The 56760-nt window shown below is 71.8% G+C and carries 55 protein-coding genes, 1 tRNA gene and 1 riboswitch (1 of these 57 only partly in view); of the genes, 44 read left to right on the forward strand and 12 right to left on the reverse strand.

The genetic code is table 11. From position 1 onward, the window contains the following. Positions 1 to 31: 31 nt before the first annotated feature. The 7 genes from ACYU7L_RS07105 (at position 32) to ACYU7L_RS07135 (ending at position 10598) form a co-directional block, all read left to right on the forward strand. Positions 32 to 2404, forward strand: coding sequence for a sodium-translocating pyrophosphatase (locus ACYU7L_RS07105; protein ID WP_460794640.1), 2373 nt, complete (start codon positions 32 to 34; stop codon positions 2402 to 2404). Positions 2405 to 2486: 82 nt separating this feature from the next. Further along, entirely contained in the window at positions 2487 to 4034 is a 1548-nt protein-coding gene (locus ACYU7L_RS07110) for a DUF7059 domain-containing protein (RefSeq protein ID WP_460794641.1), read from the forward strand. Positions 4035 to 4152: 118 nt separating this feature from the next. Then, the gene (gene topA / locus ACYU7L_RS07115) at positions 4153 to 6888 is read left to right on the forward strand and encodes a type I DNA topoisomerase (protein ID WP_460794642.1); all 2736 of its coding nucleotides are present in this window, start codon (positions 4153 to 4155) and stop codon (positions 6886 to 6888) included. Positions 6889 to 6920: 32 nt separating this feature from the next. Next, a complete protein-coding gene (tmk, locus tag ACYU7L_RS07120) occupies positions 6921 to 7592 on the forward strand; it encodes a dTMP kinase (RefSeq protein ID WP_460796601.1) in 672 nt (223 codons plus the stop codon). Continuing rightward, positions 7589 to 8782, forward strand: coding sequence for a DNA polymerase III subunit delta' (locus ACYU7L_RS07125; protein ID WP_460794643.1), 1194 nt, complete (start codon positions 7589 to 7591; stop codon positions 8780 to 8782). The genes tmk and ACYU7L_RS07125 overlap by 4 nt, the downstream gene beginning before the upstream one ends. Continuing rightward, complete coding sequence (locus tag ACYU7L_RS07130) at positions 8779 to 8961, forward strand: hypothetical protein (RefSeq protein WP_460794644.1); 183 nt, start codon at positions 8779 to 8781, stop codon at positions 8959 to 8961. The genes ACYU7L_RS07125 and ACYU7L_RS07130 overlap by 4 nt, the downstream gene beginning before the upstream one ends. 11 nt (positions 8962 to 8972) lie before the next feature. Next, positions 8973 to 10598 carry an alpha/beta hydrolase gene (locus tag ACYU7L_RS07135; protein ID WP_460794645.1) on the forward strand — a complete coding sequence of 542 codons (1626 nt, stop codon included), beginning with the start codon at positions 8973 to 8975 and terminating at the stop codon, positions 10596 to 10598. A 73-nt stretch (positions 10599 to 10671) separates the two neighbouring features. Here ACYU7L_RS07135 and ACYU7L_RS07140 read toward each other — a convergent pair whose 3' ends face one another. Next, positions 10672 to 11598 (reverse strand): LysR family transcriptional regulator, encoded by a 927-nt coding sequence (locus ACYU7L_RS07140; protein ID WP_460794646.1) that lies wholly within the window; start codon positions 11596 to 11598, stop codon positions 10672 to 10674. Between the two features lie 103 nt (positions 11599 to 11701). Here ACYU7L_RS07140 and ACYU7L_RS07145 point away from each other — a divergent pair, with 103 nt between their 5' ends. The 6 genes from ACYU7L_RS07145 to ACYU7L_RS07170 all read left to right on the forward strand — a co-directional run bounded on the left by ACYU7L_RS07145 (position 11702) and on the right by ACYU7L_RS07170 (position 15299). After that, positions 11702 to 11899 (forward strand): hypothetical protein, encoded by a 198-nt coding sequence (locus ACYU7L_RS07145; RefSeq protein ID WP_460794647.1) that lies wholly within the window; start codon positions 11702 to 11704, stop codon positions 11897 to 11899. Positions 11900 to 11985: 86 nt separating this feature from the next. Continuing rightward, positions 11986 to 12061: transfer RNA gene (locus ACYU7L_RS07150), tRNA-Thr, on the forward strand. Positions 12062 to 12188: 127 nt separating this feature from the next. Next, positions 12189 to 13358, forward strand: a complete 1170-nt coding sequence (gene pcaDC / locus ACYU7L_RS07155) for a bifunctional 3-oxoadipate enol-lactonase/4-carboxymuconolactone decarboxylase PcaDC (RefSeq protein WP_460794648.1) — start codon at positions 12189 to 12191, stop codon at positions 13356 to 13358. Between the two features lie 23 nt (positions 13359 to 13381). Next, on the forward strand, positions 13382 to 14191 hold the full coding sequence (locus ACYU7L_RS07160) for an alpha/beta fold hydrolase (protein WP_460794649.1): 810 nt from the start codon (positions 13382 to 13384) through the stop codon (positions 14189 to 14191). Between the two features lie 53 nt (positions 14192 to 14244). Further along, entirely contained in the window at positions 14245 to 14976 is a 732-nt protein-coding gene (locus ACYU7L_RS07165; protein WP_460794650.1) for an acyltransferase, read from the forward strand. 119 nt (positions 14977 to 15095) lie between these two features. Then, positions 15096 to 15299 carry a hypothetical protein gene (locus ACYU7L_RS07170; protein ID WP_460794651.1) on the forward strand — a complete coding sequence of 68 codons (204 nt, stop codon included), beginning with the start codon at positions 15096 to 15098 and terminating at the stop codon, positions 15297 to 15299. Between the two features lie 36 nt (positions 15300 to 15335). Here ACYU7L_RS07170 and ACYU7L_RS07175 read toward each other — a convergent pair whose 3' ends face one another. Both ACYU7L_RS07175 and ACYU7L_RS07180 read right to left on the reverse strand, forming a co-directional pair. After that, positions 15336 to 15506, reverse strand: a complete 171-nt coding sequence (locus ACYU7L_RS07175; protein WP_460794652.1) for a hypothetical protein — start codon at positions 15504 to 15506, stop codon at positions 15336 to 15338. A gap of 121 nt (positions 15507 to 15627) precedes the next feature. Continuing rightward, on the reverse strand, positions 15628 to 15918 hold the full coding sequence (locus tag ACYU7L_RS07180; RefSeq protein ID WP_460794653.1) for an HU family DNA-binding protein: 291 nt from the start codon (positions 15916 to 15918) through the stop codon (positions 15628 to 15630). 111 nt (positions 15919 to 16029) lie between these two features. Here ACYU7L_RS07180 and ACYU7L_RS07185 point away from each other — a divergent pair, with 111 nt between their 5' ends. After that, the gene (locus tag ACYU7L_RS07185) at positions 16030 to 16455 is read left to right on the forward strand and encodes a Fur family transcriptional regulator (RefSeq protein ID WP_460794654.1); all 426 of its coding nucleotides are present in this window, start codon (positions 16030 to 16032) and stop codon (positions 16453 to 16455) included. A gap of 27 nt (positions 16456 to 16482) precedes the next feature. Here ACYU7L_RS07185 and ACYU7L_RS07190 read toward each other — a convergent pair whose 3' ends face one another. Further along, positions 16483 to 16776 (reverse strand): hypothetical protein, encoded by a 294-nt coding sequence (locus tag ACYU7L_RS07190; protein ID WP_460794655.1) that lies wholly within the window; start codon positions 16774 to 16776, stop codon positions 16483 to 16485. Between the two features lie 217 nt (positions 16777 to 16993). On the opposite strand from ACYU7L_RS07190, the gene ACYU7L_RS07195 reads away from it, so the two are divergent. Genes ACYU7L_RS07195 through ACYU7L_RS07205 form a run of 3 tightly spaced genes read left to right on the forward strand, consistent with a single transcriptional unit; the run spans position 16994 to position 20017 of the window. Continuing rightward, positions 16994 to 18106, forward strand: coding sequence for an NAD(P)H-dependent amine dehydrogenase family protein (locus tag ACYU7L_RS07195; protein ID WP_460794656.1), 1113 nt, complete (start codon positions 16994 to 16996; stop codon positions 18104 to 18106). Next, positions 18103 to 18951 (forward strand): SDR family oxidoreductase, encoded by an 849-nt coding sequence (locus ACYU7L_RS07200; protein ID WP_460794657.1) that lies wholly within the window; start codon positions 18103 to 18105, stop codon positions 18949 to 18951. Before ACYU7L_RS07195 ends, ACYU7L_RS07200 begins: the two co-directional genes overlap by 4 nt. 10 nt (positions 18952 to 18961) lie before the next feature. Continuing rightward, entirely contained in the window at positions 18962 to 20017 is a 1056-nt protein-coding gene (locus tag ACYU7L_RS07205; RefSeq protein ID WP_460794658.1) for an MBL fold metallo-hydrolase, read from the forward strand. Here ACYU7L_RS07205 and ACYU7L_RS07210 read toward each other — a convergent pair. Beyond that, positions 19996 to 20463 carry a GNAT family N-acetyltransferase gene (locus tag ACYU7L_RS07210; protein ID WP_460794659.1) on the reverse strand — a complete coding sequence of 156 codons (468 nt, stop codon included), beginning with the start codon at positions 20461 to 20463 and terminating at the stop codon, positions 19996 to 19998. The genes ACYU7L_RS07205 and ACYU7L_RS07210 overlap by 22 nt on opposite strands. Next, complete coding sequence (locus ACYU7L_RS07215; RefSeq protein ID WP_460794660.1) at positions 20460 to 21449, reverse strand: alpha/beta hydrolase; 990 nt, start codon at positions 21447 to 21449, stop codon at positions 20460 to 20462. The genes ACYU7L_RS07210 and ACYU7L_RS07215 overlap by 4 nt, the downstream gene beginning before the upstream one ends. Positions 21450 to 21607: 158 nt before the next feature. Between ACYU7L_RS07215 and ACYU7L_RS07220 the strand changes: the two genes are divergently transcribed. Then, positions 21608 to 22693, forward strand: coding sequence for a glycoside hydrolase family 25 protein (locus tag ACYU7L_RS07220; protein ID WP_460794661.1), 1086 nt, complete (start codon positions 21608 to 21610; stop codon positions 22691 to 22693). Between the two features lie 3 nt (positions 22694 to 22696). On the opposite strand, the gene ACYU7L_RS07225 is transcribed toward ACYU7L_RS07220, so the two are convergent. The 4 genes from ACYU7L_RS07225 to ACYU7L_RS07240 form a co-directional block, all read right to left on the reverse strand. Continuing rightward, positions 22697 to 23893: a hypothetical protein gene (locus ACYU7L_RS07225; protein WP_460794662.1), complete on the reverse strand. Its 1197-nt coding sequence runs from the start codon at positions 23891 to 23893 to the stop codon at positions 22697 to 22699. A gap of 183 nt (positions 23894 to 24076) precedes the next feature. Further along, entirely contained in the window at positions 24077 to 25795 is a 1719-nt protein-coding gene (locus ACYU7L_RS07230; protein ID WP_460794663.1) for a glycerol-3-phosphate dehydrogenase/oxidase, read from the reverse strand. Positions 25796 to 25875: 80 nt separating this feature from the next. After that, on the reverse strand, positions 25876 to 27393 hold the full coding sequence (glpK, locus tag ACYU7L_RS07235; RefSeq protein ID WP_460794664.1) for a glycerol kinase GlpK: 1518 nt from the start codon (positions 27391 to 27393) through the stop codon (positions 25876 to 25878). 51 nt (positions 27394 to 27444) lie between these two features. After that, positions 27445 to 28275 carry an MIP/aquaporin family protein gene (locus ACYU7L_RS07240; protein WP_460794665.1) on the reverse strand — a complete coding sequence of 277 codons (831 nt, stop codon included), beginning with the start codon at positions 28273 to 28275 and terminating at the stop codon, positions 27445 to 27447. A gap of 132 nt (positions 28276 to 28407) precedes the next feature. On the opposite strand from ACYU7L_RS07240, the gene ACYU7L_RS07245 reads away from it, so the two are divergent. From ACYU7L_RS07245 to ACYU7L_RS07300, 12 genes are all read left to right on the forward strand, one after another. Further along, a complete protein-coding gene (locus tag ACYU7L_RS07245) occupies positions 28408 to 29169 on the forward strand; it encodes an IclR family transcriptional regulator (RefSeq protein ID WP_460794666.1) in 762 nt (253 codons plus the stop codon). An 11-nt stretch (positions 29170 to 29180) separates the two neighbouring features. Then, complete coding sequence (glpK, locus tag ACYU7L_RS07250) at positions 29181 to 30671, forward strand: glycerol kinase GlpK (RefSeq protein WP_460794667.1); 1491 nt, start codon at positions 29181 to 29183, stop codon at positions 30669 to 30671. A gap of 87 nt (positions 30672 to 30758) precedes the next feature. Next, positions 30759 to 31340 (forward strand): carboxymuconolactone decarboxylase family protein, encoded by a 582-nt coding sequence (locus tag ACYU7L_RS07255; protein ID WP_460794668.1) that lies wholly within the window; start codon positions 30759 to 30761, stop codon positions 31338 to 31340. Between the two features lie 2 nt (positions 31341 to 31342). Continuing rightward, positions 31343 to 32248 (forward strand): RNA polymerase sigma-70 factor, encoded by a 906-nt coding sequence (locus ACYU7L_RS07260; protein ID WP_460796605.1) that lies wholly within the window; start codon positions 31343 to 31345, stop codon positions 32246 to 32248. A 26-nt stretch (positions 32249 to 32274) separates the two neighbouring features. Continuing rightward, positions 32275 to 32383, forward strand: a riboswitch (TPP riboswitch). 54 nt (positions 32384 to 32437) lie between these two features. Further along, the gene (locus ACYU7L_RS07265; RefSeq protein ID WP_460794669.1) at positions 32438 to 33490 is read left to right on the forward strand and encodes a thiamine ABC transporter substrate-binding protein; all 1053 of its coding nucleotides are present in this window, start codon (positions 32438 to 32440) and stop codon (positions 33488 to 33490) included. A gap of 11 nt (positions 33491 to 33501) precedes the next feature. After that, on the forward strand, positions 33502 to 35145 hold the full coding sequence (locus ACYU7L_RS07270; RefSeq protein WP_460794670.1) for an ABC transporter permease: 1644 nt from the start codon (positions 33502 to 33504) through the stop codon (positions 35143 to 35145). A gap of 1 nt (position 35146) precedes the next feature. Next, positions 35147 to 36184 carry an ABC transporter ATP-binding protein gene (locus ACYU7L_RS07275; protein WP_460794671.1) on the forward strand — a complete coding sequence of 346 codons (1038 nt, stop codon included), beginning with the start codon at positions 35147 to 35149 and terminating at the stop codon, positions 36182 to 36184. A gap of 33 nt (positions 36185 to 36217) precedes the next feature. Then, entirely contained in the window at positions 36218 to 37291 is a 1074-nt protein-coding gene (locus ACYU7L_RS07280) for a phosphatase PAP2 family protein (RefSeq protein ID WP_460794672.1), read from the forward strand. A 265-nt stretch (positions 37292 to 37556) separates the two neighbouring features. Then, positions 37557 to 38900: a C40 family peptidase gene (locus tag ACYU7L_RS07285; RefSeq protein ID WP_460794673.1), complete on the forward strand. Its 1344-nt coding sequence runs from the start codon at positions 37557 to 37559 to the stop codon at positions 38898 to 38900. A gap of 104 nt (positions 38901 to 39004) precedes the next feature. Next, entirely contained in the window at positions 39005 to 41062 is a 2058-nt protein-coding gene (locus ACYU7L_RS07290; RefSeq protein ID WP_460794674.1) for an acyl-CoA dehydrogenase family protein, read from the forward strand. Between the two features lie 8 nt (positions 41063 to 41070). Then, the gene (locus ACYU7L_RS07295; protein WP_460794675.1) at positions 41071 to 41733 is read left to right on the forward strand and encodes a class I SAM-dependent methyltransferase; all 663 of its coding nucleotides are present in this window, start codon (positions 41071 to 41073) and stop codon (positions 41731 to 41733) included. Continuing rightward, complete coding sequence (locus ACYU7L_RS07300; protein WP_460794676.1) at positions 41730 to 42389, forward strand: hypothetical protein; 660 nt, start codon at positions 41730 to 41732, stop codon at positions 42387 to 42389. The genes ACYU7L_RS07295 and ACYU7L_RS07300 overlap by 4 nt, the downstream gene beginning before the upstream one ends. Before the next feature lie 99 nt (positions 42390 to 42488). Here ACYU7L_RS07300 and ACYU7L_RS07305 read toward each other — a convergent pair whose 3' ends face one another. Then, entirely contained in the window at positions 42489 to 42980 is a 492-nt protein-coding gene (locus tag ACYU7L_RS07305) for an inorganic diphosphatase (protein ID WP_460796608.1), read from the reverse strand. A gap of 132 nt (positions 42981 to 43112) precedes the next feature. Between ACYU7L_RS07305 and dacB the strand changes: the two genes are divergently transcribed. From dacB to ACYU7L_RS07365, 12 genes are all read left to right on the forward strand, one after another. After that, positions 43113 to 44570: a D-alanyl-D-alanine carboxypeptidase/D-alanyl-D-alanine endopeptidase gene (dacB, locus tag ACYU7L_RS07310; RefSeq protein WP_460794677.1), complete on the forward strand. Its 1458-nt coding sequence runs from the start codon at positions 43113 to 43115 to the stop codon at positions 44568 to 44570. A gap of 92 nt (positions 44571 to 44662) precedes the next feature. After that, positions 44663 to 45700, forward strand: coding sequence for a zinc-dependent metalloprotease (locus ACYU7L_RS07315; RefSeq protein WP_460794678.1), 1038 nt, complete (start codon positions 44663 to 44665; stop codon positions 45698 to 45700). Between the two features lie 7 nt (positions 45701 to 45707). Next, positions 45708 to 46688, forward strand: a complete 981-nt coding sequence (gene tilS / locus ACYU7L_RS07320) for a tRNA lysidine(34) synthetase TilS (protein WP_460794679.1) — start codon at positions 45708 to 45710, stop codon at positions 46686 to 46688. Positions 46689 to 46818: 130 nt separating this feature from the next. After that, positions 46819 to 47370, forward strand: a complete 552-nt coding sequence (gene hpt / locus ACYU7L_RS07325; RefSeq protein WP_460794680.1) for a hypoxanthine phosphoribosyltransferase — start codon at positions 46819 to 46821, stop codon at positions 47368 to 47370. A gap of 228 nt (positions 47371 to 47598) precedes the next feature. Continuing rightward, positions 47599 to 49626 carry an ATP-dependent zinc metalloprotease FtsH gene (gene ftsH / locus ACYU7L_RS07330; RefSeq protein ID WP_460794681.1) on the forward strand — a complete coding sequence of 676 codons (2028 nt, stop codon included), beginning with the start codon at positions 47599 to 47601 and terminating at the stop codon, positions 49624 to 49626. Then, positions 49623 to 50237, forward strand: a complete 615-nt coding sequence (folE, locus tag ACYU7L_RS07335) for a GTP cyclohydrolase I FolE (RefSeq protein ID WP_460794682.1) — start codon at positions 49623 to 49625, stop codon at positions 50235 to 50237. Before ftsH ends, folE begins: the two co-directional genes overlap by 4 nt. Positions 50238 to 50245: 8 nt before the next feature. Further along, on the forward strand, positions 50246 to 51124 hold the full coding sequence (folP, locus tag ACYU7L_RS07340; protein WP_460794683.1) for a dihydropteroate synthase: 879 nt from the start codon (positions 50246 to 50248) through the stop codon (positions 51122 to 51124). After that, positions 51121 to 51510, forward strand: a complete 390-nt coding sequence (gene folB, locus ACYU7L_RS07345) for a dihydroneopterin aldolase (protein ID WP_460794684.1) — start codon at positions 51121 to 51123, stop codon at positions 51508 to 51510. The genes folP and folB overlap by 4 nt, the downstream gene beginning before the upstream one ends. Beyond that, entirely contained in the window at positions 51507 to 52076 is a 570-nt protein-coding gene (gene folK, locus ACYU7L_RS07350) for a 2-amino-4-hydroxy-6-hydroxymethyldihydropteridine diphosphokinase (RefSeq protein WP_460794685.1), read from the forward strand. The genes folB and folK overlap by 4 nt, the downstream gene beginning before the upstream one ends. Beyond that, positions 52073 to 52591, forward strand: coding sequence for a DUF3180 domain-containing protein (locus tag ACYU7L_RS07355; protein WP_460794686.1), 519 nt, complete (start codon positions 52073 to 52075; stop codon positions 52589 to 52591). The genes folK and ACYU7L_RS07355 overlap by 4 nt, the downstream gene beginning before the upstream one ends. A 9-nt stretch (positions 52592 to 52600) precedes the next feature. After that, positions 52601 to 53191 (forward strand): hypothetical protein, encoded by a 591-nt coding sequence (locus tag ACYU7L_RS07360; RefSeq protein ID WP_460794687.1) that lies wholly within the window; start codon positions 52601 to 52603, stop codon positions 53189 to 53191. A 195-nt stretch (positions 53192 to 53386) separates the two neighbouring features. Then, positions 53387 to 54472 (forward strand): GNAT family N-acetyltransferase, encoded by a 1086-nt coding sequence (locus tag ACYU7L_RS07365; RefSeq protein WP_460794688.1) that lies wholly within the window; start codon positions 53387 to 53389, stop codon positions 54470 to 54472. On the opposite strand, the gene ACYU7L_RS07370 is transcribed toward ACYU7L_RS07365, so the two are convergent. Beyond that, positions 54465 to 55499 (reverse strand): ABC transporter ATP-binding protein, encoded by a 1035-nt coding sequence (locus ACYU7L_RS07370; RefSeq protein ID WP_460794689.1) that lies wholly within the window; start codon positions 55497 to 55499, stop codon positions 54465 to 54467. The two genes, ACYU7L_RS07365 and ACYU7L_RS07370, sit on opposite strands and share 8 nt — an antisense overlap. A gap of 3 nt (positions 55500 to 55502) precedes the next feature. On the opposite strand from ACYU7L_RS07370, the gene ACYU7L_RS07375 reads away from it, so the two are divergent. Then, positions 55503 to 56216 carry an ABC transporter permease gene (locus ACYU7L_RS07375; RefSeq protein WP_460794690.1) on the forward strand — a complete coding sequence of 238 codons (714 nt, stop codon included), beginning with the start codon at positions 55503 to 55505 and terminating at the stop codon, positions 56214 to 56216. Continuing rightward, positions 56213 to 56760 carry the 5' portion of an ABC transporter permease gene (locus tag ACYU7L_RS07380; RefSeq protein ID WP_460794691.1) on the forward strand. It continues 157 nt past the right edge of the window, so the window shows 548 of its 705 coding nt (coding positions 1-548); the start codon lies at positions 56213 to 56215; the stop codon falls past the right edge of the window. The genes ACYU7L_RS07375 and ACYU7L_RS07380 overlap by 4 nt, the downstream gene beginning before the upstream one ends.

Consider the following 56760-nt stretch of genomic DNA (forward strand, 5'->3'; position numbering starts at 1 on the left):
TGAGACCCGTGTCACGTCAGGGGAGTCGCGCATGAATACGTTCGCAGCCACCGTTGTCCCGTCAGGTTCGCCTCAGGTCGTCGAAGTCGCTGGGGGGAACCTGATCCTTGTGGTCGTCGTGGCGGTGATCGCGCTCGCGGCCCTGGGCCTGGCTGTGATGTTCCGCCAGGAGGTGTTGGCGGCCCCCGAGGGCACGGCGAAGATGCGAGAGATCGCCGTCGCGGTCCAGGAGGGGGCCAACGCCTACCTCGCGCGCCAGTTCCGGACTCTCGCGATCTTCGCGGCGATCGCCTTCTTCGTGCTGCTGGCCCTCCCGGCCGACGACTGGGTGGTGCGGATCTTCCGCTCGGTCTTCTTCCTGCTCGGGGCAGGGTTCTCTGCCGCGATCGGCTTCCTCGGCATGTCGCTGGCCACCCGCGCCAACCTGCGCGTCGCCCACGCCGCCAACACCACCGGGCGCGATCCGGCGATGAACGTCGCCTTCCGCACCGGTGCCACGGTCGGCATGGCCACCGTCGGGCTCGGCCTGCTGGGGGCGAGCGTCGTCGTCATCGCCTTCCAGGACGAGGCGGCCCACGTGCTCGAGGGCTTCGGCTTCGGTGCCGCCCTGCTCGCGATGTTCATGCGGGTCGGCGGCGGCATCTTCACCAAGGCCGCCGACGTCGGAGCCGACCTGGTGGGCAAGGTCGAGCAGCACATCCCCGAGGACGACCCGCGCAACGCCGCGACCATCGCCGACAACGTGGGCGACAACGTCGGTGACTGCGCCGGCATGGCCGCGGACCTCTTCGAGTCGTACGCCGTCACGCTGGTCGCGGCGCTGATCCTCGGCGCCGCCGCCTTCGGTGACAAGGGCCTGGTCTTCCCGCTCCTGGTGCCGGCGATCGGGGCGCTCACCGCCGTGGCCGGAGTGTTCCTCACCAAGCCCCGTGGCGGCGAGGGTGCGCTGACGGCGATCAACCGGTCCTTCTACATCTCCTCGGCAGTGGCGGCGGTGGCGAGCGTGGTGCTCGCCTTCGTCTACCTGCCCGGCGACTTCGCCGACCTGACCGGTCGCGACCCGAACAACCCGATCGACTCGCTGATGGGCGGGGCCCAGCCCGACGGCAGCCCGGCCCTGATCGCGGCCATCGCCGTGCTGATCGGCATCGTGCTCGCCGCCGTCATCCTGTCGCTGACCGGCTACTTCACCAGCACCGACCGCCGGCCGGTGCGCGACATCGGCAAGACCTCGCTGACCGGGGCCGCCACGGTGATCCTCGCCGGCCTCTCGGTCGGCTTCGAGTCGGCGGTCTACACGACGCTGGTGATCGGCTCGGCCGTCTTCGGCGCCTTCCTGCTGGGCTCCGGCTCGCTGTCGATCTCGCTGTTCGCCGTCGCCCTGGCCGGCTGTGGCCTGCTGACCACCGTCGGCGTGATCGTCGCGATGGACACCTTCGGTCCCGTCGCCGACAACGCGCAGGGCATCGCCGAGATGTCGGGCGAGGTGAGCCCCGAGGGTGCGCAGATCCTCACCGAGCTCGACGCCGTCGGCAACACCACCAAGGCCGTCACCAAGGGCATCGCGATCGCCACGGCGGTGCTCGCGGCGAGCGCCCTGTTCGGCTCCTACATCGGCTCGGTGCTCGAGGCGGTCGAGGACGTGGACCTGGTCGAGGACGACCTGAGCGCGCTGACCTTCTTCGTCTTCAGCCCCGACATCCTCGTCGGTCTGCTGATCGGTGTGGCCGTCGTCTTCCTCTTCTCCGGTCTCGCCATCAACGCCGTGGGCCGCGCCGCCGGCGCGGTCGTCTACGAGGTGCGTCGCCAGTTCCGCGAGATCCCCGGGATCATGGAGGGCACCGCCCGCCCGGAGTACGGCAAGGTCGTCGACATCGTCACCCGCGACTCCCTGCGGGAGCTGTCCACGCCCGGGATCCTGGCGATCCTGGCGCCGATCGCGGTCGGCTTCGGCCTCGGGGTCGGCCCGCTCGCCGGATTCCTCGCCGGTGCGATCGGCGCCGGCTGCCTGATGGCGGTCTTCCTCGCCAACTCCGGTGGGGCCTGGGACAACGCGAAGAAGCTGGTCGAGGACGGCCACCACGGCGGCAAGGGCTCCGACGCCCACGCGGCCACGGTGATCGGCGACACCGTCGGCGACCCGTTCAAGGACACCGCCGGCCCGGCCATCAACCCGCTGCTCAAGGTGATGAACCTCGTCTCCCTGCTGATCGTGGGAGCCGTGGTCAGCCTCAACCTCGGCGAGGACGCCAACCGGCCGCTCTCCGTGGTCATCGCCCTCGCAGCGACCGCGATCATCGCCGGCTCGGTCTACATGTCCAAGCGTCGTTCGATCGCCGTCGACCACGAGACGCCCACGCCCACGGCGGCGGAGACCGGAGCGGCGCGTCCGCCGCAGATCTGAGCCGGCGGGAAGCCTGGCGCGATCACTGGTGGGATCACTGGTGGGGGATGGGGTGGTCGCCGGCTGACCTAGAGTCGGTCGGGTGACCACCCGGGACCTTGCCAGCCGTCTGCGCGCCGCCCTCGACGAGGCGGACTTCACCTACGACGCCGTCGCCGACCTGCTCGGCGCCCAGGCGCACGCGGCGCTCGCGCGCAACGAGACCACGCCCGGCCTGCGTCGTACGACGGACGGGTCGCCGCTGGAGACCCTGACCCGGCTCTTCCTGCTCCAGACGCCGGTGTCGGCCGCCGCCGCCGAGCAGGCACTGCCGGGGCTGCTCGACCGGATGGCGGTCGAGGGCCTGGTCGGGCAGAGCGTCGGCGAGGTCGCTGCCCGGCTCGACATCCGTCCCTACGCCGCGCCCGACGCCCGCGGCGACCACGACTTCTGGGTGGTCAGCGACCTCACGCCCGGCCTGGACGGGCACCACAACCAGGTCGGTCCCGACCACGTCCTTGGCATCAGCTCCGCCTCCACGTCGCTGGCCCAGCTGACCCGCCGGGAGCCGGTCGGCCGGGCGCTCGACCTCGGGACCGGCTGCGGCGTGCAGGCGCTGCATCTGGCGACCCACAGCCAGAGCGTCGTGGCCACCGACGTCAACAAGCGGGCGCTGTGGATGGCACGCTTCAACGCGGCCCTCAACGACCTGCCCGGGATCGAGGTGCGCGAGGGGTCCTTCTTCGAGCCGGTCCGCGGCGAGGGTTTCGACCTGATCGCGACCAACCCGCCTTTCGTGATCTCGCCCGCGACCGGGGAGCGGCTGGTCTACCGGGACTCCGGGCTGCCGGGTGACCGGGTCGTCGAGGACATCGTCCGCGCCGCTCCCAGACACCTCAACCCCGGCGGCTGGTGCCAGATCCTCGCCAACTGGGTGATCGTGGACGGCACGCCGTGGGACGAGCGGCTGGCCGGCTGGCTGGACCCGTCGTGCGACGCGTTCGTGGTGCAGCGCGAGGTCGTCGACCCCGCGTCGTACGTCGAGCTGTGGCTCAAGGACGCCGGCGTGCAGGGCAGCGACGACTATCTGCGCCGCTACGACACCTGGCTGTCGTGGTTCGAGGAGCAGGGCATCGAGGCGGTCGGCTTCGGCTGGATCAACCTGCGCCGACGCGCGGAGGGGGCCGGCATGGTCCGGCTCGAGGAGTGGCCCTACGACGTGGAGCAGCCGGTCGCCCCGGTCTTCGGGGAGTGGACCGCCGCCGTCGACGCGCTGGCGGGCATCGACGACCTGACGGCCGCGCGCCTGGTCGCCCGACCGGACGTCCAGCAGGAGACGCAGGGGGCGCCCGGCGCCGAGGACCCCCAGACGGTCGTGCTGCGCCAGCAGCGCGGACTGCGCCGGGCCCGCCGGGCCGACACCGTGGAGGCGGCCCTGGTCGGTGCCTGCGACGGTGAGCTCACCATCGGCCAGATCCTCGACGCCCTCGCCCAGATCCTGCACCTCGACGCGGCCGAGATCCGCGCCAGTCATCTGCCGCTGGTGCGCGAGCTCATCGAGGAGGGCTTCCTCTCGCCCCAGGATCGGACCCGGGCGCCGTCCAACGGGCGGCCGGTGGCCGGCGGCCCCGGTCGTCGTCGACGCGGCTGAATCGCCGTCCGCGAACACCCGTACCGGACGGGCCGTCGGCAGCACGCGCTACCGTAATCGGCCGTGAGCCCCGTCTGATCCACCCGACGGGGGCACCGAGAGGCAGGAAGTAGGTCCCGTGGCACACAAGCTGGTGATCGTCGAGTCCCCCACGAAGGCCCAGAAGATCGGTGGGTTCCTCGGCAAGGGGTATGTCGTCGAGTCCTCCATCGGCCACATCCGCGACCTCCCGAGCAGCGCGGCGGACACGCCGGCCAAGATCAAGGACAAGCCGTGGGGCCGGCTCGCCGTGGACGTCGACAACGACTTCGAGCCCTACTACGTCGTGCCGCGCGACAAGAAGGCGCACATCACCAAGCTCAAGGCGCTGCTCAAGGATGCCGACGAGCTCTTCCTCGCCACCGATGAGGACCGCGAGGGTGAGGCGATCGCCTGGCACCTCCTCGACGAGCTGAAGCCGAAGAACATCCCCGTCAAGCGGATGGTCTTCCACGAGATCACCAAGCCCGCCATCCTCGCCGCGGCGGAGAACCCCCGCGAGCTCGACATGGACCTCGTCGAGGCCCAGGAGGCGCGCCGCATCCTCGACCGCCTCTACGGCTACGAGGTCTCGCCGGTGCTGTGGAAGAAGGTCATGTCCGGCCTCTCCGCGGGCCGCGTGCAGTCGGTCGCCACCCGCCTGGTCGTCGACAAGGAGCGCGAGCGGATGCGCTTCCGTCTCGCCTCCTACTGGGACCTCGAGGGCACCTTCGACGCCGGCAGCAAGCACGAGCAGCGGATGTTCCCCGCCAAGCTCCACTCCGTCGACGCCGCCCGCGTGGCCCGCGGCTCCGACTTCGGCCAGGACGGTCTGCTCAAGGCGTCCAGCGACGGCAAGGTCGTCCACCTCGACCGCCCGCGCGCCGAGGCCCTGGCAGCGGCGCTGCAGGACACGACGTACGACGTGCGCTCGGTGGAGTCCAAGCCCTACAAGCGCTCGCCCTACGCGCCGTTCCGCACGACCACCCTCCAGCAGGAGGCCAGCCGCAAGCTCGGGATGAGCGCGTCGGTGACCATGTCGGTCGCCCAGCGTCTCTACGAGAACGGCTTCATCACCTACATGCGTACCGACTCCACGACGATCTCGGACGCGGCCATCAGCGCGGCCCGCGACCAGGTCCGGGAGCTGTACGGCGCGGAGTACCTGCCGGACGCGCCGCGCACCTACGCCTCGAAGGTCAAGAACGCCCAGGAGGCGCACGAGGCGATCCGCCCCTCCGGCGACACCTTCCGCACTCCCGCCCAGACCGGGCTCAAGGGGGAGCAGTTCCGTCTCTACGAACTGATCTGGATGCGCACCGTCGCCTCGCAGATGAAGGACGCCGTCGGCAGCACGCTGACGATCCGCCTGGGCGGCACCGCGAGCACCGGCGAGGACGTCGTGTTCTCCGCGAGCGGGCGCACGATCACCTTCCACGGCTTCCTCAAGGCCTACGTCGAGGGCACCGACGACGCCGCCGCCTCCCGCGACGACCAGGAGGCCCGGCTGCCCAACCTGGTCGAGGGCGAGCCCGTCTCCGCCGCCTCGGTCAGCGCGAGCGGCCACGAGACGAAGCCGCCGGCCCGCTACACCGAGGCGACGCTGGTCAAGGAGCTCGAGGAGCGCGAGATCGGCCGCCCCTCGACGTACGCCTCGATCATCGGCACGATCCTCAACCGCGGCTATGTCTACAAGAAGGGCACGGCGCTGGTCCCGGCGTGGCTGGCCTTCTCGGTGATCCGGCTGCTCGAGGAGCACTTCCCGCGCCAGGTGTCCTACGAGTTCACCGCGCTGATGGAGGACGTGCTCGACGAGATCGCCGCGGGCCGCAAGGACCGCAACACCGAGCTCGGCGAGTTCTACTACGGCTCCGACGAGATCGCCGGCCTCAAGCGGCTGGTCAACGAGCTCGGTGACATCGACGCCAAGGAGCTCGCGACCTTCCCGGTCGCGGGTCCCTCCGGCGAGGACGACACCGGCGTCCACCTGCGGGTCGGGCGCTACGGCCCCTACCTGGAGGGGCCCGACGACGACGGCACGCCGTTCGCGGTCCGCGCCAACGTCCCTGACGATCTGCCGCCCGACGAGCTGACCCTGGAGAAGGCGCGCGAGCTGCTCGCCAACCCGGCGGGTGAGGAGATCGAGCTGGGCCGCCACCCGGAGACCGGGCTCGTGGTCGTGGCGAAGAACGGCCGCTTCGGCCCCTATGTCACCGAGCTGCTCCCCGAGGACGCCCCCAAGTCGGCCAAGGCCCGCACGGGCTCGCTGTTCGCGTCGATGTCGCTCGACACCCTCACCCTCGAGCAGGCCGTCAAGCTGCTCTCGCTGCCGCGGGTCGTCGGCGTGGACGCCGAGGGCATCGAGATCACTGCTCAGAACGGGCGCTACGGGCCCTATCTCAAGAAGGGCACCGACTCGCGCTCGCTGACCAGTGAGGACCAGCTCTTCACGGTCACCCTCGACGAGGCGCTCGCGATCTACGCGCAGCCCAAGCAGCGCGGCCGGGCCGCGGCAGCGCCGCCGCTCAAGGAGCTCGGCGAGGACCCCGTGTCCAAGCAGCCGATCGTCGTCAAGGCCGGCCGGTTCGGCGAGTACGTCACCGACGGTGAGTACAACGCGACCCTGCGCAAGGACGACTCCATCGAGGAGCTGACCCTGGAGCGGGCCGCCGAGCTGCTGGCGGAGCGGCGTGCCAAGGGCCCGGCGAAGAAGTCGGCCAAGAAGGGCGCGAAGAAGGCGCCCGCCAAGAAGGCCGCGAAGAAGACGACCGCGAAGAAGGCCACGGCGAAGACGGCGGCGAAGAAGACCACCAAGGCCGCCGCCAAGAAGTCCTGATCTCCCTGAGCCCACCACCGAGAGGCACTGCCCTGAGCGAGCACACCACCACGACCGGGCGGTACGCCGCGCGTGGGGTCTTCGTCTGCTTCGAGGGCGGCGACGGCGCCGGCAAGTCCACCCAGTCGCGGGCCCTGCGCGAGTGGCTCGAGGCCGAGGGCTACGACGTGGTGTCGACCTTCGAGCCGGGCGACACCGAGGTGGGCCGCCGGCTGCGCCAGATCGTGCTCGACCCGGCGACCGGGGATCTCTCCGACCGCACCGAGACGCTTCTCTACGCCGCCGACAAGGCCGAGCACGTGGACACCGTGGTGCAGCCGGCCCTGGACGCGGGACGGGTCGTGGTCACCGACCGCTACGTCGACTCGACCCTGGCCTACCAGGGCGCCGGCCGGACGCTGGACGTCGCCGAGGTGGAGCGGGTGGCGCGCTGGGCGACCCACGACCTGCGTCCCCACCTGACCGTGGTCCTCGACCTGATGCCCGAGCAGGGCCTGGGACGCTTCGAGGAGCGCGACCGGATCGAGGGGCAGTCCCTGGAGTTCCACCGACGGGTCCGCGAGGCGTTCCTGACGATGGCCGCCGCGGACCCCGAGCACTACCTCGTCGTGGACGCTCGGCTGGAGCGCGAGGAGATCGCAGCGGCGGTGCGGGAGCTCGTCCGTCCGCTGCTGGGGCTGGCTGCGCGGAGGGTCGAGCAGTGAACTCCTCCGTCCTTCGAGACGGGCGCGGAGCGCCCACCTCAGGAACCGTCTGGGACAGCCTGGTGGGGCAGCGGGCGGTGGTCGAGGCGCTGAAGCCGGCGGTCGCGAGCCAGGGGATGACCCATGCGTGGCTGTTCACCGGCCCGCCCGGGTCGGGACGCTCCAACGCGGCGCTCGCCTTCGCAGCAGCGCTGCAGTGCGAGGTCGGCGGCTGCGGCGAGTGCCATGCCTGCCGCACGACGCTGGCCGGCTCCCACGCCGACGTGGGCGTCGTGCGCACCGACAAGCTCTCGATCGGTGTCGACGAGATCCGCGACCTGGTGCGCAGCAGTGCCCTGGCGCCGGCGGGACGGCGCTGGCAGATCCTGATCATCGAGGACGCCGACCGGCTCACCGAGCGCGCCTGCAACGCCCTGCTCAAGGCCATCGAGGAGCCGACCGAGCGCACGGTGTGGATGCTGTGCGCCCCCACCGTCGAGGACCTCCTCCCGACGATCCGCTCCCGTTGCCGGCTGGTCACGCTGAGCACGCCGACCGCCGATGCGGTGGCGGACTTCCTGGTCCGCACCGAGGGCATCCACGAGGGCATCGCGGCCTACGCCGCCCGCGCGAGCCAGGGGCACATCGGCCGGGCCCGAGCGCTGGCCCGCGACGAGGCGACCCGCAACCGGCGCCGCGAGATCGTGGGCATCCCCACCCGGCTGACCTCGCTGGGGGCCTGCATGACCGCCGCGGCCAACCTCCACGACGTCGCCAAGGAGGAGGCCGAGGTCATCACCAGCGAGCTCGACGCCCGCGAGCGCGTCGACCTGGACAGCTCCTACGGCGTCGTCGAGCGGGGCCGCCGCCCGCGCGAGTACGGCCCTGCCCTCAGCCAGCTGGAGAAGTCGCAGAAGACCCGGGCCAAGCGCCGGATCCTGGACGTGGTCGACCGTGGCCTGATGGACCTGGCCTCGGTCTATCGCGACGCCCTCGCCCTCGCCACGCGGGCCCCGGGGATGCTCGTCAACGAGGAGCTGCGCACCGAGATCGAGCAGATCGCGCGGACCTCCACGCCCGAGCTCAACCTGCGACGGATCGATGCGATCTTCGAGGCCCGTCGTCAGATGCTCGAGTTCAACGTGCCTGTCATGCTGGCGCTGGAGTCGATGATGGTCGCTCTGAAGGTCCCCGAGAGGAGTCGAGCGTGAACCGGAAGTACTTCGCTGTGGCCGCGGTGGTCGTGGGCGTGCTGTTGGTGCTGGGCATCCTGCTCATCATCGGGATCGTCCAGGGTGACGACACCGACATGGAGGAGCAGCCCACGGACCAGACCCCGGAGTCCGCGCCGCTCGTCCCCGGTGGCACGCCGCCGCTCGCTGCGGCCTGAAGGCAGGCTCGGTGACGCAGGCAGACGGACGGGCAGACGGACGGGCAGACGGGCAGGTTCCACCCCCCTCGGGCGGTTCGCCCCGCGGATCGCTCGCCGTACTCGTGGCCGGCCTCACCGCGATCGCGGTCTTCGCCGTAGTGGCGCTGGGCGTCGGGCTGGCCGTGGTCCTGGACGCCGACGACGGCGACCCGACGACGGCTCCCTCGCCGAGCACGGACCCGAGTGCCACGCAGGCGCCGGACGCCGCCCTCGAGCCCTTCTACTCCCAGGACGTCACCTGGGAGGAGTGCCGCGACGACTTCGAGTGCGCCGACATGGAGGTGCCGCTCGACTATGCCGAGCCCGACGGCGAGCGGATCGAGATCGCGCTGCTCCGGGTGCCGGCCGAGAGGCCGTCGGAGCGGGTGGGCTCGCTCGTGGTGAACCCCGGTGGGCCGGGAGCGCCGGGCACGGAGTACGCCGCCAGCGCGGGGCTGGTGTTCCGCGAGCCGCTGCTGGAGCGCTTCGACATCGTCGGCTTCGACCCGCGCGGCACCGGTGGCAGCGCCCCGGTCGACTGCCTCAGCGATGCGGAGCTCGACGACTACATCGCGAGCGATCCCGACCCCGACAGCCCCGACGAGGTGGAGGACTACGCCGCCACCCTCGAGCGCTACGGCCAGGGCTGCGTGGACAAGAGCGGCGATCTGGCCGGCCACGTCACGACCGTCGAGGCCGCCCGTGACATGGACGTCCTGCGCGCGGTGCTGGGTGAGCGGACCCTGACCTACCTGGGTGCCTCCTACGGCACCAAGCTCGGCGCCACCTATGCCGATCTCTTCCCCGAGCGCGCCGGCCGCCTGGTGCTGGACGGCGCCGTCGACCTCAGCATCAGCAGCCGCGACCTGGCCCTGGAGCAGGCGGGCGGCTTCGAGGTCGCGCTGCGGGCCTATGTCGAGGACTGCATCGACCAGGGTGACTGCTTCCTCGGGGACACCGTCGAGGACGGCCTCGACACGATCACCGAGCTTCTCGACCAGGTCGAGGACAAGTCGCTGCCCACCGACGGCGACCGGGAGCTGGAGGTCGGCAACGCGTTCTACGGCATCGTCGCGCCGCTCTACAACCGCGACTACTGGTTCCTGCTCACGCAGGCGCTGCAGGCGGCGATCGAAGACGGCGACGGCACGGCGCTGCTGATGCTCTCCGACCTCTACAGCTCGCGCACCGAGGGCGGCTACAGCGACAACAGCATGGAGGCCAACTACGCGATCAACTGCCTCGACGATCCAGCGTCGATCCCGGTCGACGAGGTGCCGGCGCAGATCGACGACTTCGTCGAGGTGTCCCCGACCTTCGGCGAGGTCTTCGCGTGGGGCCTCGCCAACTGCGAGGGCGTGCAGGTCGAGTCCAGTGAGCCCCCGCGGGACATCACGGGCGCCGGCGCGCCGCCGATCCTCGTGATCGGTACGACGCGCGACCCCGCCACGCCGTACGCCTGGGCCGAGGCGCTCGCCGAGCAGCTCGAGTCGGGCGTCCTCGTCAGCCGCGACGGCGACGGCCACACCGGCTACAACGTCGGCAACGCGTGCGTGGACGAGGCCGTGGAGGACTTCCTCCTCGAGGGCAAGACCCCCCAAGCCACCGACTGCTGACCCGTCACTCCCTCGACCAGTTGTACGGCGTGTCGCGGCGCCGTTGACGGCTCGGCGACGTGGACAGGGCGGATCAGCGGGCCCGGACCGGCTCGATGATCGACTGGATCCGCCGGGTCGCCAGCTCCGTCATCAGCCGCGCGGCAGGTGAGAGCGTTGCGTTGGCCCGGTGCACGATCGCGAGCGTGTCGTACTGCCGCGGACGCAGGGAGGCCCACCCGGCGCCGGGGGCCAGCCGGGGCAGGAGCTGCTCGGCGGCGGCCTTCGGCACGATGGAGTCGACCAGCCCCATGCCGACGAGCTCCACGGCCGTCTCGACGTCCTCGACCTCGATCCGGGTGTGCGGGTTGAGGCCGGTCTCGTGGAGCATCCGGCGCAGGATGAGGCGGTTGGAGTCGGTGGCGCGCCAGGTGGTCTCCGACATCACCAGCGACGCCTGGGCGATCCGGTGGGCGGTGACCGGAGACTGCAGCTTCTCGTGGTCGGCGCTGATGTAGACCAGCTCGTCGCGAGCGATCGGAGTGACCTGCAGCCCCTCGGCGTGCACGGTGGGCACGGCGATCATCGCGGCCTCGATCCGGCCGCGGCGCAGCTGGTCCTGCACGTCGGTGGAGTTCTGCCCGATGAGCTCGACCCGGACTCCCGGGTGGCGCGCCAGCACGTCCGCGACGAGGCTGGCCCCGGCGTAGAGCCGGGCGATGCCGAACATGCCGAACCGGACGGTGCCCGTCTCGAGCGTGGAGACCGCCTGGGCGGCGCGCCGGGCGTCGTCGGCGGCGGCGAGCACCCGCTCGGCGTACGGGCGCAGCGCCTCGGCCGAGGCAGTCGGCACGACCCCGCGCCCGACCCGGACGAAGAGGTCGGTCCCCAGCGTCTTCTCGAGGGAGCGGATCTGCTCCGAGACCGAGGGCTGGGCATAGCCGAGCTGCTCGGCCGCGGCCGTCAGCGACCCATGCTCGTAGGCGGCGAGGAAGCAGGTCAGCTGATGCAGGGACAACATAGGTGAAGCCTATGCTTCGCGAAGGAAAGAGAGGCTAGCCCTATGGCACGGAACCGCCGACCATTGGTGTGTTGCTCCATGCCCGTATCGGAAAGGCTCCGCCATGTTCGTCCACGTCTGCACCGCCTGCCAGAAGCGTCAGCTGATCTTCCCGTCCCAGTTCACGGGTGCGTTCGAGGGCGGTCAGGGCGGCGTCGAGGTGACCTTCACGTGCTGGTGCGGCGCCGAGCAGCGCTCGCCCCTCAGCTGGGCTCCGGACGCCCCGATCGACCAGCAGCGGACGCCCGCGCACGCTGCTTGACCCCCTCGGTTTCGCTCCGGCCGCAGCGATTCCCTATACTTCCACGCGTTGCCCGGACAGGTCTTCGGATACCACCCGGTCGGCACGCCGCCTTAGCTCAGTCGGTAGAGCGAGTCACTCGTAATGACTAGGTCGTCAGTTCGATTCTGACAGGCGGCTCCACCAGGAAGGCCCCTGTTCCGCGCAGCTGCGGACGGGGGTCTTCGTCGTGTCCGGGCACACTGACCTCAAGGCTGCGCGGCTCGTTCGCACCGCTCTCGCCCCATCCGTCCGCTCACCGGAGGAACCCATGACTGCACTGACCGCCGTCCGTCTCGGGGGCCGCCCCGACCTCCCGCTGCTGATCCTCGGCCCCTCACTCGGCACCACCGCGACCACGCTCTGGGCGGAGGCTGCCGCGCTTCTGGCCGACGACTTCCAGGTCGTGGGCTGGGACCTGCCCGGGCACGGCACCAACCGGATCGCGGTCGAGGGGCCCGTCACGATGGCCGACCTCGCGGCCGGCGTCCTCGACCTCGTGGACACGATGGGCCAGGGGATCCACCCGCCGACCTTCCACTACGCCGGCGACTCGGTCGGTGGCGCCGTGGGGCTGCAGCTGCTGCTCGACGCCCCCCACCGCGTCGAGTCGGCGACCCTGCTGTGCACGGGCCCCCGCATCGGCGAGCCGGAGGGCTGGGCCGAGCGCGCCGCCACGGTCCGCGCCTCCGGAACCGCGGCGATGGTCTCCGGCTCCGCCGAGCGCTGGTTCGCCCCCGGCTTCCTCGACCGCGCCCCGGAGCGCGGCTCGGCGCTGCTGCACGCACTCACCGAGGTCGACGACACGGGGTACGTCGAGGTGTGCGGCGCGCTCGGCGGGTTCGACGTGCGCGAGCGGCTCGAGGAGATCTCCGCGCCGGTGCTGGCCGTGGCCGGGGCGCTCGACGTGCCCACCCCGCCCGCCAAGCTGCGCGAGATCGCCGACGGCGTCCGCGACGGTCGGCTCGTCGTCCTCGACGGCGTCGCCCACCTGGCGCCCGCCGAGGCTCCGGAGGCGGTGGCGCGGCTGATCCGCGAGCACGTGCTCGGGCCCAGCCGCGACGCGATGACGGTGGCCGAGGTGCGAGCGGCGGGGATGGAGGTGCGCCGCGAGGTCCTCGGCGACGAGCACGTGGACCGCGCGATCGCCCGCACCAGCGACCTCACCCGCGACTTCCAGGAGCTCATCAACGAGTACGCCTGGGGCAGCGTCTGGACCCGGCCCGGCCTCGACCGCCGCTCTCGGTCGATGATCACGCTGACCGCTCTGGTCGCCCGCGGGCACCACGAGGAGCTGGCGATGCACCTTCGGGCCGCGCTGGCCAACGGCGTCACGGCGGACGAGATCAAGGAGGTGCTGCTGCAGAGCGCGATCTACTGCGGGGTGCCCGATGCCAACACCGCCTTCCGGATCGCCCAGGAGGTCCTCGAGGAGGCGTGAGGGTCCTTGCCTAGGCTGGCCACGTGACTTCCTCGCAGCCCGACCAGTCCCGGCTCCACACGACCGAGGTCGGCGACACCGGCACCCGTGTCGTGTTCCTCCACGGGCTCTTCGGCCAGGGGCGCAACTTCACCCAGATCGCCAAGGCGCTGCAGCCCGACTTCCGCTCCCTGCTGGTGGACCTGCCCAACCACGGGCGATCGGCGTGGACCGAGGACTTCGGCTACGAGCTGATGGCCGACCTGGTCGCCGAGGAGCTGCGCGCCGACTTCGCGGCGCAGGGACCCGTCCACGTGGTCGGTCACTCGATGGGCGGCAAGGTGGCGATGGTCCTCGCGCTGCGCCACCCCGAGCTGGTCGAGCGGCTGGTGGTCGTGGACATCTCCCCGGTCTCCTCCGAGGGCAGCGGCGAGTTCGAGCACCTCCTCGACAGCCTCTCCGCCCTCGACCTCTCGACGGTCGAGCGGCGCTCCGACGCCGACGAGCAGCTGAGCGGCCCCATCGGGGACGAGCGGGTGCGCGGGTTTCTCCTGCAGAACCTCCGCTCCAGCAGCGACGGCTTCCGCTGGCAGGCCAACCTCGAGCTGCTGCGCCGCGAGCTGCCGGCGATCGGCGGCTTCCCCGAGATCGACGCGACCTTCGACCACCCCACGCTGTGGATGGGCGGCGAGCGATCCGGCTACGTGCAGGACCAGCACGCCGACGAGATGCGCCGGCTCTTCCCGCGCACGACCGAGGTGACGATCAAGGGCGCCGGGCACTGGGTCCACTCCGAGCAGCCCGAGGCGTTCGCGTCGGCGCTGCGGGTGTTCCTGGGGGCGGCCGACCGCTGAGCGCCGGGACGCGACGTACCGCCTGGGCGTGCTTGTCACTACCCTCCTCGCTTGTGACCCCGATCAAGCGATGGATGAACCGCGGCCTGCTTGCCGCCTGGAGCTGGGCGGAGCGCTCCGGCGAGATCGTCCCCGGCACCCGCGCGGGCGATGCCTTCGGCAGCCTCGGCGAGGGCAGCTGCATCGGCTTCCCGGCCGCGACGCTGATGGGGGTGGAGTCGATCCACATCGGCTCCGAGACCCTGATCGGCCGGCAGGTCACGCTCTCGGTCGGCTACGGGCCGCTCGACCTGCGGGCGCCCGAGCGGGCGCTGGTGATCGGCGACCGGTGCGTGATCGGCGCCCGCTCGAGCCTGACCGCGCACGAGTCGATCGTCATGGGCGACGACGTGTGGTGCGGCCAGGACGTCTTCGTCTCCGACGCCAGCCACGGCTACCAGCAGCTCGATCTGCCGATCGGGCAGCAGTTCGGCACCCATCAGCCGGTCGTGATCGGATCCGGGTCGTGGATCGGCCACGGTGCGATCCTGCTGCCCGGTACGACGATCGGGCGCAACGCTGTCGTCGCCGCCGGGTCGGTGGTGCGTGGCGAGGTGGCCGACAACGCCATCGTCGGCGGTTCGCCGGCCCGGGTGATCCGGCGCTTCGAGCCCGGCGTCGGGTGGATCACCGCCTCCGGCAGCGTTCGGCCGGTGCTGCCCTCCGGCCTCGACCTGGAGGAGGGCGACTTGAGGGACGGCGACCTGGAGGACGGCGACCGGCCGGCCGGCCTCGTGGTGGGCTGACGCCGACGGGCCGATGGTCCCGAGCATCGCCATAACGCTGACACCGCCCGCCGGCGCCACCCAGACTGACGGCGTCAATAGGTGGGGTCAGCACGTGGAGGTCAGAAGGGTGGGCAGCGATGTCCGATGACAGGTTCGAGACGATCTGCCTGAACGCCGCGACCGTCGTGGTCGCCGCGTTCACGACGTACGTCGTCGCCGGCTGGAGCTCGCTGGACCATCGCGGTCTGCTGGTGCTCGCGCTCGTCGGCGTGTGGGTGGTGCGGCTGGGGGCCTGGCTGCCCGCGCTCGCTGGGTCTGCGCGTTCGACCGGTCAGCACTGAGGGCCCCCGCGGCTCGATGAGCTGCAGCGAGGGCCCTCAGTGCACGGGGCTGTGGTTGCCGTACGGGTCGCCGACGCACATGTCGTAGGGGTGACCCAGGGCCGGATCCACCCAGCCCACGTGCGGCACCTCGATCAGCAGCCGGTGACAGCTGCTGCACTGCGCGTTGGGGAGTCCGTAGGATCCCCGCCTGGAGAAGGCCTTCACCCTCCCAGGATCACGCGGCAGCGAGTTCCGAGCCTGGTTCCGACGCCCGCGCGGGGCTGTCTGTGAGGCACCAGACAGCGGGGGCAGCGCGGCCGGAGATCACCGGTCGGCTGAGACGGACTCAGCTGGGGGACTGGCCCTCGGAGACCTTGCGCTTGAGAGCGGCGGCAGCCTTGAACGCCGGGGCCACGCTCGCGGCGATGTCGATCGTCTCGCCGGTCTGCGGGTTGCGGCCCTGACGAGCGGAGCGCTCGCGCACCTCGAAGGTGCCGAAGCCGGCGATGGTGACGGTCTCGCCCTCGGCGAGCTGCGCGCCGATGGTGTCGAGGACGGCGCCGATGGCGCTGTCGGCCTGGGCGTTGGTGAGCTCGGTGGCCTCGGCCACGGCGTTGCGCAGTTCGGTGCGGTTCATGTGTGTTCTCCCTTGTTCGATAATCGTTCTCATTGTCAATCTAGGTCATCGCTGATCCCGTGTCACGACGGGGCCCGGCTGGTGCCTGAGGACAACGGTAGGTTGGGACAGGTGAGCAACCACGACCTGGATGACGCGCCGCCGGCCCCGGTGGCAGCCAAGTCGACCCGTCAGCGGCGCGCCGTGGTGGCCGAGCTGCAGTCGTCGGATGACTTCCGAAGCGCCCAGGACATCCACGACTCGCTGCGCCAGGCCGGCGACAAGGTCGGGTTGGCCACCGTCTATCGGGCCCTGCAGTCGCTGGTCGACGGCGGCGAGATCGACGTGCTGCGCACGTCCGGCGGCGAGGCCGTCTACCGTCGTTGCAGCCCCACCCATCACCACCACCTCGTGTGCCGCGGCTGCGGCCGCACGGTCGAGGTGGAGGGGCCGGCGGTCGAGCGCTGGGCGACGGCCACGGCTGACGCCCACGGGTTCAGCGACGTGAGCCACACGCTCGAGCTCTTCGGCACCTGCCCGGAGTGCGTCGCCAGTTGACTCCGCCGACCCGCCATCTCGGGCGGCTCAGGCCTTCTCGTCGTCCTCGATCGTGGCCTCGTCGAGGAACTCGGCAGCGATGCGCAGCAGCTGCGCGGCCACCACGGGGTCGACGCCGCCCATCGTGATCTTCAGTGCCAGGTCTGCGGTGGGGTCGAGGTCCCACTCGTCGTCCTGCGGCTGCGGGCCGTCATGGGCCTGGTCGACCAGCTCCAGGACGATGCCGGGCGATGCGCCACCGATCGTGGCCACGTGGTGCATCTCCGGGTCGTTGATCAGCTGGGCTGCGACGCTGAGGGTCGCCTCTTCCTCGGTGCTCATGAGCGTCCTTTCGTCGGTTGCGGCGAGCCTAGCCGCGCCGTACCACCGCTCGGGCACCCACCGTCCCGCCGACGCATGTAACGCGGGGTTATGCCACCTGCCGCAGCGATATTTCGCTGTGGTGGATCGCATAACCCCGCGTTACAAGGGGGCGGCCCGGTGGGTGGCCCCCGCGCTGAGCCTTCCGCATTTCTAGAACTCGTTCTAGTGTGCGCTCATGACTCAGCCCACACCCCTCCGCGTCGTCGTCTGGTCCACCGGGACCGTCGGCCGCCATGCCATCGCCGGCATCGACCGGCACCCCGCCCTCGAGCTGGTGGGAGTGTGGGTCTCCAACCCCGACAAGGACGGCAAGGACGCCGGTCAGCTCGCGGAGCTCGGTCGCGACCTCGGGGTGCTCGCCACCACCGATCGCGACGCACTGCTCGCGCTGAAGCCCGACGCGATCGTGCACACCGCGATGACCGACGACCGGGTCTTCGAGTCGATCGACGACCTGATCGGCCTCGTCGAGGCGGGCGTCAACGTGGTGTCGAGCGGTCCGGTGCTGCTGCAGTACCCCACCGGCATCCTGCGCCCCGAGCTCCTCGAGCGGATCGAGGAGGCAGGCGCGACAGGAGGCGCGAGCCTGCACGTCAACGGCATCGACCCCGGCTTCGCCAACGACGTGCTGCCGCTGTCGCTGACCAGCCTCTCCCAGCGCATCGACGAGGTGCGGGTGATGGAGATCGCCGACTACTCGACCTACTACCAGCCCGTCGTCATGCGCGACATGTTCGGCTTCGGCCAGCCGCTGGACGCCCGTCCGATCATGTGGGAGCCCGGCGTCCTGAGCATGGGCTGGGGCAGCGTCGTGCGCCAGATCGCCGCCGGCCTCGACCTGGTCCTCGACGAGCCGCTGACCGAGGAGGTCGACCGCCGTCCCGCCGAGGTCGACACCCCCACGGTCAGCGTGGACATCGCCGCAGGCACCATGGGCGCGGTCCGCTTCCAGCTGATCGGGAAGGTCGACGGGGTGCCGCGGGTCGTGCTCGAGCACATCACCCGCACCGCTGCCGACCAGGTGCCGGAGTGGCCGACCCCGCCGGAGGGCGACGGCTGCTATCGCGTCGTGGTCACCGGCGAGCCGATGATGCAGCTCGACCTCGTCCACCACGGCGAGCACGGCGACCACAACGTCTCCGGGATGATCGTGACCGCCCAGCGCCTGGTCAACGCGGTCCCGGCCGTCGTGGCGGCCGCCCCCGGCCTGGTCACCGCGCTCGACCTGCCGCTGATCACCGGCCGCGGCCTGGTCGCCACGGCTGCTGACTCGAGCGCGCAGGCATGAGCATCCTCGACCGCTTCACGCTCACCGACCACGTCGCGATCGTCACCGGCGCCGGCCGCGGGATCGGCGCCGCCACCGCCGTCGCCCTGGCCGAGGCGGGTGCCGATGTCGTCATCTCGGCCCGTACGGCGAGCCAGCTCGACGCCGTCGCCGACCGGATCCGTGCCGCCGGCCGCCGCGCGTTCGTCGTCCCCGCCGACCTCAGCGACCTCTCGGCCGTCGCCGGCCTCGCGCAGGCGGCGTACGACGAGTTCGGGCGCCTCGACACGGTCGTCAACAACGTAGGCGGCACGATCCCCAACGCGTTCCTCGACACCGACGAGGACTACCTCGAGGAGTCGTTCCGCTTCAACGTCAGCACCGCGCACGCGCTGTCACGGGCCGCCGTACCGCTGATGCTCACCGAGCGGAGTGAGGGGGGCAGCGACGCGGGCAGCAAGTCGATCGTCACGATCAGCTCGATGATGGGGCGTACGGCGGGCCGCGGCTATCTCGCCTACGGGACGGCGAAGGCGGCGCTGGCCCACTGGACGAGGCTGGCGGCGACCGACCTCGCCCCGCGGGTCCGGGTCAACGGCATCTTCGTCGGCTCGGTGATGACCAGCGCGCTGGAGTTCGTCGCCGGCGTGCCGGAGATGATGGACCAGATGACGTCCGGCACGCCGCTCGGCCGGGTGGGCGAGGCCGAGGACATCGCCGCCGGCGTGCTCTACCTGTCATCGCGGGCGGGGCAGTACGTCACCGGCAAGATGCTCGAGATCGACGGTGGCATCCAGCAGCCCAACCTCGACCTGGGGCTCCCGGACATCGGCACGTTCCCGGCCCCGGCAGGCGATCGGAACTAGAGTCCGAGGCGTGACTGTATCCACCAAGCACGCGATCTCCCCGGACTCCGGCCTGCACTGGACCGAGCCGGGAGCCTGGTCGGTGGCGCCCGGGGTGCACCGGATCCCGCTGCCGCTGCCGATGGACGGGCTGCGCGCCGTCAACGTCTATGCCCTCGAGACCGACCGGGGGCTGACGCTCATCGACGGCGGCTGGGCGATCGACGTCTCGCGCTCGCTGCTGGAGGAGTCGCTGAAGGGGATCGGCTACGCCGTCTCCGACATCACCCGATTCCTGGTCACCCACGTGCACCGCGACCACTACACGCAGGCCGCGACCATCAGCAAGGAGTTCGGCGCCCACGTCAGCCTCGGTCTTGGGGACAAGCCCACGCTCGACCTGATCCACGACCCCGGCGACCTCGACGAGAACCCGCACCTGCAGATGCTCCGCGACGCCGGCGCACTCGACCTGGTCGAGCAGTGGCAGGCCTTCGACAAGGCCGGCCCGGACCTCGACCTGTGGGGCTATCCGGACGCCTGGCTCGAGGGCGACCACCCGATCGACGTCGGCTCGCGCACCCTGCAGGCGGTCTCCACCCCCGGCCACACCCAGGGTCACTTCGTCTTCGCCGACCACACCGCCGAGCTGCTCTTCGCCGGCGACCACGTGCTGCCCACGATCACCCCGTCGATCGGCTTCGAGCCCGTGCTCGCGGCCCAGCCGCTCGGCGACTTCCTCGGCTCGCTGGCCAAGGTCCGCGGGCTGCCCGACGCCCGGCTGCTGCCCGCCCACGGCCCGGTCGCGGACTCCGTGCACTCGCGTGTCGACGAGCTCGTCGTCCACCACGACGAGCGCCTCGCGCTGTGCCGCGCGGGCGTCGCCGCCGGTGGGAGCACGGCGTGGCAGGTCGCCGGCGAGCTCCCGTGGACGCGCCACGAGCACCGCTTCGACACCCTCGACGTCTTCAACGGCGCGCTGGCGACCCTGGAGACCAAGGCCCACCTCGAGCTGCTCGTGGCCCGCGGCGAGCTGAGCCGCACCGACTCCGACGGCGGCTTCGTCTATGCGCCGGTGCCCGCCTGAGGCGTCGCCCGCGGCGTGACCTGAGGGGGCCGCGCCATCGGGAGGTGGGGGATGCCGTCCTCGACGAACTCCGGCCCGTCCACGACGAACCCGTGCGTGGCATACCAGCCCGCAAGCGGGCTCTGCGCGTCGAGCCGCGCCGCCCGCTCACCGACCACGTCCAGGGCGGCGGCGACCAGCTGGTCGGCCAGCCCTCGCCCCCGCGCGTCGCGGCGCAGCAGCACCCGGCCGATCCGCAGGTGCGCGCCGTCGTCGAGCACGCGCAGGTAGCCCACGAGCCCGTCGTCCTCGAGGAGCACGTGCCGGGTCGTCGGCTCGAGGTCGCGTCCGTCGAGGTCTGGGTAGGCGCACTCCTGCTCGACGACGAAGACGTCCTGGCGCAGCCGCCACACGTCGTACGCCGTGCGCGCGTCGAGGTCGTCGAATCCGACCACCCGGACGCTCATCCGCGAGCCCCGAGCGGCGCCTGCAGGAACGCCTTGGTGATCCGCCAGGCCGTCGCGGCCTCGGGGATCGGCAGGATCGCGAAGACGTGGATCAGCCCGGGACGCTCCAGGTAGGTCAGGTCCCACGTCGACGCGGCGGCGCGGTCGGCGAGGAGCCGGCAGCCGGGCGCGAGCGTGTCGCGGGTGCCGCAGAGGACGAGTGCCGGCGGCAGGCCGTCGAGGTCGGCCAGGCCTGGGCTCACCTCCGGGCGACCGAGGTCCTCGGGGGAGCCGGCCCACCAACCGGCGTAGGCGTTCATCTTGCTGAGGAACAGCCACGTGTCGCGTGCGCTGAACGCCGCGGTGTCGGGGGCGCTCGCCGTCAGGTCGACCCAGGGGGAGATCAGCAGCAGCCGGTCGGCCTGGCGGGACCCGGTGGCGCGGGAGCGGTCGCGCAGGGAGAGAGCCACGGCCAGCGCGAGGCCCCCGCCCGCGGAGTCGCCGGCGATGATCAGCTCCTCGCCGCCGCTCAGCAGCCGCTGGGCCAGCGCCACCAGTGCCTCGTGGGAGTCGCGCCAGGTGTGCTCCGGGGCGAGTGGGTAGTCGGGCAGCACGACGCGGGCGTCGAGCTCGCTCGCCAGCCGCGCGGCATAGCGCGTGTGCTGGGGGTCCATGGGAGAGACGTAGCCGCCGCCGTGCAGGTAGAGCACGGTGCGCGACGGGCGTGAGCCCCTCCGGGAGATCGAGTACGACGCGAAGGTGGGGCCCTCGGCCTGGCTGTTGCGAGGAGAGAGCTGCTCGACGACCACCACGAACCTGCGGCCGAAGAACGGGATCAACGCCGTCGGGAGGGAGTGGTCCCTCCCCGCGTGCCGCCGCTCCAGATGCGCCCGCTCGCCCTCCAGGCTCTCGAGCTCGCCGGAGCCGCGCAGCCGTGGGATGAGCCAGGCGAGCAGCTCGTGACGCAGGCTCGGACGGTCGGCACGGGGCGCCAGGTGTTCGGGCATGGGGCCAATGTAAGGGTGCCGGCGCGACCGCGAGTCGCTATGGTCTCGACGTCGGTGGTCTCGACGTCGGTTGCTGCGCAACCTGCTCGACCGACGGCTGCGCAACCTGCTCGACCAACGAGAATCGATGACCGGCGCCGACGCTCAGGGGGAGCCACATGCCAGCCACGCCCATCCGCCACCGGCAGGGGCGGGCCCGCATGGCCGTCTCCGCGCTGCTCGCGCTCGTCCTGGCGGCGGGCCTGACCGTGCTGACCTGGAGCGCAGGATCGACTCTGGCGCACGCGGCGGACGAGGTCACCGGCATCGACGTCGCCGGGCACCAGCACCCGCAGGACGCCGCCATCGACTGGGCGCAGGTGAAGGGGGCCGGCCACTCGTTCGTGTTCGTCAAGGCGACCGAGGGTGCAGGGTGGGTGAGCCCCCATTTCGCCAGCGACTTCGCCGGCGCCGCGACGGCCGGTCTGTACCGCGGGGCGTACCACGTGGCACGACTGGACAACACCACGAGCAACGGCGCCGCTCAGGCAGAGCACTACGTGGCGAAGGTCGGGAAGCTGCGCCAGACAGGGGACTTGCCGCCCGTGCTGGACTTTGAGACCCAGTACGCCGGCGATCTCACTCCAGCGCAGCGAGTGGCCTGGACCCGGGAGTGGTTGACGACCGTCGAGCGTCTCACCGGCAGGGTGCCGATCATCTATACCTCTCCATCTTTCTGGGAAGAGAAGATGAACGGCTACGACGGCTTTGGTCGCTATCCACTCTGGCTCGCGCACTACACGGACGGCACTCCCCGCGTGCCAGGCAGTTGGACCGGCTGGACCTTCTGGCAGCACACCGACGAGGGCTCCGTCCCAGGCATCGCGCACGCTGTGGATCTCAATCGGTTCGCCGGCTCCTTCGAGGCGCTCACTACCTTGGCCACCCCGCCGCCCGTGGTCGTCTCGACCGCCCTCACCCTCGGCGCCGACAAGTCCCGGATCCGACGCGGCAAGCCGGTCCGTCTGAAGGGCCGCCTCACCGGCGACGGTCGAGCGCTCCCGGGCCGCACGGTGCAGGTGCTCCAGCGGCCGGCCGGCACCAAGCGCTGGAGCGTCGTACGCCGGGTGCGGACGGTCTCCGGGGGGCGCCTCGCGGTCGCCCTCCGCCCACGCCGCACCACGGCGTACCGGGTCTCGTTCACGGCCACCGAGAGCCACGCGGCCAGCACTTCGAGGGCGGTCCGGATCCGCGTGCGCCGATAGTCGTCAGATGTTGCCGGGCAGCGTCAGCACCTTGAACGTCGGGTCCCGCGTCGGCTCGACCGGCCCCACGACCAGCTCCCGGGTGCCGTCCAGGCCGAGCCGCAGCATCTCCCACCCGTGCGGCCCCGAGATGACGACCAGCACGTGGGTGTCGTCCTCCCAGGCCTGCTGGGCGATGAAGCCGCCGCGGATCGTGTACGTCGCGCGCACGTCGCCGCTCTCGGCGTCGAGCACGCTCAGCGAGTTGAGCCCGAGGCCGTCCCGGTAGGCGTGGGTGCCCAGGAGGAGGTCTCCGGCGGGGGAGAAGCGCAGCAGCGAGTGCTCGCACGTCTCCCATCGCGAGACGCCGTCCACGAAGACGCCGCTGCAGGACCCGGTGTCGCTGGACGACAGCTGGACGGCAACCGGTCCGTCGGGGTGGACGTCGGTTAGCCGAAGCGACCCAGGGACGAGGCCGTCCACCGTGCCGTCCGGGCCGGCGGCCTGCGGGGGCAGCCCACTGCCGTTGTTGACGTAGACGCGGCAGGTCGTGTCGTCCGCGCCGCACGAACCGTCGCTGGTCACGGCCGCCACGGTGACCGGTCCGCCCTGGTTGCCCCACGTGTGGGTCCCGTCCTCCCACAGCGTCTCCAGCACGCCCTGCGGGGTGGCCCAGGCGACGACGTCGCCGTCCGCGTCGAGCGCGAAGTTGGCCTCGACGGGCGAGTGGCCGATCCCTCGGCCGTCGGCGTCGAGGATGACGAGCATCCGGTCGCCCTGGTCGTCGTACGTCGCGATGATCCGGTCGCCGAGCAGGGTGAACTGGTCGTAGGTGTGCGGCAGCGGTGTCGTCGTGCCGTCGGGGCGGACCAGCCGGGTGCGCTCGAGGTAGGGCACCTTCGGGGGCGCACCCGGCGTCACGTCATCGAGCAGGTCGAACACGGGCGGTGCGCTGGGCGAGGTGGGGGCAGGGGGCGTCGTGTCCGTGGTCGGTGTGGGCTCCGCGCTCGTCGCCGGAGCATCCGCGGCGCCGGGCTCCGGCTCGTCGGCGTCGTTGCCGGTGAGCAGCACCGTCAGCAGGGCGATCGCGGCGACCGTCAGGGACACCAGCAGGGCCACGGCCCAGTGGGCTCTACGTCCGCCGCCGCTTCCCGTGCCGCCGCTGCCCGTGCCGCCGCTCCCCGTGCTGCCGTCCGTCCGATCCTTCCGCGTCCTGTCCATGACCGCCTCCGCGCGCGGCCGGAGCCGACCCCCGGCCGACGAGCCCAGTGTCGACCCACGCGCGGCCGGCGGCCAGAGGCCAACGGCCCCCCCGAAATGCACTGACGCGGGGACCCGCCCTCTCGGACGGATCCCCGCGTCAGCCGAAGCGCGTCAGCGACCTGGGGGGGAAGGTCGGACGGCTCAGCTCAGCGGCACCACGTCGGGGGCACCGAGACGTGCGGCGTCGGCGGTCTCGTCGTCGGGCATCTCCTGGCTCTCCCGCTCGGCGGCGACCCGCTTGCGGTAGTGCTCGATCTCGATCTCCATCTGCTCGTCGCTCCAGCCCAGGACCGGCCCGACCAGCAGGGCGACCTCCTCGACGGCACCGAGGCCCCGGTCGAAGGACTCCGTGGAGAGCCGGATCCGGCGGGTCAGGACGTCGTCGAGGTGCCGAGCGCCCTCGTGGCTGGCGGCGTAGACCGCCTCCGCGCGGATGTAGTCGTCGCCGCCCTCGAGCGGCTCGCCCAGCGAGGGGTCCTCCTTCACCATCGCGAGGATCTCGTGGATCAGCGAGCCGTAGCGGTTCAGCAGGTGCTCGATGCGGCCCTCGGACAGTCCGGACTCGCCGGCGAGGACACTGCGGGCGTTGAGCAGCGCGTAGTAGCCCTCCGCGCCGAGCAGCGGCACGTTCTCGGTGACCGACTTGGCCACCTTGCGGTCGAAGTGCTTCGACAGCCCGAAGACGGCCTCGTCGACGGCGTCCTGCGCCATGATCCGGTACGTCGTGTACTTGCCGCCGGCGATCACCACGAGACCGGGGGCGGGGTGTCCGACGGCGTGCTCGCGCGACAGCTTGGAGGTCGCCTCGGACTCGCCCTCGAGGAGCGGACGCAGACCGGCATAGACGCCTTCGACGTCGTCGCGCGTCAGCGGGATGTCCAAGAACGAGTTGAGGTGCCCGAGCAGGTAGTCGATGTCGGCCTCGCTCGCCGCCGGGTGGGCCTTGTCGAGGGACCAGTCGGTGTCGGTGGTGCCGACGATCCAGTGGCGGCCCCACGGGATCACGAAGAGCACGGACTTCTCGGTGCGCATGATGAAGCCGACCTCGGAGCGGATCCGGTCCTTCGGGACCACGAGGTGGATGCCCTTGCTGGCCCGGACGTGGAACTGACCGCGCTGGCCGCCGAGGTTCTGCGTCTCATCGGTCCACACGCCGGTCGCGTTGATGACCTGCTTGGCGCGGATGGTGATGGTCGTGTCGCTCTCGAGGTCACGCACCACTGCACCCACAACCCGCTCGCCGTCGCGGACCAGGTCCACGACGCGGGCCCGCGAGGCCACCATCGCGCCGTACGCGGCGGCGGTGCGGGAGATGAACATGGTGTGACGCGCGTCGTCGACCTGGGCGTCGGAGTACTTCAGCGCCCCGATGAGGGCGTCCTTGCGCAGGGCGGGCGCCAGCTTGCGGGCGCCGCGTCGGGTCAGGTGGCGGTGCAGCGGCACCCCGGCCCGGCCCGAGACGCGGCTGAGCGTGTCGTAGAGCGCCACGCCGGAGCCGATGTAGAGACGCTCCCAGCCCCGGTGCTGCAGGGGGTAAAGGAACTCCACGGGCCGCACCAGGTGCGGGGCCAGCTCCTGCAGGAGCAGGCCCCGCTCCTTCAACGCCTCGGCGACCAGTCGGAAGTCGAGCATCTCGAGGTAGCGCAGCCCGCCGTGGATGAGCCGGCTGGACCGGCTCGACGTGCCGGACGCGAAGTCACGGGCCTCGACGAGTCCCACCTTGAGCCCTCGGGTGACGGCGTCGAGAGCACAGCCGGCTCCGACGACTCCGCCGCCGATGACGAGGACGTCGAGCTCCTCCTCGGCCATGCGGTTGAGGGACTCCTGACGGAACTGTGGTGAGAGTGCGGTGGACCTCATGCTGCGTTACCTCTTCCTGATGTGGTGCGTTGAACCGGTCCCCATGTCCGGCCAATAGGGGTGCAGGTGCTGCGTGGCTGCTAGTCCACGTCCACCCAGTCGAGCGTGCGCTGGACGGCCTTGTGCCACTGGGCGTAGCCGGACTCGCGCTGCTCCTCGCTCCACTCGGGCGACCACCTGCGCGCCTCGTTCCAGTTCTCGCGGAGCTCGTCGGTGTTCTTCCAGAAGCCCACCGCGAGGCCGGCGGCGTACGCCGCGCCCAGGGCCGTGGTCTCGGCCACGACGGGCCGGCTGACCTCGACGCCGAGGATGTCGGCCTGGATCTGCATGCACAGCTCGTTGGCGGTCACGCCGCCGTCGACCTTGAGCACCTCGAGCTTGACGCCCGAGTCCTTCTCCATCGCCTCCGCCACGTCGCGGCTCTGGTAGCAGATCGACTCCAGGGTGGCCCGCGCCAGGTGCGCGTTGGTGTTGAAGCGCGAGAGCCCGACGATCGCGCCGCGGGCGTCCGAGCGCCAGTACGGCGCGAAGAGGCCGGAGAAGGCCGGCACGAAGTAGACCCCGCCGTTGTCCTCGACCTGCCGGGCCAGCGACTCGCTCTGCGCGGCACCGCTGATGATGCCCAGCTGGTCGCGCAGCCACTGCACGGCCGAGCCGGTCACGGCGATCGAGCCCTCGAGCGCATAGACGGGAGCGTCCTCGCCGAACTTGTAGCAGACCGTGGTCAGCAGCCCGGCCTTCGACCGGACCAGCTCGGTGCCGGTGTTGAGGAGCATGAAGTTGCCGGTGCCGTAGGTGTTCTTGGCCTCGCCGGGAGCGAAGCAGACCTGACCGACCGTCGCCGCCTGCTGGTCGCCGAGGATGCCGGTGATCGGCACCTCGCCACGCATCGGGCCGTTCTTGCGGGTCACGCCGTAGCCGCCGGGCTCACTCGAGGAGCGGATCTCGGGCAGCATCGCGCGCGGGATGTCGAAGAGCGCCAGCAGCTCGTCGTCCCACTGCAGCGTCTCGAGGTCCATCAGCATCGTGCGGCTGGCGTTGGTCGGCTCGGTGACGTGCACGCCGCCGTCGGTGCCGCCGGTGAGGTTCCACACCAGCCAGCAGTCGGTGTTGCCGAACAGCGCGTCGCCGGCCTCGGCCGCCTCGCGGACCCCCTCGACGTTCTCGAGGATCCACTGGATCTTGCCGCCGGAGAAGTACGTCGCGGGCGGCAGGCCGGCGCGCTTGCGGATCAGGTCGCCGTGACCGTCACGCTCGAGCTTGCTGGCGATCCGGTCGGTGCGGGTGTCCTGCCACACGATCGCGTTGTAGTAGGGGCGACCCGTCTTCTTGTTCCACACGACGGTGGTCTCGCGCTGGTTGGTGATGCCCAGGGCGACGAGGTCCTCGGGGTTCAGCCCCGCCTTGCCCATGCCGGTCTGGATCACCGAGCTGGTGCGCTCCCAGATCTCCACCGGGTCGTGCTCGACCCAGCCGGCCTTCGGCATGATCTGGTCGTGCTCCAGCTGGTGGCGGGCCACCTCGTTGCCGGAGTGGTCGAAGATCATGAAGCGGGTGCTGGTCGTGCCTTGGTCAACGGATCCGACGTACTCGGCCATGACGTTCTCCTTTTAGCTGATGAACGGGGATGGATGCTCGATGGGTGTTGATCAGGCGTTCGGCACAGCCTCGCCGACGATCTCCTCCTCGATGCCCTCCTCCTCCTCGAGGGGAGTCAGGTGGTTGCCGATGAGCAGCTTGAACAGCCCACCGCCGACGAGCCCACCGAGGAGCGGGGCCACGATCGGCAGCCAGAAGTAGAGGTCTCCGTTTTGATCGTTCAGGGCCCCGCCGTAGCCGGTGATCAGGCTGGCCAGACGCGGGCCGAGGTCACGTGCCGGGTTGATCGCATAGCCGGCGTTCGCGCCCCAGGCCATCCCGATGGCGACGACGAGCAGGCCGACGACGACCGGGCCGATGTTGGCCATGGGCGGGTTGTTCCAGGCGTGGCTCAGCGCGAAGATCACGAACACCAGGATCGCGGTGCCGACCACCTGGTCGAAGAACGCGGTGGGGATGGAGACGATGTCGTTGCCGTTGCCGGGCAGCGTCGAGAAGATGCCCTGGGTCTTGATGGTGTGGCCAGGGTCGACCGAGGCGATCAGGTCGGCGTAGCCCACCCGGACGATCAGCGCCGCGACGAACGCGCCGGCGGTCTGCGCGAGGGAGTAGGGGAGCACCTTGCGCCACGAGAACCCCTGGAACGCGGCGAGCGCGAGGGTGACGGCCGGGTTGAGGTGGGCCCCGGAGATCCGTGCCGAGACGTAGACGCCGAGGGTGACGCCCAGGCCCCATGCCCAGGCTATGGAGTCGTGGTCGCCGAGACCGCCACCCTCTGCGGTGACGACCTGCGCGACGACGCCCACTCCGAAGAGGATGAGGATCATCGTGCCGGCGAACTCGGCGCATAGCTCGCCGATGAGTGGGTTCTTCTGCTTCATCTGGTGCTCCCTCTGATTGGTCCGGGGCCTGCCCACTCACAGTCGGGCTGTCAAGGACTGCGGTCAACGACGCCCGGTCGACAATGGCGAACGTTCTCTCGCCGGACGGTCAGGTGCCCTACAGTCGATCGGGTGTCAGGCCCCATCCAGTCGATCGAGCGTGCCGCAGCGGTGCTGCAGCTGCTCGGAGCGGCGCACACGCCGCTCGCGCTCTCCGAGCTGACCGACGCCCTGGGGCTCCCCAAGCCGACGGTGCACGGCATCGTCCGCACGCTGTGCGACGTGGGCTTCGTCGACCAGGACACCCGGACCGGCCGCTACCGACTCGGGGCCGGCCTGGCCCGGCTGGGTCAGGGGGCGATCGACGCCAACGAGCTGCGGTCCAGGTCGATGAACTGGGCCGACACGCTGGCTGCCCGCACCGGCCTGGAGGTCCAGATCGCGATGCCCGTGGAGGGCACGGCCGAGATCGTGCACCACGTGTTCCGGCCCGACGACAGCCATCAGCGGCTGCGCGTCGGGGAGCGGCATCCGCTGCACGCCACGGCGCTGGGACACGTGCTGCTGGCCTGCGTCGCGTCCGCTCCGGCGCTCCGTTCGCTCACCCTGACCCGCTACACCTCCTCCACCGTGACCGAGCACGACCAGCTCGCGGAGCGCGTCTCCCGGGTGCGTCTGCACGGGTCCGCGACGGAGAACGGCGAGCACCGCCCCGGCGTCGCCGCGTTCGCCGCACCGATCCGGCACCGCGCCGGGCTGGGCGTCGCAGCGCTCGCGGTGGTCGGGCCCGCCGAGCGGGTCCTCGACTCCTCCGGTCGCCCGCTGCGCCGGGTGCTGGAGCAGACGACCGAGGCCGCAGCCGCCATCATCGCCCGACTCGAGGAGACCCACTGAGCACCCGGGTGGTGGCCGCCATCGACCAGGGCACCACCTCGACGCGCTGCCTGCTGTTCGACCACTCGGGACGGATGGTGTCGGTCGCCCAGCACGAGCACCACCAGCACTACCCCGAGCCGGGCTGGGTCGAGCAGGACGCCGCCGAGATCTGGCGCAGCACCCAGCGGGTGGTGCCCGAGGCGCTGAGGCTCGCGGGCCTCGCCGCCTCCGACGTGGCGGCGATCGGCATCACCAACCAGCGGGAGACCACTGTCGTGTGGGACCGGCACACCGGTCGTCCGGCGGGCCGTGCCATCACCTGGCAGGACACCCGGGCGGCGGACCTGGCGGCCGACCTGGCCCGCGACGACGCCGACGGCCTCTTCCAGCAGGTCTCCGGCCTGAGTCCGACCGGCTACTTCGCCGCGCCGCGACTGCGGTGGATGCTGGACCGCGTGCGCGGCCTGCAGGAGCGGGCGCGGACCGGTGACGTGCTCTTCGGGACGATGGAGAGCTGGCTGATCTGGAACCTCACGGGCGGCCCCGACGGGGGTGTGCACGTCACCGACGTGACCAACGCGAGCCGCACGATGCTGATGGACATCCGCACCCTCGAGTGGGACCAGCGGCTGCTGGACAAGCTCGACATCCCCCTCGAGATGATGCCCGAGATCCGGCCCAACGCCCAGGTCTACGGCACCTGCCGTGGCGTGGCCGACGGCGTCCCCATCGGGGGCGCGCTCGGGGACCAGCAGGCGGCGCTCTTCGGTCAGGCCTGCTTCGACGAGGGCGAGGCCAAGTGCACCTACGGCACCGGCGCCTTCGCGCTGCTGAACACCGGTTCCACGATCGTGGAGTCCACCCACGGTCTGCTGCCCACGGTGGCCTACTCCCTGGAGGGGGAGGCCCCCGTCTATGCGACCGAGGGGTCCATCGCGATGACCGGGTCCCTGGTCCAGTGGTTCCGCGACGGGCTGGAGATGATCAAGACCGCTCCCGAGATCGAGACCGTCGCCCGCAGGGTCGAGGACAACGGCGGCTGCTACATCGTGCCGGCGTTCTCCGGCCTCTACGCACCCCGCTGGCAGCCCGACGCCCGCGGCGTGATCGTCGGCCTCACGTCGTACGTCACCAAGGGGCACCTGGCCCGCGCGGTCCTGGAGGCCACGGCCTGGCAGACCCGCGAGGTCGTCGAGGCGATGAACGCCGACTCCGGCATCGAGCTGCGTCGGCTCAAGGTCGACGGCGGCATGACCGCCAACCACCTGCTCATGCAGATCATCGCCGACGTGCTCGACGTGCCGGTCGAGCGGCCGCTGGTCTCGGAGTCGGTGTCGCTGGGGGCGGCGTACGCCGCTGGGCTGGCCGTCGGCTACTGGAGCGACCTGCAGGGCCTGCGCCGCAACTGGCGCCGCGCCGCGCTGTGGGAGCCGAGCATGGACGCGGACCGTCGAAGCAGCGAGTGGGAGAACTGGGAGCGGGCGGTCGCCAAGAGCTTCGACTGGGTGCAGCACCCCTGAGATCGGACCTGTCACAGATCGGGGGCGGGCGGTGTCTCACGTGCAGGACCGGCCCACCCGGGGCCGGGTGAGTCCCAGGAGCACCCGATGACCAGCAGCTTCCGCATCCCGCCGGCGCCCCTCTCCGGCCCCTTCGGCCGGATCGTCAGTGCCTACTCCCGCCGCACGTGGGGCAAGGTGCTCGACAACGTCCTGGTGCTGTGGCACCACCGCCCGGCGCTGCGCGCGGTGATGGCGCTGGAGTCCAAGGTGGCCCGGCTCGATCGGCTGGACCCGCAGCTGAAGTCCTACGCGGTGATGGCGTCGGCGGCTGCCATCGGCTGCTCGTGGTGCCTGGACTTCGGCTACTACCTCGCGCACGACGAGGGACTCGACGAGGCGAAGGTCCGCGAGGTGCCCCGCTGGCGCGAGTCGCAGGTCTTCACCGAGCTCGAGCGCGACGTGATGGCCTACGCCGAGGCGATGACGCTGACCCCGCCCACGGTCACCGACGAGATGGTCGCCACGCTGCGGGAGCGGCTCGGCACGGAGGCGGTCGTCGAGCTGACGCTGATGGTGGCGGTCGAGAACCAGCGCTCGCGCTTCAACGCCGCGATGGGCCTGAGCAGCCAGGGCTTCTCCGACGTCTGCGATCTGCCGCTCGTGCCCGCGGACGCGGGGCACGCGTGATGATGGCGGGTGTGAGCCCGACAGACGAGTTCGTCAGCCACCGCAACCTGCTCTTCACCGTCGCCTACGAGATGCTCGGCTCGGCCGCCGACGCCGAGGACGTGCTGCAGGAGACCTGGCTGCGCTGGGCCGCGGTGGATCGGGATGGGGTCGACCGGGCCGAGGTCCGTGAGCCGCGCGCCTATTTGGTGCGGATCGCCACGCGGCTCGCGCTCAACCGGCTGCGCACCCTGCAGCGTCGCCGGGAGGCCTACGTCGGGCCGTGGCTGCCCGAGCCCCTGCTGACCGCGCCCGACGTCGCCGACGACGTCGAGCTCGCCGACAGCGTCTCGACGGCGATGCTGCTCGTGCTGGAGACGCTGGGGCCGGTGGAGCGGGCCGTGTTCGTGCTGCGCGAGGTCTTCGCCCTGGGGTACGACGAGATCGCGGCCGCCGTGGACCGGTCTCCGGCCGCGGTGCGTCAGATCGCGCACCGGGCGCGCTCGCACGTGGAGTCCCGGCGTCCGCGCGAGCGGGTGGACCCGACCCGACGCGACGCTGTGGTCGCGCGCTTCCTGACGGCGGCGTCGACCGGGGACATCCAGGGGCTGATGGACGTGCTGGCTCCCGAGGTCGTGCTGCTCAGCGACGGGGGCGGGCTGGTCAGCGCGGCGTTGCGCCCGATCACGGGCCGCGACAAGGTGCTGCGCTTCCTGGCCGGGATCGCCGCCAGCGGCCTCGCGGGCGAGGACGTCGTGGTCGACGTGTGTCTCTCCAACGGCGCCCCGGCGCTGCGGGTCGTGGAGCAGGGCCGGGTGACCTTGGTGGCCTCGATGCTCGTCGAGGGCGAGCTGGTGACCGGTCTCTACCTCGTGCGCAATCCGGAGAAGCTGGCCGGGGTGGACCGCGAGGTGGCACTGGAGCGTTAGCCGGCGTGCCGGGGCGTAGGCTGGGCAGTCGATGACAGGGGAGCACGCTCACGCGTGCTGAGAGTGCGGAACAGCCGCAGACCCTCCGAACCTGCTCCGGTTAACACCGGCGAAGGGAGTCCGATGAGCAGCATCCGCGCGCGCCGACGACCGGCCACGGGCCTCACCACCAGCCTCACCAGGAGTCTCATGACTGGGGGTGCGCTGCTCCTCTCCGGCAGCCTGCTCGCCGGGTGCTCGTTGACCGGCGGTGACGACGACACTGAGGCGTCCGTGGGCGCGGGCAGCGGCGGCGGCGAGGTCGTGCTGGTCACCCACGGCGACTTCGCGATGTCCGACGCCCTCGTCGCGCGGTTCGAGGAGGAGACCGGGCACACACTGACCGTGCGTGCCACCGGGGGCGGCGGCACGCTCACCAACAAGCTGGTCCTCACCAAGGACTCGCCGACCGGCGACGCGGCCTTCGGCGTCGACAACACGTTCGCCTCGCGGGCGCTCGAAGAGGGGGTCTTCTCCCCGCTGGACGTCGAGCTGCCCGCCGGGTCGGAGCAGTACGCGCTGCCCGGCGATCCGGCGCTGGCCCCGATCGACGTCAGCCACGTCTGCGTCAACGTCGACACCACGTGGTTCGCCGAGCGCGAGCTCGATCCGCCGGCGACCCTCGACGACCTCACCGACCCGGCCTACCGCGACCTGTTCGTGGTGCCCGGTGCCGCGACGAGCACCCCGGGCATGGCGTTCCTGCTCAGCACGGTCGCGGAGTACGGCGAGCAGTGGCCCGACTACTGGGCCGACCTGATGGACAACGGCGCCAAGCTCACCTCGGACTGGTCGGACGCCTACTACGTCGACTTCACCCAGGGCGGCGAGAGCGGCAAGCGCCCGATCGTGGTGTCCTACGACTCCTCGCCGGCCTTCACGGTCGCGGAGGAGGGCGGGGCGTCCACGACGGCCGCGCTGCTCGACACCTGCTTCCGCCAGGTGGAGTACGCCGGCGTGCTCGCGGGCGCGAAGAACCCCGAGGGCGCGGCGGAGCTCGTCGAGTTCCTGCTCTCCGAGGACGTGCAGGCGGCGCTGCCGGAGAGCATGTACGTCTTCCCCGTCCGCGACGACGTCGAGCTGCCGGCCGCCTGGGCCGAGCACGCCGTGCAGCCCGAGGACCCCGCGGGCGTGGACCCGGCCGAGATAGCCGCCAACCGCGACGACTGGCTCGAGACCTGGACCGAGGTCACCACCCGCTGACCGGCACCGCGATGAGGAGGGTGGTCGGCCTGGTCGCGCTGGCGACCGGCCCGGTGCTGGTGCTGGTCGTCTTCTTCGTGCTGCCCGTCTCCGGCATGGTCGCCCGTGGCTTCTGGCCCGACGGGTCCTTCGACCCGGGCGGGGTGGCCGCGGTGCTGGGGCGCCCGCGGGTGCTGCGCGTGCTGGCGTTCACGCTCTGGTCGTCGGCGGCGGGCACCGTGCTCGCGGTGCTGCTCGGCCTGCCCGCGGCCTACCTGCTGCACCGGCGTGAGTTCCCGGGTCGCAAGGTGCTGCGCGCCGCGCTGCTCGTGCCGTTCGTGCTGCCCACCGTGGTCGTCGGGGTCGCCTTCCGGCAACTGCTGAGCGAGGGAGGCACGTTGGGCTTCCTGGGGCTGGACGGGACCCCGGTGGCGATCGTCGCGGCGCTGGTCTTCTTCAACCTCAGCGTCGTCGTGCGCACGGTCGGCGGGGCCTGGGAGTCACTCGATCCCCGCCCCGGCGAGGCGGCGGCACTGCTGGGGGCGTCGCCCGCCCAGGTCCTGCGCACGGTCACGCTGCCGGCGCTGCGGCCGGCGATCGTGTCGGCGGCGAGCGTGGTTTTCCTCTTCTGCGCCACGTCCTTCGGGGTGGTGCTGACCCTCGGCGGACTGCGCTACGCCACGGTCGAGACCGAGATCTACCTGCTGACCACGAACCTGCTGGATCTGCAGGGGGCGGCCGCACTCTCGGTCGTCCAGCTCGCGGTGGTGGCGGGTCTGCTGCTGCTCACCCAGCGTCTGCGGGCGACCCCGGATCCCACGGTCCAGCGAGTCCAGGCGAGACTCCGGCGGCTGAGCCGTGCCGACCTCCCGCTCGTGCTGGCCACCGCGCTCCCGGTCGTGCTGGTCGCGCTCCCCCTGGCCACGATGGTCGGCGGCTCGCTGCGGGTCGGCGACGGCTGGGGCCTCGCCCACTATCGCGCCCTGAACGCCGAGCCGGGGAGCGTCGGCGCGGAGTCGCTCGTCGTACCGGTCACCGAGGCGCTGGCCAACTCGGTGCGCACGGCGGTCGACGCGACCTGGATGGCGTTGCTGCTCGGGCTGGCCGTCGCGGTGATCGTGACACGCCGCTCGCACTCCACGGCGGAGCGGCGGCTGCGCGGTGTGCTCGACGGGTTCTTCATGCTGCCGTTGGGGGTCTCGGCGGTGACGCTGGGCTTCGGCTTCCTGATCACGCTGGACCGGCCGCCGCTCGACCTGCGTGACACCGCGCTGCTGGTGCCGATCGCCCAGGCTCTGGTGGCGTTGCCCCTCGTCGTCCGCATCCTCGCCCCGGTGCTCGCCGGCGTCGACGACCGTCAGCGCCAGGCCGCCGCCACGCTCGGCGCCTCCCCGTGGCGAGCGATGCTCACCGTCGACCTGCCGGTGGTGTGGAAGCCGCTGCTGGCCGCGGCCGGCTTCGCGTTCGCGGTCTCGCTGGGGGAGTTCGGGGCGACCTCGTTCCTGGCTCGCGAGGACCATCCGACGGTGCCCATCGTGATCTTCCGGCTGATCGGGCGTCCCGGGGAGGCCAACCACGAGATGGCGCTGGCCGCCGCCGTCGTGCTGGCGGCGGTCACCACCGCGGTGATGCTGGCCGTCGAGCGGCTGCGGGTGCCCTCGGTGGGAGCATTCTGAGATGTTGAGCCTCCAGCACGTGAGCGTCCGCTACGACGACCTCCTGGCCGTCGAGGACGTCTCGCTCGCGCTGCCCGACGGCGAGGTGCTCGCCGTGCTCGGGCCGTCGGGGTGTGGCAAGTCGACCCTGCTGCGCGCCATCGCGGGGCTGGAGCCGGTCAGCGCGGGATCGGTCGCCTTCGACGGCGAGGACCTGGCCGGCACCCCGCCGCACCGCCGTGGCTTCGCGCTGATGTTCCAGGACGGTCAGCTCTTCGGACACCTGAGCGTCGCGGGCAACGTCGGCTACCCGCTGCGACTGCGCCGGACGGCCAAGCCGCGGATCCGGGCGCGGGTCGACGAGCTGCTCGAGCTGGTCGGGCTCGCGGGGTACGGCGAGCGGCTGCCGCGCACGCTCTCGGGTGGGGAGCGCCAGCGGGTGGCGCTGGCGCGGGCGCTGGCCGTCGAGCCCCGGCTGCTGCTGCTCGACGAGCCACTCTCCGCCCTCGACGCCGAGCTGCGCCGCCGCCTGGCCGGTGAGCTGCGCGAGATCCTGCACACGGCCGGCACCACGGCCCTGATGGTCACCCACGACCAGGACGAGGCCTGGGCTGTCGCCGACCGGATCGCGGTGATGCGTGGTGGACGGCTGGTGCAGGAGGGCCCGGTCGCCGATGTGTGGGCCGGTCCGGCGGACGCGGAGACGGCGCTGTTCCTGGGATACGCCCGGGTGCTGGACGGGGCGGCGGCTGCGTGCGTGCTGGAGCTGGCGGGGGCTGGAGCCGGGGCCGGAGTCGGGGCTGGATTCGGGGCGCACCCGCGGGTCGCCGTACGCCGCTCGGCGTTCGTCGTCGACGAGTCGGGTCCGTTGGAGGGGACGGTGGTCTCGCTGCATGCCACCCCCGAGCAGGCCCGACTCATGGTCGACGCAGCGGGGATCGGGGTGGTCGATGCCGTCGCTGCGACCGGCGCCCGGGGAGTGGCGGCACCGGTGCCGGGTGCGTCCGTTCGGCTGCGCCTGGACCCTGCCCGGGTGGCCGTCATCGACGGACTCGGCTGACCCGAAATGGCGTTGGCGGCCCGCATCCCTAGAATGACGCCCGTGTATCGACGGGCGTACGTGCTGCTGATCGGGGTCACGGTGATGATGGCGGTCCTCGCCCTCATCGCCGCGGCGAGTCTCGACCGGAGAGTCGTCGACCCCGAAGGGTTCCTCGGCCCCGCCTGGGCGCGCGGGCCGCTGCTGGTCGGAGCGGCGTTCCTGGCCGACGTCCTGCCGCGGATGCTGTGGGGCTCGCGGATGCACCCGAAGAAAATGCTGCCCATCGCCCGGGCCCGGGTGAAGGAGCACTGGACCCGTGAGCGGCTCACGCTGGTGGTGCTCGGGATCATCTGCTTCTACGGGACCTACGTCTGCTACCGCAACCTCAAGTCGTTCCTGCCCGACGTGCTCGGCCTCGACTACAAGTTCGACCGCGAGCTGCACCTGATCGACCAGGCGCTGTTCTTCGGCCACGAGCCCGCGGTCGTGCTGCACAGCCTGATCGGCTTCGACTGGGTCAGCCACGTGCTGTCGGTGATCTACCTGGTCTTCCTGCCGCTGGTCCCGATCATGGTGACCATCTGGGTGGTGTGGTCGCGCAACATCTCGTTCGGCTACTGGTTCTGCACCGCTCAGGTGCTCGCCTGGACGTTGGGCACCGCTTCCTACTACGCGCTGCCCACCCTCGGCCCCGGCTTCCGCTACCCCTGGCTCTACCAGGACCTCGCCTACACGGGCACGACGTCGTTGATGGACTCCCTGTTCTACGGACGAGCCGGCGTGCTGCATCGAGATCTCCAGGGGGCCGTGCAGTCGGTCGCGGGCTTCGCGAGCCTGCACGTCGCCATCACCCTGCTCGTCGCGCTGATGGCGCAGTACACGATGCGCAACCGCATCGTGCACTGGGTGCTGTGGATCAACTTCGGTCTGACCGTGATCGCCACCCTCTACTTCGGCTGGCACTACGTCGCCGACGACATCGCCGGCATCGCCATCGCGCTCATCTCCTTCTACATCGGCGGCATCGCGACCGGGCAGAAATTCGATCGCAAGGGCCTGGCGGCCCATCCCACGACGGACTCCTCGGCCGTGCCGGTCGAGCTGCCGGCCGACACCGCGCGCTGACCGGCTCCACCCTGCTCACCCGGGCCCCACTCACACCTGTGAGTGGGGCCCGGGGGCGTTGCGCACAGTTCCGTCACGAATAACATCGATGTAGTTCGTCAAGGCGACACGCCGATGCGGGACAGAAATTCTGGCGAAAATGTTTCCCTTGTGACGAATGAGCACTAGCGTGCCTGTTGTGCCTCGGGCGATGGGGAAGTCGCCCGAGGCACGACCGCGGTCCGAGCGTTCGGTCGGCGGAGCCGACGACGGAAGAGGGCGCCCCGTGCGAGCAGGTCATCGCGGACTCCTGGCGGGATCGGTGCGTCGGCTCGCCGCGGTGGGGCTCGCGCTCAGCCTGGTCGGCGGCGGGGTGGCCACCGCCGCCGAGGACGACGCACCCAGCGCGCGCGACGTCACCGAGGCCCGGGGCGCCGCCCAGGACAAGGCCCGTGACGTCGCGGTCGTGCGTGCCGAGCTCGTCGTCGCCAACCAGCGCCTGGAGCGCTCGGCCATCGCCGCGGCGAAGGCCGCCGAGGCGTGGAACGGCGCTCGCTGGAAGGCCCAGCGCGCCCGCACGGAGGCCCGTGCTGCGGAACGACGTGCGACGAGCGCGGATCTGGCGGTGTCGCGCCAGCAGGAGAGCTATGGCAGCGCCCTCGCCACGACGTACCGGATGGCGCCGGAGCTGACGGCGCTCGGGGCAATCGCCGATGCGGACGGCATCGCGACCGTGGTCGAGCAGACCACCACGATGCGCCACGCCGAGACGGCGCTCGACCAGGGCTACGACCGCTTCCGGGCCACCGCGACGCTGGCCGACCTTGCGGAGACGTCCGCCGTCGAGGCGCGCGAGGAGGCCGAGGACCTGGTCGACGAGGCGCGTACGGCGCGCGACGACGCCCGGGCGGCCGCTGCGTCCGCCGCCACCGACGCCCAGGACGTCGCGGCCGAGAAGGACCTGCTCATCGCCGAGCTCGCGGAGCTCCAGGACATCAGCGTCGAGCTGGCCGCCGAGCGGCAGGCGGCGCTCGAGCAGGCCGCGCTGGAGCAGGCGTCGGCGGCTGCCGCGGCGGCCGCGCCTGCACCGGAGGCTGAGACTCCCGCGCCGGAAGCTGAGGCTCCCGCACCCCAGAGTCCGGCCCCCCAGAGTCCTGCGCCCGAGAGTCCGGCGTCCGATGAGCCTGCCACCGAGGTCCCGGCGCAGGCGCAGGCGCCGGAGCCGGAGCCGGCCGAAACACCTGCGCCCAGCGCGCCGGCACCCGCTCGGGGAGCCGCCGCGGCCATCAGCTTCGCCCGGGCGCAGCTCGGTGAGCCCTACCGCTGGGGCGCCGCCGGTCCGAGCTCCTGGGACTGCTCGGGGCTGACGATGCGCGCGTGGGCGGCGGGCGGCCTCTCGCTGCCGCACTACTCGGTCGCCCAGTACGAGCAGTCGACGCCGATCGGTGCCGCCGACCTCCAGGCCGGCGACCTCGTCTTCTGGGGCTCTTCCAGCAGGTCGTCCTCGATCTACCACGTGGCGCTCTACGTCGGGGGCGGCCAGATCATCCACGCTCCGCGTGCCGGACGCCCGGTGGTGCAGGAGTCGATCCACTACTGGATCCCGCCCAACTTCCACGCCCGCCCCTGACGGCCCTCGTCGGTCGAGCCGCGAGCGCCAGCGAGCGAGTCGAGACCCACGTGATTTGACCCATCTCGCGGTTGCCCCGTCGTGGGGCTGGGTAACGTCGGCCCATGGCCACCGACACCGCCCCGTCCTCCGCGGGTGCCGACCCGCACGCCCCCGCGACCGACTCAGGCGACGCCGCCACGGAGACCGAGCGTGGCTACACGCAGCCGGTCGTCGACGTCGAGGCGCTGAGGGCGCTGCTCGACGACCGCTACGCCGAGGTGCGCAACCTCGTGCGCACGAACCTCGCGGACTACGCCTCGATCCTCGCCGACGCCGAGGAGCTCGACCGCGACGCGTTCCGGGAGCGGGTCAAGGAGGTCGTCGTCGAGATGGCCCAGACCGGGCAGACCGGCATGGGCTTCCCCGAGGAGTACGGCGGCGGCGGTGACCTCGGCGCGTCGATCGCGGCCTTCGAGACGCTCGCCTACGGCGACCTCTCCGTGCTGGTGAAGGTGGGCGTGCAGTTCGGCCTCTTCGGCGGCGCGATCCTCCAGCTCGGCACCAAGGCCCACCACGACGCCTACCTCCACGACCTGATCACCGGGGAGCTGATGGGCTGCTTCGCGATGACGGAGTCGGGCCACGGCTCCAACGTGCAGGCGCTCGGCACGGTCGCGACGTACGACGTGGCAACGCAGGAGTTCGTGATCACCACGACCACCGAGTCGGCCCGCAAGGACTACATCGGCAACGCCGCTAAGCACGCCGAGCTCGCGGTCGTCTTCGCGCAGCTCGAGGTCGCCGGCAAGCGCGAGGGCGTGCACGCGTTCGTCGTACCCATCCGCGTCGACGGCGAGCCCGCCCCCGGCGTGCGCATCGCGGACTGCGGGCACAAGATGGGTCTCAACGGCGTGGACAACGGCCGGCTGTGGTTCGACGAGGTGCGGGTGCCGCGCACCGCGCTGCTCAACCGCTTCGCCGACGTCACCCCGGCGGGGGTCTACGAGTCGCCGATCGAGAACCCCAACCGGCGCTTCTTCACGATGCTCGGCACGCTCGTGCAGGGGCGAGTGTCGGTGGGTGGCGCCGGGATCAACGCGAGCAAGGTCGCGCTGGCGATCGCGGTGAAGTACGCCAACCACCGCCGCCAGTTCGAGGCCAGCGGCGACGAGGAGGAGCTGCTCCTCGACTACGGCATGCACCAGCGCCGGCTGCTGCCGCTGCTGGCCGACACCTACGCGATGCACTTCGCCCAGGAGGTCGTGCGCGGCCAGCTGCACGACGCCTTCTCCGGCCAGGGCGGCGGCGACGAGTCCGCCGTACGAGCGCTCGAGGCGCGGGCGGCGGGCACCAAGGCCTACGGCACCTGGCACGCGACACGCACCATCCAGGAGTGTCGCGAGGCATGCGGCGGTGCGGGCTACATCTCGGTCAACCGGTTCGCCGCGCTGAAGGCGGACACGGACGTCTTCACGACCTTCGAGGGCGACAACCACGTCCTGCTGCAGCTGGTGGCCAAGGGGCTGCTCACCGACTACGCCAGCGAGTTCGAGGACATGGACCAGTTCGGCATGGTCCGCTTCGTCGCCGGGCTGGCCGTCGAGACCGTGCTCGAGCGGACCGCGGTGCACAAGGTGCTCCAGCGCATCCGCGACGTGTTCCCCAGCGGTGACGAGTGGGACCAGGAGGCCGGGCTGCTCGACCCCGACTACCAGCTGGCGATGCTGCGCTTCCGCGAGGAGCACGTGATCGGCGGCGTCGCCCGTCGGCTCAAGCGCGGCGTCGACCAGGGGATGAACCCCGGCGTCGTGTTCTCCCGCGTGCAGGACCACGTGATCAAGGCGGCCCGCGCCCACGTCGAGCGGCTCGTGCTCGAGGCCTTCGTCGCCAAGACGCAGGCGATGGAGGACGGCGACGACAAGGTCGCGCTGATGATGCTGTGCGACCTGCACGCGCTGAGCGTGATCGAGGCCGACCGCGCCTGGTTCATGGAGCACGGACGGCTGAGCAGCCAGCGCTCGAAGGCGATCACCCGCGAGATCGGCGACCTGTGCCGCAAGCTGCGCCCGATCGCCGAGGACCTGGTCGACGCGTTCGGGGTGCCGGCCGCGATGCTGCGCGCGCCGGAGCTGGTGGGCGGCGGACTGGCGGGTGACGACCCGGCCGGCTCGGGCGACTGAGCAGCCGCATGCGACTCCCCGGCTTCGGCGGGTGGCACGAGGACCCGCTCTGGGCGCGCTTCTATGACTGGACGGTGGAGAACCCCCGACCGGGCGGTGTGCTCTGGCGGGTCGGGGTCGGCAGCGACCTGAGCCTGCTGCACGCGGCGGCCGGTGAGATCGGCCGGCTGCCCGCCGGCGCGCGGGTGCTCGACGTGCCGTGCGGCGGCGGGGTGGCGATGCGCGCGCTGCGCCCCGGTCAGGGGGTGGACTACGTCGCCGCCGACATCGCCCCGGCCATGCTGCGCCGTACGGCGTCGCTCGCGCGCGAGCTGGGCGTCGCGGACCAGGTGCACCCACAGCTCGCCGACGTGGCGGCGCTGCCGTTCGCCGACGCGGGCTTCGACCTCGTGCTGAGCCTGACCGGGCTGCACTGCTTCCCCGACCCGCGCCAGGCGGTGCGCGAGATGCGGCGGGTGCTGGCCCCGGGGGGAGTGCTCAGCGGCAGCGCGCTGCTGCGAGACTCCGGTCGGCGCTACGAGCACGTGCGGCTCGCGGGGCGCGCGGCCGGGCTCCTCGGCCCGCTGTGCACCGGCGAGGAGATCCGGGACTGGCTGCGGGACGAGGGATTGGGCGATGTCATGGTGAGGAAGAGCGGGGCCATCGGCTACTTCCGGGCGGAGGCCCCGTGATCGAGCCCTTCGGGTGGCACGACCGTCGGCATGTGCCGCGCGCAGCAGGGGACGGAGGGGCGACGGGGCTGGCGGTCGTCGCCCCCGGACGGCGCTACTCGCCGGCCCGGCCGATGCTCGACCTGGCCCGCGTCGGGTTCCTGCAGCACGGGTACGTCGTGCGCGAGCTGTGGTGGGACGCGAAGGAGCGGCTCGCCGATCCGTCCGGCTGGGTGCGCGAGCACGTGTGCGCCGAGGTGGAGGCGGAGGCCGAGCTGGCCGACGGGGCCGGGCCGGCAGGGGGTCGGCTCGTCGTCTGCGGCAAGTCGCTCGGGACGCGCGCCTCCACGCTGGCCCTGCACCCGGGCCCGGCGTCCCGGCTCGACGGCGTGTGGCTGACCCCGCTGCTCACGAACCCCGGCGTCGTGGAGGGGATGCGCGCGATCTCCGCGGCCGGCGGACGCCAGCTGCTGGTGGGCGGACTCGCCGACGAGCTCTGGGACAGCGCGGTCGCCCACGACCTGGCGGCCCTGCCCGGGTGCACGATGCTCGAGTTCGCCGACGCCGACCACTCCCTCGGCGTGCCGGGCGACGTGGTCCGCACGGGCGAGGTGCTGCTGGAGGTCGCCCGGGCGCTGCGGGGGTTCCTCGCGGCGCCGCCGGGCTCGTCGTACTGACCACGCGAAAACCCCACTTCCCACGTGAAGGTTCATGTGGGAAGTGGGGTTTTCACGAGTTAACTCGTGAAACGAGAGGCCGCAGGGACCCCTGATGCCTCAGTGCGCGCCGTTGCCCTTGGCGCGCTCGAAGGAGGCCAGGACCTCGGCCTCGGCGTCGGCGAGGCCGACCCAGTTGGCGCCCTCGACGGACTTGCCGGGCTCGAGGTCCTTGTAGACCTCGAAGAAGTGCTGGATCTCGAGACGGTCGTACTTCGACACGTCGCCGATGTCCTTGAGGTGGCCCAGGCGCGGGTCGTGGGAGGGGACGCAGAGGACCTTGTCGTCGCCGCCGGCCTCGTCGGTCATCCGGAACATCCCGATGGCGCGGCACTTGATGAGGCAGCCGGGGAAGGTCGGCGCCTGGAGGATCACGAGGGCATCGAGCGGGTCGCCGTCCTGGCCGAGGGTGTTCTCGATGTAGCCGTAGTCGGCGGGATACTGGGTGGAGGTGAACAGCATCCGGTCGAGGCGCAGGCGACCTGACTCGTGGTCGACCTCGTACTTGTTCCGCTCACCCTTGGGAATCTCTACGAGTACGTCGAACTCCAGCACGTTGTTCCTCCAACGATCGTCGGCCCCTGCGTGAGGTGGCCGGAACAGGTCCAGTCAGGGGCCCCAGGCTCGGAGCCGGGGTCAGTCTCGCGCAGAATGTGATGAACCGGTATTCGTAGGGGGGACACGATGGGGCGAGGTGATGCACGCCACACTGCTGGCGCGCTGTCTCGCTGGCTGCCCGTGGTCCTCGTCCTTGCCCTGCTGGCGGCGGCCGGTGCGGCGTACCGCTTCGACCTCGGATCCCGCTGGTTCGGCCTCGACGGCCCCGATCCTCGCACCGACCCGGCGGCCGTCGCTCCGCCTCCCGGTCTCGACCTCCCGGAGCTGACGGAGCCCGCCCCGGTGGCGGCGCCGGTGCCCGCCTCCGCCGCGGGTGCGGTCGACCCGGTCGCCGTACGACGAGCGCTGCGGGCCGGGCTCGCGGACCAGGACCTGGGTCGCCACGTGGTCGCAGCCGTCGCGAACCTCTCCGGCGGGAGCCCGGTGTTCGAGAGCGGCAGCGGCCTGGTCGTCCCGGCGTCCACGATGAAGCTGCTCACCGCCGCGGCCGCGCTCGAGGCGCTCGGGCCCGACCACACCTTCACCACCCGCGTGGTGGCGGGCGCCGGGAGTCGCGAGGTCGTGCTGGTGGGCGGCGGCGACCCCTACCTCGCGCGGCGGCCGCTGGCGGCCGACGAGGAGGCCTACCCGCCGCGTGCCGATGTGGTCACGCTCGCCCGCGCCACCGCTCGGGCGCTGCGGGCCGACGGCGTACGACGGGTGCGGCTGGCCTATGACGACTCCCTCTTCACCGGCCCCACCGCGACCCCGCGCTGGCGCCCCGACTACATCCCCGACGGCGTCGTCTCGCCGATCACCGCGCTGTGGGTCGACCAGGGGCGGGTCGAGGACAGCTGGAGTCGGGTCGCCGACCCGTCGCTGGAGGCGGGCCGGGCGTTCGCGGCGGCCCTGACCCGGGCCGGCGTACGCGTGCAGGGGCAGCCTCAGGTCGGCGCGGCCCCGGCCGGTGCCACGGCGCTGGCCCAGGTCGAGAGCGCCCCGGTCGACCAGATCGTGGAGCGGGTCCTCGACGTCAGCGACAACGAGGCGGCCGAGGTGCTGGCCCACCACGTGGGGATCGCCGTGTCCGGCGAGGGCTCCTTCACGGCCGGGGCGGCGGGGGTCGTGCAGACGCTGCGTCGGCTGGGCGTGCCGCTGGCCCGCGACCTCGTGTACGACGGGAGCGGGCTGTCCCGGGAGAACCGCCTGGACGCCGTGACGCTCCTCGACGTGCTGCGCGTCGCGGCCTCGTCGGAGCACCCACGGCTGCGCGCCGTCCTCACCGGGCTGCCGGTCGCGGGCTTCACCGGCTCGCTGGCCGAGCGCTTCGACACCGGAGCCGACGCCGGTCCGGGCCGGGTCCGCGCCAAGACCGGCACGCTCACCGGGGTGCACGGTCTGGCGGGGTTGGCCACGGACCTCGACGGCAACGTGATGGTCTTCGCGCTGATCGCCGACCGGGTCGGGGAGCTCGACGCGCTGGACGCGCGCGAGGCGCTCGACGAGGTGGCCGCCCAGCTCGGCGCCTGCCGGTGCTCCGCCTGAGCGGAGGGAACTGGCAGACCCTGAGAGGAGCGAACTGGTAGACCCTGAGCGGAGCGAGGGCGCTGCTTCCGGCCCACACGTAGGGTCGGGCCATGAGCGCGAAGATGATCGACTGGGACCTCGCTGTCTCGCTGGGCTCCCGGGTGGCGGGGGAGGGACCCGCCGTCGAGCGCGACGAGGCCGTGGCCGCCGTCGCCGAGCTGCGCGCCGGCGCCGCGCGCTCCACCGGTCTGGTCCGTGACTTCACCGGCCTGGAGGCGCAGGAGGCCACCGCGCCCGTGCTCGTCGTCGACCGCGCCGGCTGGATCCAGGCCAACGCCGACGGCTTCGCGGTCATCCTCGAGCCGCTGATCGACAAGCTGACCGAGAAGAAGGGGCCTCCCAAGGGCCTGTCGCGGGCCATCGGCTCCCGGGTCACCGGCGTCGAGGTCGGGGGGCTGCTCGGCTTCCTCGGCACCAAGGTGCTCGGCCAGTTCGACCCGTTCTTCGAGCCCTCCGGACGGCTGCTGCTGGTAGCCCCCAACATCGTCAACGTGGAGCGCGAGCTCGGGGCCGACCCCTCCGACTTCCGGCTCTGGGTGTGCCTGCACGAGGAGACCCACCGGGTGCAGTTCACCGCCGTGCCGTGGATGCGCGACCACCTCTTCGCCCAGATGCAGTCGCTGGCCGACTCGATGTCGCCGCAGGACGGTGGCGAGGACCTCGCGGACCGGCTCTTCGCGGCGGTGCGGAGCATGCGCAGTGGTGGGGGCAGCCTGATCGACCTGGTCAGCAGCCCCGAGCAGCAGCAGGTGCTCGACCGGGTGACCGGGGTGATGTCGCTGCTCGAGGGGCACGCGGACGTCGTGATGGACGGCGTCGGCCCCCAGGTGATCCCGTCGGTGGCCCGGATCCGCAAGGCGTTCAACCAGCGTCGCAAGGGCGTCGGCGTCCTCGACAAGTTGCTTCGCCGGCTGCTCGGGATGGACGCGAAGATGGCGCAGTACCGCGACGGCGCGAAGTTCGTCCACGGCGTCGTCGACAAGGTCGGCATGGCCGAGTTCAACGCCGTGTGGGCCGCCCCGGAGAACCTCCCCTCCAAGGCCGAGATCTCCGACCCGGACGCCTGGGTCGCCCGGGTCCTGGGCTGACGCCGGCGTGGCGCTGCACCCCGCCGTCGCCGCGGTCCGCCTCGCCGTACGGCGCGCGCTCGTCGACGTCGGTCCCGGACGGACCGTCGTCGTCGCCTGCTCGGGCGGGGCCGACTCCCTGGCCCTGCTGAGCGCGACGGTCTTCGAGGGCCGCGCGGCCGGCTGGCGGGTCGTCGGCGCCACGGTCGACCACGGGCTCCAGGAGGGCTCGGCGGCTCGGGCGGCCCGGCTGGTCGAGGAGATGGCCGCGCTCGACGTCGACGAGACGGCGGCCGTCACCGTGAGCGTCGATGCCGCTGGCATCGGGCCCGAGGCCGCCGCCCGGGAGGCTCGGTATGCCGCGCTCGAGGAGCTCGCGGGTCGCCTGGAGGCGGAGGTCGTGCTGCTCGGCCACACCCGCGACGACCAGGCCGAGACCGTGCTGCTCGGCCTCACCCGCGGCTCCGGGGGGCGCTCGATCGCGGGGATGCGGCGCGGCTTCGGCCGCTACCTCCGCCCGCTGCTCGACGTCTCCCGCGCCGACACCCGCGCCGCCTGCGAGGCCGAGGGGCTGCACCCGTGGAGCGACCCGCACAACGACGACCCTCGCTTCACCCGGGTCCGCGTGCGCCAGGTGGTGCTGCCGATGCTGGAGGCCGAGCTCGGGCCCGGCGTCGCCGTGACCCTGGCGCGCACCGCCGACCAGCTGCGCGGCGACATGGAGCTGCTCGACGAGCTCGCCGACGCCACGCTGCTGCGCGCCGTACGCGCCGGCGGTGCCCTCGACGTCGCGACGCTCGCCGCCGAGCCCGCCCCGCTGCGCCGCCGCGCGATCCGGCTCGCCGCGCTCGCCGCCGGCAGCCCGGCCAGCGAGCTCTTCCACGACCACGTCCTGGCCGTCGACGCGCTGCTCACCCACTGGCGGGGCCAGCGCTGGATCGACCTGCCCGGCCACCTGCGCGTCGTACGGCGCGACGGGGCGCTGGCGTTCGAGGCGGCCCAGCGCTGAGGGACGGGGCTGGCGGGGCCGCGGGTCGGAGTGGGCGTCGATTGGTCAGAGACGACAGGGCTCGGCCGGTTTTCGCTGCCGTTTGGTCCCCAACGGCACCGGGAGCGAGCGACCGCCTACCCTTCTTCCCATGGACGCGGCCCACGTGGAGAACGACCTGGTCAACATCCTCTTCACCGAGGAGCAGATCCAGGACAAGCTGAAGGAAATGGCAGCCCGGATCGATGCGGACTACGCGGGCAAGGACATCCTGCTCGTCGGGGTCCTGCGCGGCGCGGTCATGGTGATGGCCGACCTCTCGCGGTCGCTGAGCTGTCACGTCGAGATGGACTGGATGGCGGTGTCGTCCTACGGATCGGGCACCAAGTCCAGCGGCGTCGTGCGCATCCTCAAGGACCTCGACACCGACATCTCGGGGCGCCACGTGCTGGTCGTCGACGAGATCATCGACACCGGGCTGACGCTGAGCTGGCTGGTCTCGAACCTGTCGAGCCGCAACCCGGCCAGCATCGAGATCGCCACGCTGCTGCGCAAGCCGGAGGCGCAGAGCATGCCGGTCGAGGTGAAGTACGTCGGGTGGGACATCCCCAACGAGTTCGTCGTGGGCTACGGCCTCGACTACAAGGAGCGCTACCGCAACCTGCGCTCGGTCGGGACGCTCGCGCCGCACGTGTACTCCTGAGCCCACCGCTCCTGAGTCATCCCCGCCCGACGGACGCCTGTCTGAGCCGACGCTGAGAGCTCCCGGAGCGGCCGCTGAGACGGTCGCGCCCGGCGGGTTCTGCGTTGGCTCAGACGTGTACCGTCATTACCTCAGACGAGCGTGCCCCGTCGATCCGACGGGGCACCGTGCGGAAATTGTCGAGAGAAGCCTGTGAAGCGCATATTCAAAGGTCCCTGGCTGTGGGTCGTGGTCGCCGTTGTCGGCGTGCTTCTGGCCCTGCAGTTCCTCGCCCCCGGAGGGGGGCACGACGAGGTCTCCACCTCCCAGATGGAGGAGTACATCGCCAACGGCGACGTCAAGGAGATCACGTTCGTCGACGGTGACCAGGAGATCAAGGCCACTCTCGACGACGACGTCGACCGCGAGGGCGGGTCCGAGGTCATGGCCTACTACGTCCAGGGCCAGCAGGAAGGCATCATCGAGGCCGTCGACGAGCAGGTCGCCGAGGGCACGATCGAGAAGTCGAACTCCGAGAACCCGCAGCCGAGCCTGCTCGGCTCCATCCTCGCGACGTTCCTTCCGTTCATCATCATCATCTTGATCTTCCTGTTCCTGATGAACCAGGTGCAGGGCGGCGGCGGCCGCGGGGTCATGCAGTTCGGCAAGTCCAAGGCCAAGCTGATCTCCAAGGACATGCCCAAGTCCACGTTCGCCGACGTCGCCGGCTGCGACGAGGCCATCGAGGAGCTCGGCGAGATCAAGGAGTTCCTCCAGGAGCCCGCCAAGTTCCAGGCTGTCGGCGCCAAGATCCCCAAGGGCGTGCTGCTCTACGGCCCGCCCGGCACCGGCAAGACGCTGCTGGCCCGCGCCGTCGCCGGTGAGGCCGGCGTGCCGTTCTACTCGATCTCCGGGTCCGACTTCGTCGAGATGTTCGTCGGCGTCGGCGCCTCCCGGGTGCGCGACCTGTTCGAGCAGGCCAAGGAGAACGCGCCGGCCATCGTCTTCATCGACGAGATCGACGCCGTCGGTCGCCACCGCGGCGCCGGCATGGGCGGCGGTCACGACGAGCGCGAGCAGACCCTCAACCAGCTGCTCGTCGAGATGGACGGCTTCGACGTCCGCGGCGGCGTGATCCTGATCGCCGCCACCAACCGACCCGACGTCCTCGACCCCGCGCTGCTGCGCCCGGGCCGCTTCGACCGCCAGATCGGCGTCGACGCCCCCGACCTCGCCGGCCGCGAGATGATCCTGCGGGTCCACTCGCGCGGCAAGCCGATGTCGACGGACATCGACCTGCGCTCGATCGCGCGTCGCACCCCCGGGTTCACCGGCGCCGACCTCGCCAACGTGCTCAACGAGGCCGCGCTGCTCACCGCGCGGCAGAACCAGAAGCAGATCACCAACCGGTCCCTCGACGAGGCCATCGACCGGGTGATCGCCGGACCGCAGCGCAGCTCGCGGCTGATGAGCGAGAAGGAGAAGCTCATCACCGCCTACCACGAGGGCGGCCACGCGCTCGTGGCGGCGGCGCTGCCGGGCACCGACCCGGTGCACAAGATCACGATCCTCCCGCGTGGTCGCGCCCTGGGCTACACGATGGTGCTGCCCGACGAGGACAAGTACTCCCAGACCCGCTCGGAGATGCTCGACAAGCTCGCCTACATGCTGGGCGGGCGTGCGGCCGAGGAGATGGTCTTCCACGACCCGACCACCGGCGCCGGCAACGACATCGAGAAGGCCACCAACCTGGCCCGCGCGATGGTGACCCAGTACGGCATGACCGAGCGCCTCGGAGCGATCAAGCTGGGCGAGACCCAGGGCGAGCCCTTCCTCGGGCGCGACATGGGACATCAGCGCAACTACTCCGAGGACGTCGCCGCGATCGTCGACGACGAGACCAAGCGGTTCCTGGCCACGGCCCACCAGGAGGCGTTCGACATCCTCGAGGAGAACCGCGACGTCCTGGACTCGCTGGTCCTAGCGCTGATGGACCGCGAGACGCTCGACAAGGCCGAGGTCGCCGAGATCTTCGAGCCGCTGCGTCGGCGTCAGGCGCGTCCGGCCTGGACCGGGTCGCCCGACCGCAACCCCTCGCAGATCCCGCCGATCGAGATCCCGCAGGAGATCAAGGACCGGGCGATCGCCAACGGCCTCGACCTCGAGAAGAAGCGCGAGGGCGGCGTCGTCATCACGCCTCCCGGCAACGGTGGCGACGTGCACGGAGATCCCGGCGTGATGCCGCCGGCCCCCGGCCAGGATCTCCCGCCCCGATGACCGACCCGATCGGGATGGAGGAGCGCCCCGCGTCCGGGGTCCCCGCCTTCGACCACGTGCGCGCCGAGGCGGCCGTGCGTGAGCTGCTCATCGCGCTGGGCGAGGATCCGGACCGCGAAGGGCTGCGCGACACCCCCGCCCGGGTGGCGCGGGCCTACGAGGAGCTGACCGCGGGGCTGCGGCTCGAGCCCGAGGACGTGCTCACCACGACGTTCGACATCGGCCACGACGAGATGGTGCTGGTGCGCGACATCGAGCTGTGGTCGATGTGCGAGCACCACCTCGTGCCGTTCACCGGCGTCGCGCACGTGGGCTACATCCCCGCGGAGAGCGGCAAGATCACCGGCCTGTCCAAGCTCGCGCGGCTCGTGGACGTCTATGCCAAGCGACCCCAGGTCCAGGAGCGGCTCACCACGCAGGTGGCCGACGCGCTGATGGAGATCCTCGAGGCGCGTGGCGTGATCGTCGTGATCGAGGCCGAGCACCTGTGCATGACGATGCGCGGAGTCCGCAAGGCCGGAGCCCGCACGATCACCTCCGCGGTCCGCGGCATCATGCACAACGCCGCGACCCGCTCCGAGGCGATGGCGCTGATCAACAGCCGTCGGTGATGGCGCCGATGCTGCCCGCACACGTGTCCGCCGCCGGCCGCACGCTGGTGATGGGCATCGTCAACGTCACCCCCGACTCCTTCTCCGACGGTGGACGCTGGGCCGACCCGGACGCGGCGATCGCGCACGGTCGCCGACTGCTGGCCGACGGCGCCGACATCCTCGACATCGGGGGCGAGTCCACCCGCCCCGGCGCGACCCGCCCGCTGCTCGCCGAGGAGCTCGATCGCGTCGTCCCCGTGATCCGGGCGCTGAGCGACGAGGGCGCCGTACTCTCCGTCGACACGATGCGCAGCGAGGTGGCCGAGGCGGCGCTGGCCGCGGGCGCACGGATCGTCAACGACGTCTCCGGCGGTCTCGCCGACCCGCGGATCCTCGAGGTCGTGGCCCGCACCGACGCGACGTACGTCGCCATGCACTGGCGCGCGCACAGCACCCGCATGCAGCAGTTCACGACGTACGACGGACCCGGCGGCGTCGTGGGCGGCGTGCGCGACGAGCTGGCCGAGCGGGTGGCCGCGATGCGGGCCGCCGGCGTGCGCGACGAGCAGATCGTGCTCGACCCGGGCCTGGGGTTCGCCAAGACCGGTGAGCAGAACTGGGAGCTGCTGCGCGGCCTCGACGAGCTCGACGCGCTCGGCTTCCCCCTCCTCGTCGGTGCGAGCCGCAAGGCGTTCCTGGGCCACCTGCTGGCCGACGCGGACGGCGAGCCCCGTGCCGTCCTGGACCGCGAGGCGGCGGTGACCGCCCTGACCACCCGGCTGGCCACCCACGGCGTGTGGGCGGTGCGCGTGCACGACGTGCGCGCCAGCCGCGACGCGCTGCAGGTGGTGGCCGCACTGGCCGCACCACCGACCACCCGACCCGCTGAAAGGGACCTCCCGTGACCGACACCGCCGCCCTGCCCAGGAGCGACGAGCTGACCGTGCGAGGCATCGAGTGCTTCGGCCACCACGGCGTCTTCGACTTCGAGCGCCGGGAGGGTCAGGTCTTCGTCATCGACCTCACCTTGGGACTCGACACCCGTCCAGCGGCCGCCTCCGACGACTTGCATGACACCGTCGACTACGGAAGTCTCGTGACCTCGGTCAAGCACGCTGTGGAGACCGAGCCGGTGGACCTCATCGAGACCCTGGCCCAGCGCATCGCGGATGTCTGCCTCACCGCGGATCGTGTTGACTGGGCCCAGGTGACCGTCCACAAACCAGCTGCACCCATCGACGCGACGTTCTCGGACGTCACGCTGACCATCACCCGGAAGGGCCGACCGTGACTGAGACCCCCAACCCGCACATCGTCGACGCCGACACGCTGACCGGAGAGATGCACCCGATCCGCCGCTGCGTCGTCGCCCTGGGGTCGAACCTCGGGGAGCGGATGACCAGCCTGCAAGGCGCCGTGGACGCGCTGGCCGACACCCCCGAGGTGTGGGTCACCTCCGTCTCGCCGGTCTATGAGACGGCGCCCGTCGACTCCCCGGCCGACGCCCGGCCCTACCTCAACGCCGTCGTGCTCTTCGACAGCACGCTGTCGGCCGCGCGTCTGCTCGACCGCGCGCTGGCGATCGAGGACGCCTTCCACCGCGAGCGCGGCGAGGTCCAGAACGCGCCGCGCACCCTCGACGTCGACCTGATCGTCGTCGGCGACCGGCGCAGCGACGAGGAGTCCCTGAAGCTGCCGCACCCGCGGGCCGCCGAGCGCGCGTTCGTGCTGCAGCCCTGGTACGACGTGGAGCCCGACGCGTCCCTCCCCGACCGCGGCGCGATCGCCGAGCTGCTCGAGGGCGTGGACCGCAGCGGCCTGAAGCTGCGCGAGGACCTCGAGCTCTCGCTCCAGTGACGTCCGGGCCGCCCGGCTCGCGCCAGCCCTCGTCCGGCCGGCCCGATCCCGGCCCACCCGAGCGGCGACTCCAGCCGACGTCGTGGCAGGCCCTGCTGGGCTGGGGCCTGGCCGGTCTCGTCGGCGGCTGGGCGGTGCGGCCGCTCTTCGAGTGGATCTCCGGCACGGCGCCGCTGGTCACCTGGCTGCAGGTGTCGGCGCTGTTGCTGGTCGCCGTGCTCCTCGCAGTCACCGCCTGGCTGACCTGGCGGGTCGTGCACGTGCGCCACGAGCGACTCGAACCTCAGCAGGCGGTCAACCGGCTGGTCCTGGCTCGGGCCTGCGCGCTGGTGGGTGCGCTGGTGGCCGGTGGCTACCTCGGCTATGCGCTGAGCTGGGTGGGCGCCTCCGCCCAGCTGGCCGACCAGCGGGTCGTCCGCTCGCTGGTGGCAGCCGCCGCAGGTGTGGCGATCGCCATCACGTCTCTGCTCCTGGAGCGTGCGTGTCGCGTCCGATCCGACCCGGATGCGCCCTAGTCTGCTCCCATGGCCTCCCCCTCGTCGTCCCGCCGTCGTCAGCGCAGCACCCGGCTGACGGTCGCCGTCGTCCTCCTCGTCGCGGCCGCGCTGCTCGTCGTGGGCGCCGTGGCGAGCGGATCGTCGCTCCTGGTCGTGCTGGCCGCCTTCGCCGGCGTCGTGCTGGGCGCAGCGTCCACCAAGATCACGCACGCCGAGCTGGTGCAGACCCGCGTCGAGGCAGCCCGCGACCGCGCCGAGCAGGCGCAGGCCTACCGCGCGATGTCGGAGCGCCGTTCCGCTGAGAACGCCGCCTTCGCCGACGAGATGGCCAAGCGCATCACCGACCGGGAGACCACCATCGGCGAGCTCGAGGTCGTCCTCGCCGAGGCCCAGAAGCGGGCCGCCGAGGTCACCCGCAAGATGAACGCCGAAGCTCGCCGCGCCGACGTCGCCGAGACCCGCGAGCGCACCGCCGCCGGCCAGCTCGACGACGCCCAGGAGCGCGCCGCGGAGGCGATCGTCCGCGTCGCCGAGCTCGAGGCCGAGCTCGACACCCTCCGTGCCGAGCTGGCCGCCTGGATGGCTGCCGCCGCCGAGCCGGCCCGCCGCCGCGCCTGACGCCCCCCACCTGACGCCTCCGCGCGGCCGCCACGCCGCGCGCTGCTCGCCGTACCGCCAGCTGTAGCGCGGGGTTATCGGAACTACCACCGTGCTATAACGCCCCGGTGGCCCCGATAACCCCGCGTTACATTTGCGGCGTAGGTCACCCCCCGGCCCGTTTGGCGCGACGCACTTAGGGCATGCTGGTTCGTCGTGATCCCCGAGGACTCCAGGTTCGAGAACGATCCCGACGAGGTGCTACCCGACCGGCTCCCCCTTCCCGAGGGCTGGACGGTCGGCGGCGCGGACCCCGAGGACCCCGGAGACGTCGCCCAGCTGACGGCGCTGCTGCGCCGCCACGAGGAGGTCGCCCGCGGGTGGGCCTCGGCCGGTGAGGACTCGGTCCTCGTCGAGATCTCCGAGCACGGGGAGCGCACCCGCGCCAACGTCGTCATCCGAGACGCCGACGGGGTGGCGCGTGCCTGGGGCAGCGTCCACGACCGTGCGGCGGGGCGGATGCTCTATGTCCACCTGGTCGACCGCGACGTCGCCGAGGAGGTGGCCGAGCAGTGCTCGCAGGTGCTCTACGAGTGGGCCGAGGCCCAGGCCCGCGAGGTCGGTGCGGCCCGCGGGCTCGACGTCCAGCAGATCGACACCGGCGCCTTCGCCGACGACGAGCGCCAGCACAAGTGGCTCGAGAACGCCGGCTTCAACCGGGTCCGCACCTGGTGGCAGATGAACCGCCCCGTGAGCGCCGACGAGTCGGCCCTGGTGCCCGACCCGGCGCGCTGGGAGCGCAAGGGCGTGGTCTTCCGCCGTGTCGAGCGCGAGGGCAGCGGCATGCCCGACGAGGCCGACCTGCGTGCCGTGCACGAGGTGCTCGAGGGCGCCTTCACCGACCACTTCAACTCGCGCGAGGAGAGCTTCGCCGAGTTCGTGCACCGTCTGCGCGAGGACCCCGGCCACCGCTGGGACCACTGGTGGCTGGCCGAGATCGTGGACGGCGACGGGGCCCCTGAGGCCGCCGGCGCCCTGGTCGGCACCCTCTCGGAGACCGAGGACGGCCCGGACGGGTCGTACGTCGACTACCTGGGCGTGCTCGCCAACGCCCGCGGACGCGGGGTCGCCAAGGGGCTGCTCACCACGATCATCGCCGACGCGGCGGAGCGCGGCCACGACCGTGTCGGGCTCGAGGTCGACGCCGACTCACCGACCGGCGCGGACGGGCTCTACACCGGCATGGGGTGGCAGACCCGCTACGTCACCGAGTCCTGGCACAAGGACATCCCGGTCAGCTGAGCGGCTCGCGCTTGGTGAGGGGGACCGGGTCGACAGCCTCCCCGCCCGGCTCCAGCGACGCCCGCAGCGCCCGGTGGATGCCGGCCGGGGTGAGCACGCCGACGAACTGCGCGCCCCGGCGTACGCCGACCACGGCGCGGTCGTCGCGCAGCATCACCGCGAGCGCCTCCTCGAGGGTGGCGCCGACGTCGACCGCCGCGGCGAGGTCGCCGGTGCGCACCCCGTCGAGGGGCTCCAGGTGGGTCTCATCGATCCGGGTCACCGCGAGCCGGCGCAGCCCCCGGGTCGAGCCGACGAAGTCCGCCACGAAGTCGTCGACCGGACGGGCCAGCAGCTCGGCGGGGGTGTCGTACTGCGCGAGCCAACCCCCTTCCGCGAAAATCGCCACCCGGTCGCCCATCCGCACCGCCTCGTCGATGTCGTGGGTCACCAGCACCACGGTCTTGCCGAGGTCACGCTGTAGGCGCAGGAACTCGTCCTGCAGCTTGGTGCGCACCAGCGGGTCGACCGCGCCGAACGGCTCGTCCATCAGCAGCACCGGCGGGTTCGCCGCCAGCGCCCGGGCGACGCCGACACGCTGCTGCTGACCACCGGAGAGCTGGTGGGGATAGCGGTCCGCGTACGTCGCGGGGTCGAGGCCGACCAGCTCCAGCAGCTCGGTCGCCCGGGCGCGCGCAGTGGCCCGGGACTCGCCGTACAGCAGCGGCACGGTCATCACGTTGGCGATGATCCTCTGGTGGGGGAAGAGCCCCACCTGCTGGATGACGTAGCCGATGCCCCGCCGCAGCTGCACCGGATCCTGGTGGGTGACGTCCTGCCCGTCGATCTCGATCGTGCCGGTGCTGGGCTCGATCAGCCGGTTGATCATCTTCAGCGTCGTGGACTTGCCGCAGCCCGACGGGCCGACCAGGCAGACCAGCTCGCCTCGACCGACGGAGAGGTCGAGCTCGTGCACGGCGACCGGCCCGTCGCCGTACCTCTTGCTCACGCCGGAGAGCCGGATCATGGGGACTTCGGTAGCGTCCATGCCGTGACCCTACTGACCCAGGTGGCCGGCGCGCCGGTCAGCGAGCCCAGCTGCTACAGCCTGCTGGCCAACGAGTGGGTGTGCTGGGACTACGTGGTGGATCGCCGTCCCGAGCTGATCGACGCCACCACCCAGCACCTCACGATCACCGCGGCGGCGCTGGTCCTGGGGATGCTGATCGCCCTCCCGCTCGCTCTCCTGGCCCGCCGCCTCCCGCGGTTGGAGGGCGCCCTGCTGGCGACCGCCTCCGGGATCTATGCGGTGCCGTCGCTGGCGCTCTTCCCGCTGCTGGTTCCCTTCACCGGGCTGAGCGCGACGACCGTCGTGATCGGGCTCGCGCTCTATGCGCTGACGATCCTGGTCCGTGCCGTCCTCGACGGTCTGCGCGCCGTGCCCGATCATGTGCGTGAGTCGGCCACGGGCCTGGGCTACTCGGCCTCCGGGCGGCTGCTGCGCGTCGAGCTGCCGCTCGCCCTGCCCGTGATGCTGGCGGGCCTCCGGGTCGCCACGGTGTCGACGGTGGCGCTGACGACGGTCGGCTCGGTGGTCGCCTACGGCGGGCTCGGCAACCTGCTGGCCAGCGGGGTCAGCACCAACTTCCGGGCCCAGCTGCTCGCCGCCGCGGTGCTGTGTGTCGTGATCGCCGTCGTGCTGGACCTTCTCATCGTCGTGGCCCAGTGGCTGCTGACGCCGTGGGCGCGGGGGGTGCGTGCGTGAGCACGCTGAGCAACGCCTTCTCCTACCTCCTCGAGTGGTCCCACTGGTCCGGCGACGGCGGGATGCTGGAGCTGCTCGTCCAGCAGCTGCTGGTCACGGTGACCGCCCTGCTGATGGCGATGGCGGTGGGCCTCCCGGTGGCGCTGCTGCTCGGGCACCTCGGCTGGGGAGGGTTGCTCGCGATCAACATCTCCAACGTCGGCCGGGCGGTCCCGACCTTCGCGCTGCTCGCGCTCCTGGTGGCGGCCGACTGGCCGGGTACGGCGACGCTGGGCCCCTACGGCCGGGCGGGGATGGCGACGTTGCTCGCGCTGACGTTCTTCGCCCTGCCGCCGATCATCACGCAGGCCTACACCGCGATGCGCGAGGTGCCCGCCGACGTGGTCGACGCCGCGCGCGGGATGGGCATGACCGGCCCTCAGCTCTTCGCGCGCATCGAGCTCCCGCTGGCGCTGCCCCTCGTGGCGGCCGGCCTGCGGATGGCGTTGGTCCAGCTGTGGGCCACCGCCACCATCGCCGCCCTGGTCGCCGGGCCCGGTCTCGG

The organism is Nocardioides pacificus, from assembly GCF_054775955.1.

Coding starts and splice junctions, on each gene's coding strand:
- hpt (WP_460794680.1), top strand. CDS start 46,819: ATGGACGCGGCCCACGTGGAGAACGACCTGGTCAACATCCTCTTCACC.
- ACYU7L_RS07370 (WP_460794689.1), bottom strand. CDS start 55,499: ATGGACGCTACCGAAGTCCCCATGATCCGGCTCTCCGGCGTGAGCAAG.
- ACYU7L_RS07290 (WP_460794674.1), top strand. CDS start 39,005: ATGGCCACCGACACCGCCCCGTCCTCCGCGGGTGCCGACCCGCACGCC.
- dacB (WP_460794677.1), top strand. CDS start 43,113: ATGGGGCGAGGTGATGCACGCCACACTGCTGGCGCGCTGTCTCGCTGG.
- ACYU7L_RS07265 (WP_460794669.1), top strand. CDS start 32,438: ATGACTGGGGGTGCGCTGCTCCTCTCCGGCAGCCTGCTCGCCGGGTGC.
- ACYU7L_RS07255 (WP_460794668.1), top strand. CDS start 30,759: ATGACCAGCAGCTTCCGCATCCCGCCGGCGCCCCTCTCCGGCCCCTTC.
- ACYU7L_RS07140 (WP_460794646.1), bottom strand. CDS start 11,598: ATGTTGTCCCTGCATCAGCTGACCTGCTTCCTCGCCGCCTACGAGCAT.
- ACYU7L_RS07280 (WP_460794672.1), top strand. CDS start 36,218: ATGACGCCCGTGTATCGACGGGCGTACGTGCTGCTGATCGGGGTCACG.
- folE (WP_460794682.1), top strand. CDS start 49,623: ATGACCGACCCGATCGGGATGGAGGAGCGCCCCGCGTCCGGGGTCCCC.
- ACYU7L_RS07275 (WP_460794671.1), top strand. CDS start 35,147: ATGTTGAGCCTCCAGCACGTGAGCGTCCGCTACGACGACCTCCTGGCC.
- ACYU7L_RS07215 (WP_460794660.1), bottom strand. CDS start 21,449: ATGCCCGAACACCTGGCGCCCCGTGCCGACCGTCCGAGCCTGCGTCAC.
- ACYU7L_RS07195 (WP_460794656.1), top strand. CDS start 16,994: ATGACTCAGCCCACACCCCTCCGCGTCGTCGTCTGGTCCACCGGGACC.
- glpK (WP_460794664.1), bottom strand. CDS start 27,393: ATGGCCGAGTACGTCGGATCCGTTGACCAAGGCACGACCAGCACCCGC.
- ACYU7L_RS07220 (WP_460794661.1), top strand. CDS start 21,608: ATGCCAGCCACGCCCATCCGCCACCGGCAGGGGCGGGCCCGCATGGCC.
- ACYU7L_RS07200 (WP_460794657.1), top strand. CDS start 18,103: ATGAGCATCCTCGACCGCTTCACGCTCACCGACCACGTCGCGATCGTC.
- ACYU7L_RS07270 (WP_460794670.1), top strand. CDS start 33,502: ATGAGGAGGGTGGTCGGCCTGGTCGCGCTGGCGACCGGCCCGGTGCTG.
- ACYU7L_RS07105 (WP_460794640.1), top strand. CDS start 32: ATGAATACGTTCGCAGCCACCGTTGTCCCGTCAGGTTCGCCTCAGGTC.
- ACYU7L_RS07360 (WP_460794687.1), top strand. CDS start 52,601: ATGGCCTCCCCCTCGTCGTCCCGCCGTCGTCAGCGCAGCACCCGGCTG.
- ACYU7L_RS07230 (WP_460794663.1), bottom strand. CDS start 25,795: ATGAGGTCCACCGCACTCTCACCACAGTTCCGTCAGGAGTCCCTCAAC.
- pcaDC (WP_460794648.1), top strand. CDS start 12,189: ATGACTGCACTGACCGCCGTCCGTCTCGGGGGCCGCCCCGACCTCCCG.
- ACYU7L_RS07295 (WP_460794675.1), top strand. CDS start 41,071: ATGCGACTCCCCGGCTTCGGCGGGTGGCACGAGGACCCGCTCTGGGCG.
- folP (WP_460794683.1), top strand. CDS start 50,246: ATGCTGCCCGCACACGTGTCCGCCGCCGGCCGCACGCTGGTGATGGGC.
- ACYU7L_RS07260 (WP_460796605.1), top strand. CDS start 31,343: ATGGCGGGTGTGAGCCCGACAGACGAGTTCGTCAGCCACCGCAACCTG.
- ACYU7L_RS07210 (WP_460794659.1), bottom strand. CDS start 20,463: ATGAGCGTCCGGGTGGTCGGATTCGACGACCTCGACGCGCGCACGGCG.
- ACYU7L_RS07240 (WP_460794665.1), bottom strand. CDS start 28,275: ATGAAGCAGAAGAACCCACTCATCGGCGAGCTATGCGCCGAGTTCGCC.
- ACYU7L_RS07180 (WP_460794653.1), bottom strand. CDS start 15,918: ATGAACCGCACCGAACTGCGCAACGCCGTGGCCGAGGCCACCGAGCTC.
- ACYU7L_RS07190 (WP_460794655.1), bottom strand. CDS start 16,776: ATGAGCACCGAGGAAGAGGCGACCCTCAGCGTCGCAGCCCAGCTGATC.
- ACYU7L_RS07315 (WP_460794678.1), top strand. CDS start 44,663: ATGAGCGCGAAGATGATCGACTGGGACCTCGCTGTCTCGCTGGGCTCC.
- ACYU7L_RS07145 (WP_460794647.1), top strand. CDS start 11,702: ATGTTCGTCCACGTCTGCACCGCCTGCCAGAAGCGTCAGCTGATCTTC.
- ACYU7L_RS07170 (WP_460794651.1), top strand. CDS start 15,096: ATGTCCGATGACAGGTTCGAGACGATCTGCCTGAACGCCGCGACCGTC.
- ACYU7L_RS07225 (WP_460794662.1), bottom strand. CDS start 23,893: ATGGACAGGACGCGGAAGGATCGGACGGACGGCAGCACGGGGAGCGGC.